Source organism: Stenotrophomonas sp. AS012628 (assembly GCF_010608305.1).
Taxonomy (GTDB): Bacteria; Pseudomonadota; Gammaproteobacteria; order Xanthomonadales; family Xanthomonadaceae; genus Stenotrophomonas; species Stenotrophomonas geniculata.
In genome coordinates this window covers 1-53,189 of record NZ_VMBJ01000033.1, presented here as the reverse complement: position 1 = coordinate 53,189, position 53,189 = coordinate 1, and the positions used below count along the sequence as shown (strand labels likewise).

53 protein-coding genes and 1 other RNA gene are annotated in these 53,189 nt (G+C 65.8%); 34 read left to right on the top strand and 20 right to left on the bottom strand.

The window, feature by feature from the left end; genetic code table 11:
* The first annotated feature begins 187 nt into the window (after positions 1–187).
* From rsmD to G5A07_RS14810, 6 genes are all read left to right on the top strand, one after another.
* Positions 188–766, top strand: a complete 579-nt coding sequence (gene rsmD / locus G5A07_RS14835; protein WP_019338335.1) for a 16S rRNA (guanine(966)-N(2))-methyltransferase RsmD — start codon at positions 188–190, stop codon at positions 764–766.
* Between the two features lie 26 nt (positions 767–792).
* Positions 793–1,302 carry a pantetheine-phosphate adenylyltransferase gene (coaD, locus tag G5A07_RS14830; protein ID WP_010484372.1) on the top strand — a complete coding sequence of 170 codons (510 nt, stop codon included), beginning with the start codon at positions 793–795 and terminating at the stop codon, positions 1,300–1,302.
* A 60-nt stretch (positions 1,303–1,362) separates the two neighbouring features.
* Positions 1,363–1,854: a hypothetical protein gene (locus G5A07_RS14825; protein WP_010484374.1), complete on the top strand. Its 492-nt coding sequence runs from the start codon at positions 1,363–1,365 to the stop codon at positions 1,852–1,854.
* A gap of 132 nt (positions 1,855–1,986) precedes the next feature.
* Positions 1,987–2,268 (top strand): YfhL family 4Fe-4S dicluster ferredoxin, encoded by a 282-nt coding sequence (locus G5A07_RS14820; protein ID WP_010484376.1) that lies wholly within the window; start codon positions 1,987–1,989, stop codon positions 2,266–2,268.
* The gene (gene ggt, locus G5A07_RS14815) at positions 2,265–3,995 is read left to right on the top strand and encodes a gamma-glutamyltransferase (protein WP_191863511.1); all 1,731 of its coding nucleotides are present in this window, start codon (positions 2,265–2,267) and stop codon (positions 3,993–3,995) included. The genes G5A07_RS14820 and ggt overlap by 4 nt, the downstream gene beginning before the upstream one ends.
* A 120-nt stretch (positions 3,996–4,115) precedes the next feature.
* Positions 4,116–5,003, top strand: a complete 888-nt coding sequence (locus G5A07_RS14810; protein ID WP_053442833.1) for an MBL fold metallo-hydrolase — start codon at positions 4,116–4,118, stop codon at positions 5,001–5,003.
* A gap of 84 nt (positions 5,004–5,087) precedes the next feature.
* Here the strand turns inward: G5A07_RS14810 and G5A07_RS14805 are convergent, their stop codons facing one another.
* The gene (locus tag G5A07_RS14805; RefSeq protein WP_019338338.1) at positions 5,088–5,381 is read right to left on the bottom strand and encodes a PsiF family protein; all 294 of its coding nucleotides are present in this window, start codon (positions 5,379–5,381) and stop codon (positions 5,088–5,090) included.
* A 57-nt stretch (positions 5,382–5,438) separates the two neighbouring features.
* On the opposite strand from G5A07_RS14805, the gene G5A07_RS14800 reads away from it, so the two are divergent.
* Complete coding sequence (locus tag G5A07_RS14800; RefSeq protein WP_262102986.1) at positions 5,439–5,873, top strand: metalloregulator ArsR/SmtB family transcription factor; 435 nt, start codon at positions 5,439–5,441, stop codon at positions 5,871–5,873.
* Positions 5,845–6,324: an SRPBCC family protein gene (locus G5A07_RS14795; RefSeq protein WP_191863510.1), complete on the top strand. Its 480-nt coding sequence runs from the start codon at positions 5,845–5,847 to the stop codon at positions 6,322–6,324. Before G5A07_RS14800 ends, G5A07_RS14795 begins: the two co-directional genes overlap by 29 nt.
* 59 nt (positions 6,325–6,383) lie before the next feature.
* Here G5A07_RS14795 and upp read toward each other — a convergent pair whose 3' ends face one another.
* Positions 6,384–7,016 (bottom strand): uracil phosphoribosyltransferase, encoded by a 633-nt coding sequence (gene upp, locus G5A07_RS14790; protein ID WP_004153184.1) that lies wholly within the window; start codon positions 7,014–7,016, stop codon positions 6,384–6,386.
* A gap of 167 nt (positions 7,017–7,183) precedes the next feature.
* Between upp and G5A07_RS14785 the strand changes: the two genes are divergently transcribed.
* From G5A07_RS14785 to G5A07_RS14760, 6 genes are all read left to right on the top strand, one after another.
* Positions 7,184–9,745, top strand: coding sequence for a TonB-dependent receptor (locus tag G5A07_RS14785; RefSeq protein ID WP_191863509.1), 2,562 nt, complete (start codon positions 7,184–7,186; stop codon positions 9,743–9,745).
* Entirely contained in the window at positions 9,745–10,860 is a 1,116-nt protein-coding gene (locus tag G5A07_RS14780; RefSeq protein ID WP_099560538.1) for a phytase, read from the top strand. The genes G5A07_RS14785 and G5A07_RS14780 overlap by 1 nt, the downstream gene beginning before the upstream one ends.
* A gap of 14 nt (positions 10,861–10,874) precedes the next feature.
* Entirely contained in the window at positions 10,875–12,224 is a 1,350-nt protein-coding gene (locus G5A07_RS14775) for a metallophosphoesterase family protein (protein WP_262103067.1), read from the top strand.
* 10 nt (positions 12,225–12,234) lie between these two features.
* Entirely contained in the window at positions 12,235–12,849 is a 615-nt protein-coding gene (locus tag G5A07_RS14770) for an inorganic diphosphatase (RefSeq protein WP_191863507.1), read from the top strand.
* Positions 12,850–12,938: 89 nt separating this feature from the next.
* Positions 12,939–14,354 carry a deoxyribodipyrimidine photo-lyase gene (locus G5A07_RS14765; RefSeq protein WP_191863506.1) on the top strand — a complete coding sequence of 472 codons (1,416 nt, stop codon included), beginning with the start codon at positions 12,939–12,941 and terminating at the stop codon, positions 14,352–14,354.
* A 139-nt stretch (positions 14,355–14,493) separates the two neighbouring features.
* Complete coding sequence (locus G5A07_RS14760) at positions 14,494–15,189, top strand: OmpA family lipoprotein (RefSeq protein ID WP_010484399.1); 696 nt, start codon at positions 14,494–14,496, stop codon at positions 15,187–15,189.
* Between the two features lie 330 nt (positions 15,190–15,519).
* Here G5A07_RS14760 and G5A07_RS14755 read toward each other — a convergent pair whose 3' ends face one another.
* Positions 15,520–16,551 carry a LysR family transcriptional regulator gene (locus G5A07_RS14755; protein WP_005409107.1) on the bottom strand — a complete coding sequence of 344 codons (1,032 nt, stop codon included), beginning with the start codon at positions 16,549–16,551 and terminating at the stop codon, positions 15,520–15,522.
* A gap of 147 nt (positions 16,552–16,698) precedes the next feature.
* Here G5A07_RS14755 and G5A07_RS14750 point away from each other — a divergent pair, with 147 nt between their 5' ends.
* From G5A07_RS14750 to G5A07_RS14725, 6 genes are all read left to right on the top strand, one after another.
* Positions 16,699–16,926 carry a hypothetical protein gene (locus tag G5A07_RS14750; RefSeq protein ID WP_191863505.1) on the top strand — a complete coding sequence of 76 codons (228 nt, stop codon included), beginning with the start codon at positions 16,699–16,701 and terminating at the stop codon, positions 16,924–16,926.
* The gene (locus tag G5A07_RS14745) at positions 16,923–17,693 is read left to right on the top strand and encodes an SDR family NAD(P)-dependent oxidoreductase (protein ID WP_019338346.1); all 771 of its coding nucleotides are present in this window, start codon (positions 16,923–16,925) and stop codon (positions 17,691–17,693) included. The genes G5A07_RS14750 and G5A07_RS14745 overlap by 4 nt, the downstream gene beginning before the upstream one ends.
* Positions 17,694–17,784: 91 nt before the next feature.
* Complete coding sequence (locus tag G5A07_RS14740) at positions 17,785–19,008, top strand: efflux RND transporter periplasmic adaptor subunit (protein ID WP_005409110.1); 1,224 nt, start codon at positions 17,785–17,787, stop codon at positions 19,006–19,008.
* A gap of 112 nt (positions 19,009–19,120) precedes the next feature.
* On the top strand, positions 19,121–22,291 hold the full coding sequence (locus tag G5A07_RS14735; protein ID WP_019338348.1) for a multidrug efflux RND transporter permease subunit: 3,171 nt from the start codon (positions 19,121–19,123) through the stop codon (positions 22,289–22,291).
* A gap of 64 nt (positions 22,292–22,355) precedes the next feature.
* Complete coding sequence (locus tag G5A07_RS14730) at positions 22,356–23,093, top strand: SDR family oxidoreductase (protein WP_191863504.1); 738 nt, start codon at positions 22,356–22,358, stop codon at positions 23,091–23,093.
* Positions 23,087–24,508 (top strand): efflux transporter outer membrane subunit, encoded by a 1,422-nt coding sequence (locus G5A07_RS14725; RefSeq protein WP_053442841.1) that lies wholly within the window; start codon positions 23,087–23,089, stop codon positions 24,506–24,508. Before G5A07_RS14730 ends, G5A07_RS14725 begins: the two co-directional genes overlap by 7 nt.
* A 41-nt stretch (positions 24,509–24,549) precedes the next feature.
* Here G5A07_RS14725 and G5A07_RS14720 read toward each other — a convergent pair whose 3' ends face one another.
* A complete protein-coding gene (locus tag G5A07_RS14720; RefSeq protein WP_010484413.1) occupies positions 24,550–24,927 on the bottom strand; it encodes a VOC family protein in 378 nt (125 codons plus the stop codon).
* A gap of 139 nt (positions 24,928–25,066) precedes the next feature.
* Here G5A07_RS14720 and G5A07_RS14715 point away from each other — a divergent pair, with 139 nt between their 5' ends.
* On the top strand, positions 25,067–25,330 hold the full coding sequence (locus G5A07_RS14715; protein WP_010484415.1) for a hypothetical protein: 264 nt from the start codon (positions 25,067–25,069) through the stop codon (positions 25,328–25,330).
* Positions 25,331–25,349: 19 nt separating this feature from the next.
* Here G5A07_RS14715 and G5A07_RS14710 read toward each other — a convergent pair whose 3' ends face one another.
* The 6 genes from G5A07_RS14710 to G5A07_RS14685 form a co-directional block, all read right to left on the bottom strand.
* Positions 25,350–26,204, bottom strand: coding sequence for an endonuclease/exonuclease/phosphatase family protein (locus tag G5A07_RS14710; protein ID WP_053442842.1), 855 nt, complete (start codon positions 26,202–26,204; stop codon positions 25,350–25,352).
* Positions 26,205–26,341: 137 nt separating this feature from the next.
* Positions 26,342–26,569: a hypothetical protein gene (locus tag G5A07_RS14705; protein WP_227200225.1), complete on the bottom strand. Its 228-nt coding sequence runs from the start codon at positions 26,567–26,569 to the stop codon at positions 26,342–26,344.
* A 59-nt stretch (positions 26,570–26,628) separates the two neighbouring features.
* A complete protein-coding gene (locus G5A07_RS14700; protein WP_021203968.1) occupies positions 26,629–26,865 on the bottom strand; it encodes a hypothetical protein in 237 nt (78 codons plus the stop codon).
* 87 nt (positions 26,866–26,952) lie between these two features.
* Complete coding sequence (locus tag G5A07_RS14695) at positions 26,953–27,657, bottom strand: PA1136 family autoinducer-binding transcriptional regulator (protein ID WP_019661232.1); 705 nt, start codon at positions 27,655–27,657, stop codon at positions 26,953–26,955.
* 5 nt (positions 27,658–27,662) lie between these two features.
* Positions 27,663–28,535 (bottom strand): glyoxalase III HchA, encoded by an 873-nt coding sequence (gene hchA / locus G5A07_RS14690; protein WP_049483081.1) that lies wholly within the window; start codon positions 28,533–28,535, stop codon positions 27,663–27,665.
* An 84-nt stretch (positions 28,536–28,619) separates the two neighbouring features.
* Positions 28,620–30,641 (bottom strand): alpha/beta fold hydrolase, encoded by a 2,022-nt coding sequence (locus tag G5A07_RS14685; protein ID WP_191863503.1) that lies wholly within the window; start codon positions 30,639–30,641, stop codon positions 28,620–28,622.
* A 153-nt stretch (positions 30,642–30,794) separates the two neighbouring features.
* Here G5A07_RS14685 and G5A07_RS14680 point away from each other — a divergent pair, with 153 nt between their 5' ends.
* Positions 30,795–31,256, top strand: a complete 462-nt coding sequence (locus tag G5A07_RS14680; RefSeq protein ID WP_191863502.1) for an isoprenylcysteine carboxylmethyltransferase family protein — start codon at positions 30,795–30,797, stop codon at positions 31,254–31,256.
* Positions 31,257–31,270: 14 nt separating this feature from the next.
* Here the strand turns inward: G5A07_RS14680 and G5A07_RS14675 are convergent, their stop codons facing one another.
* The 4 genes from G5A07_RS14675 to G5A07_RS14660 all read right to left on the bottom strand — a co-directional run bounded on the left by G5A07_RS14675 (position 31,271) and on the right by G5A07_RS14660 (position 35,463).
* Positions 31,271–31,759, bottom strand: coding sequence for a hypothetical protein (locus tag G5A07_RS14675; RefSeq protein ID WP_191863501.1), 489 nt, complete (start codon positions 31,757–31,759; stop codon positions 31,271–31,273).
* A gap of 143 nt (positions 31,760–31,902) precedes the next feature.
* Complete coding sequence (locus G5A07_RS14670) at positions 31,903–33,402, bottom strand: S8 family serine peptidase (protein WP_228355232.1); 1,500 nt, start codon at positions 33,400–33,402, stop codon at positions 31,903–31,905.
* Between the two features lie 342 nt (positions 33,403–33,744).
* Positions 33,745–34,137: a transfer-messenger RNA gene (ssrA, locus tag G5A07_RS14665) on the bottom strand.
* A gap of 264 nt (positions 34,138–34,401) precedes the next feature.
* Positions 34,402–35,463, bottom strand: a complete 1,062-nt coding sequence (locus G5A07_RS14660) for a substrate-binding domain-containing protein (protein ID WP_262405894.1) — start codon at positions 35,461–35,463, stop codon at positions 34,402–34,404.
* Between the two features lie 319 nt (positions 35,464–35,782).
* Between G5A07_RS14660 and G5A07_RS14655 the strand changes: the two genes are divergently transcribed.
* On the top strand, positions 35,783–35,971 hold the full coding sequence (locus tag G5A07_RS14655) for a hypothetical protein (RefSeq protein WP_049454717.1): 189 nt from the start codon (positions 35,783–35,785) through the stop codon (positions 35,969–35,971).
* A gap of 139 nt (positions 35,972–36,110) precedes the next feature.
* On the opposite strand, the gene G5A07_RS14650 is transcribed toward G5A07_RS14655, so the two are convergent.
* Positions 36,111–38,099 carry an XVIPCD domain-containing protein gene (locus G5A07_RS14650; protein WP_191863500.1) on the bottom strand — a complete coding sequence of 663 codons (1,989 nt, stop codon included), beginning with the start codon at positions 38,097–38,099 and terminating at the stop codon, positions 36,111–36,113.
* Between the two features lie 160 nt (positions 38,100–38,259).
* Between G5A07_RS14650 and G5A07_RS14645 the strand changes: the two genes are divergently transcribed.
* Positions 38,260–38,691, top strand: coding sequence for a GNAT family N-acetyltransferase (locus G5A07_RS14645; RefSeq protein WP_191863499.1), 432 nt, complete (start codon positions 38,260–38,262; stop codon positions 38,689–38,691).
* A 141-nt stretch (positions 38,692–38,832) separates the two neighbouring features.
* A complete protein-coding gene (locus tag G5A07_RS14640; protein WP_191863498.1) occupies positions 38,833–39,405 on the top strand; it encodes a hypothetical protein in 573 nt (190 codons plus the stop codon).
* Positions 39,406–39,531: 126 nt separating this feature from the next.
* On the opposite strand, the gene smpB is transcribed toward G5A07_RS14640, so the two are convergent.
* Positions 39,532–40,035, bottom strand: a complete 504-nt coding sequence (gene smpB, locus G5A07_RS14635) for an SsrA-binding protein SmpB (protein ID WP_010484447.1) — start codon at positions 40,033–40,035, stop codon at positions 39,532–39,534.
* Positions 40,036–40,092: 57 nt separating this feature from the next.
* Here smpB and G5A07_RS14630 point away from each other — a divergent pair, with 57 nt between their 5' ends.
* Positions 40,093–40,518, top strand: coding sequence for a type II toxin-antitoxin system RatA family toxin (locus G5A07_RS14630; protein WP_010484449.1), 426 nt, complete (start codon positions 40,093–40,095; stop codon positions 40,516–40,518).
* Positions 40,519–40,521: 3 nt separating this feature from the next.
* Positions 40,522–40,779, top strand: a complete 258-nt coding sequence (locus G5A07_RS14625; RefSeq protein ID WP_010484451.1) for an RnfH family protein — start codon at positions 40,522–40,524, stop codon at positions 40,777–40,779.
* Between the two features lie 36 nt (positions 40,780–40,815).
* On the opposite strand, the gene bamE is transcribed toward G5A07_RS14625, so the two are convergent.
* A complete protein-coding gene (bamE, locus tag G5A07_RS14620; RefSeq protein ID WP_010484453.1) occupies positions 40,816–41,208 on the bottom strand; it encodes an outer membrane protein assembly factor BamE in 393 nt (130 codons plus the stop codon).
* Between the two features lie 103 nt (positions 41,209–41,311).
* Between bamE and fur the strand changes: the two genes are divergently transcribed.
* Positions 41,312–41,719: a ferric iron uptake transcriptional regulator gene (gene fur, locus G5A07_RS14615; RefSeq protein WP_005409235.1), complete on the top strand. Its 408-nt coding sequence runs from the start codon at positions 41,312–41,314 to the stop codon at positions 41,717–41,719.
* 59 nt (positions 41,720–41,778) lie between these two features.
* On the opposite strand, the gene G5A07_RS14610 is transcribed toward fur, so the two are convergent.
* Positions 41,779–43,023 carry an SGNH/GDSL hydrolase family protein gene (locus G5A07_RS14610; RefSeq protein ID WP_191863497.1) on the bottom strand — a complete coding sequence of 415 codons (1,245 nt, stop codon included), beginning with the start codon at positions 43,021–43,023 and terminating at the stop codon, positions 41,779–41,781.
* Positions 43,024–43,120: 97 nt separating this feature from the next.
* Between G5A07_RS14610 and G5A07_RS14605 the strand changes: the two genes are divergently transcribed.
* Positions 43,121–44,038: a LysR family transcriptional regulator gene (locus tag G5A07_RS14605; RefSeq protein ID WP_010484459.1), complete on the top strand. Its 918-nt coding sequence runs from the start codon at positions 43,121–43,123 to the stop codon at positions 44,036–44,038.
* Between the two features lie 100 nt (positions 44,039–44,138).
* Here G5A07_RS14605 and recN read toward each other — a convergent pair whose 3' ends face one another.
* The gene (gene recN / locus G5A07_RS14600; RefSeq protein WP_049411558.1) at positions 44,139–45,800 is read right to left on the bottom strand and encodes a DNA repair protein RecN; all 1,662 of its coding nucleotides are present in this window, start codon (positions 45,798–45,800) and stop codon (positions 44,139–44,141) included.
* A gap of 115 nt (positions 45,801–45,915) precedes the next feature.
* Here recN and hrcA point away from each other — a divergent pair, with 115 nt between their 5' ends.
* From hrcA to dnaJ, 4 genes are all read left to right on the top strand, one after another.
* On the top strand, positions 45,916–46,980 hold the full coding sequence (hrcA, locus tag G5A07_RS14595; RefSeq protein ID WP_010484463.1) for a heat-inducible transcriptional repressor HrcA: 1,065 nt from the start codon (positions 45,916–45,918) through the stop codon (positions 46,978–46,980).
* A gap of 63 nt (positions 46,981–47,043) precedes the next feature.
* Entirely contained in the window at positions 47,044–47,559 is a 516-nt protein-coding gene (grpE, locus tag G5A07_RS14590) for a nucleotide exchange factor GrpE (protein WP_010484465.1), read from the top strand.
* Between the two features lie 182 nt (positions 47,560–47,741).
* Positions 47,742–49,667: a molecular chaperone DnaK gene (gene dnaK / locus G5A07_RS14585; RefSeq protein WP_010484469.1), complete on the top strand. Its 1,926-nt coding sequence runs from the start codon at positions 47,742–47,744 to the stop codon at positions 49,665–49,667.
* Positions 49,668–49,821: 154 nt separating this feature from the next.
* Complete coding sequence (dnaJ, locus tag G5A07_RS14580) at positions 49,822–50,943, top strand: molecular chaperone DnaJ (protein WP_010484471.1); 1,122 nt, start codon at positions 49,822–49,824, stop codon at positions 50,941–50,943.
* Between the two features lie 58 nt (positions 50,944–51,001).
* Here the strand turns inward: dnaJ and G5A07_RS14575 are convergent, their stop codons facing one another.
* Positions 51,002–51,799: a helix-turn-helix transcriptional regulator gene (locus G5A07_RS14575; RefSeq protein ID WP_043399327.1), complete on the bottom strand. Its 798-nt coding sequence runs from the start codon at positions 51,797–51,799 to the stop codon at positions 51,002–51,004.
* Positions 51,800–51,871: 72 nt separating this feature from the next.
* Here G5A07_RS14575 and G5A07_RS14570 point away from each other — a divergent pair, with 72 nt between their 5' ends.
* The gene (locus tag G5A07_RS14570; protein WP_043399330.1) at positions 51,872–53,071 is read left to right on the top strand and encodes an MFS transporter; all 1,200 of its coding nucleotides are present in this window, start codon (positions 51,872–51,874) and stop codon (positions 53,069–53,071) included.
* Positions 53,072–53,189 lie beyond the last annotated feature (118 nt).

Below are 53,189 nucleotides of genomic sequence, written 5' to 3'. Positions count from 1 at the left end.
ACCGAGCTTACATGGACGTACTTGCAGCGTCCCCCCTCGACCGGACCCACCCCGCCAACCCACGGATAGCCGGCTTTTGCCGTTGCTTCGGCCGTTGCCGTGGCTTCGACGGGTGCCGGGCAAAGCCCGGCCGAACTACAATCCCGCTCATGCTGAAATTCTCGAATACCTCCCGCCGGGGGCGCCGGTGAGCGGCCGTGGGGGCAATGACGGTCAGGTCCGCATCATCGGCGGGCGCTGGCGCAATACCCGCCTGCCGGTGCCGACCCTGCCAGGGCTTCGGCCCAGCAGCGACCGCGTGCGCGAGACCCTTTTCAACTGGTTGATGCCCAGACTGGGCGGCGCGCGGGTGCTGGACCTGTTCGCCGGCAGTGGCGCGTTGGGCCTGGAGGCGGTCTCGCGCGGCGCCGCCCACGCCACTCTGGTCGAGCGCGACGCGCAGCTGGGACGCAATCTGACCGCGGCCGTGGCCAAGCTGCAGGCCTCCGGCCAGGTCACCGTCGTGCAGGCCGATGCCCTGCGCTGGCTGCAGGGCGCACCGGCACAGCAGGCCGATCTGGTGTTCATCGACCCACCGTTCGCCGATGGCCTGTGGCAGGACGTGCTGGCCCAGCTGCCGCGGCATCTGGCTGCCGATGCCTGGCTGTACCTGGAATCGCCGGCCGGCCACGTGCCGGTGCTGCCGTCGGACTGGCTGCTGCACCGCGAGGGCGGCACCCGCGAGGTGCGCTTTGCCCTGTACCGCCGCGCCACTGCTACACTTTGACCTCATCTGAACATCTGCAACCGCCCATGACCGTGGCCAACCGCCGCATCGCCGTTTATCCCGGCACGTTCGACCCCATCACCAACGGTCATATCGACCTGGTGAGCCGGGCCGCGCCGCTGTTCGAAAAGGTCGTGGTCGGCGTGGCGCAGAGCCCGTCCAAGGGCCCGGCGCTGCCGCTGGAGCAGCGCGTGCAGCTGGCACGTGGCGCACTCGGCCACCACAGCAACGTCGAGGTCATCGGCTTCGATACCCTGCTGGCCCATTTCGTACGTTCGGTCCAGGGCGGGGTGCTGCTGCGCGGCCTGCGCGCGGTGTCCGACTTCGAGTACGAGTTCCAGATGGCCAGCATGAACCGCCACCTGATTCCGGAGGTCGAGACCTTGTTCCTGACCCCTGCCGAGCAGCACAGCTTCATTTCGTCCTCGCTGGTCCGCGAGATTGCGCGCCTGGGCGGCGACGTGTCCGGTTTCGTGCCGGCCGCGGTGCTCGAAGCCCTGCGCAAGGTCCGCGAAGCGAAGGCCGCACAGTCGTAAGCCCCGCTGTACCCGCACCCCATTACGTACAACACCACGCACCATTCCGGGAGGAAACCCATGAACACCACCATGCGCGCGATGCTGATCGCTTCGTTGGCCCTGGCCTTCACCGCCTGCAAGAAGGAAGAGGCCGCTCCGGTCGACGAGGCCAAGCAAGCCCTGGTCGCGCCGTCCAAGGACGATGATGCAGGCTGGAAGAAGTACCTGCAGGAAGTGGCCATCCAGAACATGGGCAACATCAGCAACAGCCCGTTCCTGTACTACCTCTCGCCGGAATCGGACCCGGACTTCCAGGCCAAGTACGAGCGCCAGACCGAGAGCGCGACCCAGGCCGTGGCCCGTGGCGTGCAGCCGGGCAACATGCTGGCCTTCGGTTCGTCGGCCTCGGGCAAGATGGCTGACATGATCCAGGCTGTGTTCAAGGACGTGGCGCCGGATTCGATGAAGGGCGTGCGCGTCGTCTTCATCGGCCAGTCGGCCGACAACGCCCGCGTGCAGGCGGCGGTCCAGCCGACCGGCGCCGAGTACATTTTCGTCGAAGCCAAGTAATACCGAGCCATGGCGGCCATGCTCCGGCATGGCCCGGGCGGCACCCCGCAAGGGTGCCGCTGATGACCTGACCGGCCCGCGCGCCCGCGCTGGCCGGTCCTTTGTCCCAAGGCGCGGGCGAGGAGTATCGCCATGTCGCTGAAAATCAACGAGCTCTGCGTCAACTGCGACGTCTGCGAGCCGGCCTGCCCGAACCAGGCCATTTCGATGGGTGAAACCATCTACGTGATCGACCCTGCGCGCTGTACCGAATGCGTCGGTCATTTCGACGAGCCACAGTGCGTGGTCGTCTGCCCGGTCGAGTGCATCGACCCGGATCCGGAGATCGTGGAAACGGAAGACCAGCTGCTGGCCAAGCTGCGCCAGCTGCAGCACGATCACCCCGAACTCTACGCGGAGCCCCCATCCGAATGAAGACGCTGATCGTCCGCCCCCTGTTGCTGCTCGGCCTGCTGCTGAGCCCGATGGCCTGGGCCGACAGCCCGGCCCGTGCCGAGCGCCCCGATGGCGCAGCCATTGCCAGCGGCCACGCGCTGGCCACCCAGGCAGGTATCGATATCCTGGCGCAGGGCGGCAACGCCTTCGATGCCGCGGTCGCGGTGTCATCCACGCTGGCGGTGGTCGAGCCGATCAGTTCCGGGCTGGGCGGCGGCGGCTTCTTCCTGCTGCACGACGCGGCCACCGGCAAGGATGTGATGCTGGATGCACGCGAGACCGCACCGGCCGCGGCAACTCCGCAGGCCTTCCTCGACAAGCAGGGCAACCTGGACCGTGATCGTTCGGTCAACGGCGCCTGGTCGGCCGGTATCCCGGGCCTGCCTGCAGCGCTCGTCGAGCTGTCGGCCAAGCACGGCAAGCTGCCGCTGTCTGCATCGCTGCAGCCGGCGATCCGCATCGCGCGCGAAGGCTTCCCGGTGTACGACCGCATGGCCAAGGGCTATGCGTCGCGCCGAGAAGTGATGGAGCGCTATCCCGGCACGCGCGAGGTCTACCTTCGCAACGGCAAGCCGATCGCCACCGGTGACCTGTTCAAGCAGCCGGAGCTGGCACAGACGCTGGAGCGCCTGGCCGCGGATGGCTTCGATGGCTTCTACAAGGGCCAGACCGGAAAGCTGTTGCTGGCAGGCGTGAAGCAGGCTGGCGGCAAATGGAGCGCCGAAGAGTTGGCCGGCTACCGCGTGAAGCAGCGCGAGCCGATCGTCTTCAATTACAACGGCTGGAAGATCACCACCGCGCCGCCGCCGTCGTCCGGTGGCATCGCGCTGGCCAGCATGCTGCAGATCCTGGAAGGCTGGGACATCAGGAAGATGGACCCGGCGCACCGTACCCACCTGGTGGTGGAGTCGATGCGTCGCGCGTACCGCGACCGCACCTTCTTCCTCGGCGATCCGGACTTCGTGCAGATCCCGCAGAAGGTGCTGACCAGCAAGGATTACGCACAGGGCCTGCGCGCTACCATCCATCCGGAGAAGGCCACGCCCAGCGACCTGCTGTCGGGCAATCCGACTCCGCTGGAAGACGACGAGACCACGCATTTCTCCATCATCGACCGCGACGGCAACCGCGTCGGCGCCACCCAGACCGTCAACCTGCTGTACGGCTCGGGGTTGATTCCCAAGGGCACCGGCGTACTGCTGAACAACGAGATGGACGATTTCGCGCTGAAGCCGGGCACGCCCAATGCGTTCGGCGTGATGGGCTATGAAGCCAATGCGCCGAAGCCGGGCAAGCGCATGCTCAGCTCGATGACGCCGACCTTCATGGAGAACGCCGACAAGGTCGTGGTGCTGGGCACCCCGGGTGGCAGCCGCATCATCACCATGGTGCTGCTGGGCATCCTCGGCTACGACGACGGCCTGGATGCACAGCAGGTTGCCGCGCTGCCGCGCTACCACCACCAGTGGCTGCCGGACCTGATCGAAGCCGAGGACGATGCGTTCGACGCGGCGACGGTGAAGCAGCTGCAGGCGATGGGCCACAGGATCGACCTGCCGGGCAATGTGGCCGCAGGCGGCCGCGGGTCCAGCCATGTGTGGGGCAACCTGCAGACCGTGGAATGGGACCGCAAGGCGAACAAGCTGTTCGGCGGCAGCGACCCGCGCAATCCGGTGGGCAGTGCCCAGGTCGTCCCGGCGCGCTGATCCGGTCGTGCCGGCTGCTGGCCGGCAATCCGGCTGATTATCGAAACCCCGCCTTTGCCGGCGGGGTTTTCTGTTTCCCTTCTAGCGATTATTTAACGAGCCGGCGCCGATAATCGACACATGAAACTCTGGTCAATTCGTGGAAACTCGCAGCGCCTCGATGGCGGCGCGATGTTCGGCAACGCGCCGCGCGCGTTGTGGGAAAAATGGGCGGCACCGGACGAGCTCAATCGCATCGAGCTGGCCTGCCGTGCGCTGCTTGCCAGCCCGCTGGAAGGCAAAACCGTGCTGTTTGAAACCGGTATCGGCGCGTTCTTCGACCCGCGCATGCGCGAGCGCTACGGCGTGCAGGAAAGCCAGCATGTGCTGATCGATTCGCTGCGCGAAGCCGGCTTCGAGCACGAGGATATCGACGTGGTGGTGCTCAGCCACCTGCACTTCGATCATGCCGGCGGCCTGCTGGCGGCGTGGAGCGAAGGGCGTGAGCCCGAGCTGCTGTTCCCCAACGCAACCTTTGTGGTCGGCGCGCAGCATTGGCAGCGCGCCGTGCAGCCACACCCGCGCGACCGCGCCAGCTTCATTCCGGAACTGCCGGGCCTGCTGCAGGCCAGTGGCCGGCTGGAAGTGGTGGACGGGGAGTACTCGAAGGCGCTCGGCCGCAGCGTGCGCTTCAGCTACAGCGACGGGCATACGCCGGGGCTGATGCTGGCCGAGATCGTCGGTCACGCGCATGCCGGCGAAAGTGCGCACGGTGGCGTGGTGTTCTGTGCCGACCTGATCCCGGGGCGCTCATGGGTACACGTGCCGATCACCATGGGCTACGACCGCAATGCCGAGCTGCTGATCGACGAAAAGCGGCAGTTCCTTGAAGACAAGCTGGCGCGCAACGTGCGGCTGTTCTTCACCCACGACCCGCAGGTGGCGTTGGCGCAGCTGGGCAGGGATGACAAGGGGCGTTTCGTGACCCTGCACGAACAGGGCGAGCTGAAGGCACGCGCCCTGGGGTAATGGAAAGGCCGGGCAACGCCCGGCCTTCACTGATGGCGGCAGGTCCACGCCATGCGTGGATGGCGTTTCATCCGGATGCGACCGTTACGATGCCTTCAGGCAACTGCTCATGAAGGTCTTGCGCGCATCACCGGTCAATTTTTTCGTGCCGGCATCGGCGTTGCATTTGCGCATGCGTTCCTGCGGCGTTGTCGCGGCCTTGGTCTCGGCGGCATGGCCGCTGAGGCAGGAGCTCTGTGCAGTCTTGTAGGCATCCCCCTTCAAGCCCTTGTTCTTGGCTGAGCATTCGGCCATGCGCTGCTGCTGCGGAGTGGTGGCATTGGCAGCCAGGGGCAGGCCGACCAGCAGGACGGCGGCCAGCAGGAAAGAGGCTTTCATCGGGAGCTCCAAGGGGGGCGGGTGCGCGGAGCATTCGCTTCCAGACTGCAAGGCCACGTGAAGAACCACGCCATTGCCGCGCCTGCTTGCGGCAACGTTCGGATCGGCGTATTACTTAGCCATATGGGTAAGTATGATCCCGCCATTCAAGACGTCTTCCAGGCATTGGCCGACCCGACCCGGTGCGCGATCGTGGCTGTGCTGGGGCAGGGGCCGCGCACGGTGTCGATGCTGGCCGGGCCCTTCGAGATGGCTTTGCCTTCTCTGATGAAACATCTGGCCGTGCTGGAGCGCAGCGGCGTGGTGCGCAGCCACAAGCGGGGGCGCGTACGCACCTGCGAACTGGTGCCGGCGCGGTTGGGCGAGGCCGAGCAGTGGCTTGCCGAACAACGTGCCGTATGGGAAGCGCGCGCCGACCGCATGGTCGATTTCGTTGAAACCCTTCACCGACAGGAGCAGGCCCATGGCCGTAGACGCAGGCAACAACCCTGACACCGACCTGGTCATCAGCCGTGTATTGAATGCACCGCGTGCCGCCCTGTGGCGGGCCTGGACCGATCCGGAACTGCTGCGCCAGTGGTGGTGCCCGAAGCCGTGGACCACCGAGGTACGCGCATTCGACCTGCGCCCCGGCGGGGCCTTCCACACCTTCATGCAGGGCCCCGATGGTGGCAGCAGCGACAATCCGGGCAGTTTCCTGGAGATCGTGCCGCAGCAGCGCCTGGTGTTCACCTCGATGCTGGGCGCAGGCTGGCGACCGCAGTCACCCTGGCTGGGCTTCACCGCCGTCATCACGATGGAGGATGACGGGCAGGGCTGCCGCTATACCGCGCGGGTGATGCACCCGGACAAGGCCCTGCGTGACCAGCATGAGCAGCTGGGCTTCTTCGACGGCTGGAACGCGGTCATCGGCCAGCTGGAAGCCTTCGCGGCCGGCCTGTAGGCCGCGCTTGGGGTCAGATCCCTTCCGCTGTGAAAGGGCGCTGACCCCGGTTCGCCGGATCAGCCGACGCGGGTCCCGAAGATACGGTCACCGGCATCGCCCAGGCCTGGCAGGATGTAGCCCTTGTCGTTGAGCTGGGCGTCGATGGCCGCGGTGTAGATCTCCACGTCCGGGTGCACGGCCTTGACCGCCTCGATGCCTTCCGGCGCGGCCACCAGGAAAATGCCCTTGATGCGGCGGGCGCCGGCACGCTTGAGCATGTCGATGGTGGCGATCAGCGTGCCGCCGGTGGCCAGCATCGGGTCCAGGATCAACGCGTCGCGCTCTTCCAGGCGGCCGGTCAGGCGCTCGAAGTAGGGCACCGGCTGCAGGGTTTCCTCATCGCGCTGCAGGCCCACCACGCTGACGCGGGCGGCCGGGATCAGCGACAGCACGCCGCTGAGCATGCCCAGGCCGGCGCGCAGGATCGGCACCACGGTGATCTTGGCGCCCGCAATGCGCTGCACGGTGACCGGGCCGGCCCAGCCGGGCAGGGTGTGCGGCTCGGTTTCCAGGTCGGCGGTGGCCTCATAGGCCAGCAGCGTACCCAGCTCGTTGGCCAGTTCGCGGAAATCCTTGGTGCTGAGCGCAGCGTTGCGCATCAGGCCGATCTTGTGCTGCACCAGCGGGTGGCGCACTTCGACGATCTTCATGGTCGGGAAGGGGAAAAGGAGAGAGGGCGCCATTTTGCCGGATTGGGCGGCCAACCCCAAACCGGGGCCGGAGACGGCCAACATGAAATGCGCAGGCGCATGTCACGGCCATGCAATCTTGCGGACATACCGTGCAGACCCATTCTTAACAGGAATGGGGATTCCCAGTGCATATCAAGACTCCGTTGGCCGTTGCCATCACGCTGACCCTGGCAATGGGGGCCGCAGCACCGCTGCAGGCCGCCGGGCAGCAGGCGGTAGCCGCCACCGGCGCCGTGGCGTCGGACGCGGTCGACCTGGACCGCATCGAAGTGCGCGCCCAGCTCGAATCGCAGATCCGCGCGGTCGACCTCAAGCGCAGCAGCGACGCCATCGAAGACGCGGTGTCCTCCGATGCGCTGGGCCAGTACCCGGACAAGAACGTGGCCGAGTCGCTGCAGCGGCTGCCGGGCATCAGCGTCACCCGCGACCAGGGCGAGGGCCGCTTCGTGGTGATCCGTGGCCTGGATGCCAATCTCAACAGCGTCAGCGTGGATGGCATCGCCGTGGGCACGCCGGAGGATTCCAGCCGTGCCGCGCCGCTGGACGTGATCCCGTCCGACTCCACCGAACGCCTGCGCGTGGTCAAGTCGCCGACCCCGGACATGCCCGGTGATGCCATCGGCGGCGCCGTGCTGGTGGAATCGGCCTCGGCCTTCGACCGCGACGGTCGCAGCCTGCGTGGCAAGATCGAAGGCAGCCACCAGCAGTTGTCCGGGGAGACCAGCCCCAAGGCCGCCTTCAACTACAGCGAAGTGTTCAACGACACCTTCGGCGTGGCCCTGGGCGTGAACTACCAGAAGCGGAAGTTCGAGTCGGACAACACCGAAGTGGAGTATGACGGCGAGGATGACGCCGCACCTGGCGACGTCACCGCGATCAACCTGCAGCACCGCAAGTACGAGATCGAGCGCAAGCGCATCGGCGCCAACCTCAACCTCGACTGGCGCCCGAACGAAGACAGCAAGTACTACCTGCGCACGCTGTACAGCCAGTTCGACGATGCCGAAACCCGCCAGCGTGTGATCTTCAACTTCGACGACGCCAAGATGGTCAGGACCGGCACCGACCAGTACCGCCTGGATGGCATGCCGAAGGATTCCATCGACAAGCGCATGCGCTACCGAACCAAGAAGGAAAACACCTTCGCGGCCAGCCTGGGTGGCGAGAACAAGCTGACCAACGCCGTGGTCGACTACAGGGTTGGCTACACCCGTACCGAAGAGCGCGTGAATGACGAGATGGAGGCGCGCTTCAAGCTCAACGGCAAGGCCTTCAACGGCACCCTGGACCAGAGCAGCCGCCTGCCCAGCTACAGCTTCGACAATCCGCAGTGGCTGGACAGCAGCAACTACGCGTTCGACCGCTTCGTGCTTTCGCCCAAGCAGGTGAACGACAAGGAGCACAGCGCGCAGGTCAACGTGCGCTTCGACGGCGACAGCAGCAGCATCAAATTCGGCCTGCTGGGCCGCTGGCGCGACCGCGACGTCAATGTGGATGAGCGCGAACTGCGTGTCGGCCCGAAGGTGGCGCTGTCGAGCTGGAGCACCTCCTCGCCCGAACACCGCCACGGCAACCTGGGTGATGGCATGGATTCGGCCGCGATGCGTGCCTTCTGGGCGGCCAATGGCGGCCAGTACAGTGCCCGCCCGCAGGACGTCGGTGGCAACGCGATGACCTCGCTGGAAGAGGACTACGTGGCCAGCGAAGACATCTTCGCCAGCTATGCGATGGGCACCTGGGATGTGGACGCGCTGCGCATCATCGGCGGTGTTCGCGTGGAAAACACCCAGTTCAAGGCAGTCGGCAACCAGGTGGACGTGGCCGCCAACGGCCGCAGCTTCACCGTCACCCCGCGCGTGGCCAACAGCAGCTACACCAACGTGCTGCCGGGCCTGCACCTGCGCTATGACGCGGCCGATGACTGGGTGCTGCGCGCCTCGGCCAACAAGACCGTGTCGCGCCCCTCGTTCGGTGACATTTCACCGCGCGTGGGCTACAGCCGCGGTGACGAGGAAGTGCGCCTGGGCAATCCGGAACTGGACCCGTACGAGTCGAAGAACATCGACCTGTCGGTAGAGAAGTACATCGGCAGTAGCGGCATCGTCTCGCTGGGCCTGTTCCACAAGTCGATCGATGGCTACATCGTGGAGACCGTGCGCACCAATGATCCGGCCTACGGCGGCCTGGACGTGACCCAGCCGATCAACGGCCGCAAGGCCACCGTGCGCGGTGCCGAGTTCAACTGGCAGCAGCAGCTGGCCTTCCTGCCGGAGGGCCTGGATGGCCTGCTGGTCGGCGCCAGTGGCACGTGGCTGGATACCGAGTTCGATGCCGGCATCAAGGACCGCCCAGGCGAGGACTTCACCCTGCCGCGCGCCTCCAAGCACGTCTACAGTGCCCACATCGGCTATGAGAAGTACGGTCTGAGTACGCGGCTGGCGGCGGTGTACCGCAGCGAGTACCTGGACAGCATCGGCAAGGGCCGCGCCTTCGACATCTACGTCGCGCCGAACACTCAGCTCGACTTCTCGCTGGACTACAAGTTCACCCCGCGCGTGAGCATGTACCTCGAAGCGCAGAACCTGCTGGACAAGCCGCTTGAGCTGTACCAGGGCACGCGCTCGCGCACCCTGCAGATGGAAGAGTATGGCCGCACCTACGCGCTGGGCCTGAAGGTGGCACTGTGATGGGGCGTCGCATCACTGCCTTGGCCACCGCGCTGGCGGTAGCGCTGGCTGCCGGCTGCACGCCGGCCACCGGCAATGACCCCGCCATGGCCGCGACGTCAGCGAAGGCCAGCGGCGAGCGAGCGGTGACCACCATCGCCGAGGCCTTCCTTTCGCCGATGACCCCGGCTGACAACATCGACTCGCCTGCGGCCTGGCGCGCTCCGGATGGCAGGCTGTGGCTGATCGCCACCGCAAAGGCCACCGACAAGCTGGTGGTCTACGACGGCAGCACCGGCCAGCACCTGCGTGACGTGGGCAGCAGCGGCACCGCACCGGGGCAGTTCGACCGCCCAAACGGCATCGCGGTGATCGACGATCTGCTGTGGATCGTGGAGCGCGACAATCATCGCGTGCAGGTATTGAGCCTGCCGGACTTCGCACCGCTGGCGACGTTCGCTGCGGAGGACCTGCGCAAGCCGTACGGGCTGTGGGTCGACCGCCTTGCCGATGGCTACAGCGTCTACGTCACCGATTCCTGGGACAACGGCGAGGATGCGCAGGGCCGTGACATCCTGCCGCCGCTGGCGGAACTGGACAAGCGCGTGCGCCAATACCACGTGAGCCGCGACGATGCGAAGGTCGAGGCGAAGCTCGTCGCCAGCATCGGTGACACCAGCGAAGCCGGTGCACTACGCGTAGTCGAATCGATCTGGGGCGACCCGGAAAACGACCGCCTGCTGATTGCCGAAGAGGACGAGAGCTACGCCAGCGAGTTCAAGGTCTACACCCTGTCAGGTCGCTTCACCGGTACCACCTTCGGTCGCGACGTGTTCAAGGCCCAGGCCGAAGGCGTGACCCTGCGCACCTGTGGCAAGGACGGCTGGTGGATCACTACCGAACAGGGCAAGCAGCGCAGCGTGTTCCACCTGTTCGACCGGCATACGCTGAAGCCGGTCGGTGCGTTCCAGGGCAATACCGTGGCCAACACCGATGGCATCTGGATGATGCAGCAACCCAGCGCGCGCTTCCCGCACGGTGCGCTGTATGCCGTGCACGACGACCAGGGCGTGGTTGCGTTCGACTGGGAGAGCATCGCCAAGCAGTTGGCGCTGCCGCTGGAGTGTGGCGCATGAGCGGGCACTGCGTGATGCGTACGCTGGCGCTGAGCTTGCTGCTGGCGTTGCCGTCATTGTCGTTCGCAGCGGCCGAACCGAATACCCAGGTGCCGGCGGGCAGCCGCCACTACGCAGCAACGACGGTACCTGACCGCATCGTCGCCTCGCCGGCGGTCGATCCCAGCCATGGATTCGCTGTCGCCTGGCGTACCGACGGCAGCGTGCAGGCACCGCTGCTGGAGATTGCCCTCGCCGGAGATTCGCCGGCCATCGAGGGCATCCGCCAGGTGCGCGCAACGACCCGTTCGCTACAGACCGAGAATGGTCTGTCGCATCATCATCGCGCCGACATCAGCGGCCTGCAGCCGGATACCCAGTACGTCTACCGCGTGCAGGGCAACGGCAGCTGGAGCGCCTGGAACCAGTTGCGCACACTGGCCGCGGCCGACCAGCCGCTGACCCTGCTGTACTTCGGTGATACCCAGAACAAGAACGTCAGCCATGTCAGCCGGGTAGTGCGCGCCGCACAGAAGGTCGCACCGCAGGCGCGCATGAGCCTGTTTGCCGGCGACCTGGTCAGCGGCGGCGACAACATGGATGACAGTGAGTGGGGCGAGTGGTTTGCTGCGACCAGCTGGCTGGCGCAGGAAACCCTGGTGGCCCCGGCCATCGGCAACCACGAGTATTTCGAGGAGTTCGAGGACACCCCGCAGGAACGCCGCGTGCTGGGCAAGCATTGGCCGGTGACGTTTGCGCTGCCGGGCAATGGCGCCAGCGCCGCGCAGCAGACCAGCTACTGGTTCGATGCGCAGGGCGTGCGCGTGGCCGTGGTCGATGGCACTTCGGCACTCGACCTGGGCACCGCCAAGGCACAGGCACAGTGGCTGGACAAGGTACTGGGCGGAAATCCGCAGCCGTGGACCATCGTGCTGCTGCACCAGCCGTTCTACTCGCCGCGCGAAGGACGCGAGAACGCCGCGTTGCGTGACGTGCTGCTGCCGGTGGTACGCCGCCATAACGTCGACCTGGTGCTGCAGGGCCACGATCACACCTATGGTCGCCGTGGTGAAGGGCAGGCCGCGACGCCGCAGTATGTGGTCACCGTGGCGGGGCCGAAGCAGTATCGCCTTTCCGACCAAGCGCGCAGGACGATGGACCCGGTGGCCGAAGACACCCAGCTGTTCCAGGTGTTGAACATCGATCCGCAGCACCTGCGCTATGAAGCACGCACCGTGACTGGCCGTCTCTACGATGCCTTCGAACTGCGCCGTGATGCCAAGGGTGGCAAGCAGCGCACGGAGCTGACCGAAGGCCGCATCACGCCGCGTGACTGCCCGCGCGCGCAGACTGCCAAGGGCCGCGCTGATCGCTGCTGGGAATGAGGAAATCCAGATGAAAACCGTACGCCGTCTTGTCCCCATGGCTGCCATCGGCGGGGCCCTGCTCCTGCTCGCGACGGCGGTGACCGCCGCCGATAGCGTGCTGCATCCGTTCCTGGCGGCGCAGCCGAAGCAGGCCCCGCAGGAAGTGAATCTGGCGGTGGAGATTCCGGCCGGCAGCTTCACCAAGTACGAGATCAAGGAAGACGGCCTGGTGCATGTGGACCGCTTCCAGTCGATGCCGGTCGCCTATCCGGCCAACTACGGTTCGGTGCCGCGCACCCTGGCCGGTGACAACGATCCGCTGGATGCACTGGTGCTGACCCGCGAACCGCTGCATCCGGGCGTGATCGTGCGCTTCCGGCCGATCGGCTACCTGAAGATGATCGACGGCGGCGAGCACGACGAGAAGATCATCGGGGTGCCCACCGACAAGGTTGATCCGAGCTACGCCAACATCCGCGATCTGGCCGATCTGCCGGAGATCGAACGGCAGCGCATCGAGGCCTTCTTCCGGGTCTACAAGGACCTGCCGGCCGGGCGCAACCCGGTGCAGCTCAACGGTTGGGGCAACGCCGCCGAGGCGCGCGGGCTGATCAGTGAAGCGATGGAGCGATTCAAGCAGTAGTCCCACGCCACGCATGGATGGCCGGGTGCGCGCATCTCCTTCACCGCCGCTGGCTATCATGTCCGCCTTCCACAACGAAGGCGGTGCATGTGTCGGTAGCGTTGGTATGGTTCCGCCGTGATCTGCGGCTGCAGGACAATCCGGCCCTGCAGGCCGCGCTGGATGCCGGTCACGACGTGGTGCCGGTCTACATCCATGCGCCGCACGAAGAAGGCGAGTGGGCGCCGGGTGCCGCCTCCGATGCTTGGCGGCACCGTTCCCTGGCGGCAGTGGATACCGACCTGCGCGCCCGGGGTTCCTCGCTGGTGCTGCGCAGCGGTGACAGCCTGCCGACCCTGCAGTTGCTGATCGAGCAGACCGGCGCCGGGGCGGTCTACTGGAACCGCAAGTACGAACCGGCCACCCAGCCACGCGACGCCACCATCAAGCGCACGCTGCGCGAGCAAGGCATCGACGCGCAGAGCTGCAATGGCAGCCTGCTTTTCGAGCCCTGGGACATCGCGACCCAGCAGGGCCAGCCGTACAAGGTGTTCACGCCGTACTGGCGCAACGTACTCAGTCATTGGCGCCTGCCTGCGCTGCAGGCCGCACCGAAGGCACTGGCGGCACACGCGGTCGACAGCCTCGCACTGGATGATCTCCAGCTGGCACCGACACTGGACTGGGATACCGGCTTCTGGGAGCACTGGCAGCCGGGCGAAGCCGGTGCACTGGAGGCGCTGTCGGTGTTTGAGGATGGCGCGTTGCGCGGTTACCGCGAGCAGCGCGACCTGCCTGATCGCGTGGGCACCTCGCGGATGTCGCCGCACCTGCACTTCGGCGAGATCGCGCCGTGGCGTATTGCCCATGCGCTGGAAGGGCTGCGCAGTGCGGGCACCGACGCCGACATCGACGGCTATCTGCGGCAACTGGGCTGGCGTGACTTCGCTTACCACCTGCTGCATCACTTCCCGAAGACGCCGACCGACAACCTCAACCCCCGTTTCGATCGCTTCCCATGGGCAACGCCCAGTGACGCGCAGCTGCACGACTGGCAGCGCGGCAACACCGGCGTGCCGATCGTCGACGCCGGCCTGCGCGAGCTGTGGCACACCGGCTACATGCACAACCGGGTGCGGATGATCGTTGCCAGCTACCTGTGCAAGCACCTGCGTGCGCACTGGCTTCACGGCGCGCGCTGGTTCTGGAACACCCTGGTCGATGCCGACCTGGCCAACAACACGATGGGCTGGCAATGGGTGGCCGGAACCGGCGCCGATGCCGCACCGTACTTCCGCGTGTTCAACCCGGTCACCCAGGCCGAGAAGTTCGACCCGCAGGCCCGCTACATCAGCCGCTGGGTGCCCGAACTGGCGGCGCTGCCGGTGAAGGCGCGCTTCGCGCCGTGGCAGCATCCACAGTTGCTGGCGGCGCATGCCCCGGGCTATCCGCGTACGCCGCTGGTGGATCTGGCGGCTGGCCGCGATGCCGCGCTGGCTGCCTACCGTCAGTCAGGAGCGGGGTAAAGTGCGGGTTGAGTGATCCGGTCAGTTAGCTGAACGCGGCCCTGTCGGCGTGCCGGATCATCATTCCGGCATCGCATCGGGCTGTTTATTCTCTTTGCGCCCGCAGGCCGCCGGCCGACCGGAAACCAAGGAGAACCTCATGATCCGCAACACCACCCGCAACGTCGCATTGGCCCTGATGAGTGCGGCCGTCCTGTCGGCCTGCGCCACCGGCGGCTCCTACGTACAGAGTGACCAGTACGGCAACCCGACCGAGCAGCAGAACCGCACCGGCCGCAATGCCCTGATCGGTACCGCCATCGGCGTGGCCGCCGGCCTGCTGACCGGCGACAGCGCCACCGAGCGCCGTCAGCATGCCCTGATTGGTGCTGGTATCGGCGCGCTCAGCGGCGCCGCGGTCGGCCAGTACCAGGATCGCCAGGAACGCGCACTGCGCGAGCGCACCGCCAATACCGGCATCGATGTGCAGCGCCAGGGCGACAACATCATGCTGAACCTGCCGGACGGCATCACCTTCGATTTCGGCAAGTCGACCCTGAAGCCGCAGTTCTATGGTTCGCTCAACGGCGTGGCAGGCACCCTGCGTGACTACAACCAGACCATGATCGAAGTGGTCGGCCACACCGACAGCATCGGCAGCGACGCGGTCAACAACCGCCTGTCGAAGGAACGTGCCGACTCGGTCGCGCAGTACCTGATCGGCCAGGGCGTGCAGAGCGTGCGTATCGAAACGCTGGGCGCCGGCAAGTCGTACCCGATTGCCGACAACAGCACCGACGCCGGCCGCGCCAAGAACCGCCGTGTCGAAATCCGTGTGATTCCGCTCAAGCAGTAACGCTACGCGTTACTGCTTGAGCCGTTCCGGCCATCGGCCGGAACGAAAATGCCGCCCTTGCAGGCGGCATTTTTGTGGGTGCCGAGCATTGCTCGGCACGCCGATAGCGCCTGTAGAGCCGAGCCACGCTCGGCTACCTCTTCTGGTAGATGCCAGCTTTGGTCGGCGCCGTTCGGAAGGCAGTCGAGCATGGCTATGCCGGTCGTCCTGACCGGCACCCGTCGGGCCGTCGCAAGCGACGTTGGTAGCGGCTCCTGCCGCTACCTTCGACGCTACAGAAAGCGGCATCGCGCGCTCGGGTAGATCCACGCGATGCGTGGATACCCTCGGTCATGCCGCCGAAGCGGCCACCTTCTCCAGGATCCGCTTGCCGCTGCTTTCCAGCGCAGCGTCTTCCTTTTCTTTCTGCTGCTGTGCCAGCTTCGCGCCCGGGCATTGCGCCAGCATGTAGTTGGCGTCGAAGTTGAGCTTCTCGACCAGGAAGTCGACGAACGCACGCACCTTCGGCGAGACCAGGCGGCCACCGGCGAACACGGCGTTGAAGTCCACTTCCGGGCCGGTCCAGCCGGCCAGCACGCGGCGCACCATGCCCGATTCAACGAACGGCTTGGCCATCACGTCGCCGGTCAGCAGCAGGCCTTCGCCGCACACCAGCGCACCATTGAGCGCAGACATGTCGTTGGCGGTCATCAGCGGGGTAACAGGGAAGTCGCGCAGCTCGCCGCCGTTCTCGCCCAGCTGCCAGGTGAAGCGCGGCGAGTTGCCGGTGTGGTACGGCTTGCGCATCGCCAGGATGCGATGGAACTGCAATTCTTCCGGATGCAGCGGCTCGCCATAACGTTCGATGTAGGCTGGGCTGGCGAACACCTGCGTGCGCAGGCTGCCGAGCTTGCGCGCGACCAGATTGGAATCGGGCAGGGCACCCACGCGCAGCGCCAGATCGGCTTCGCCGGCAATCAGGTCCAGCTTCTCGTTGCCCATATGCATGTCCAGGCGGATCTCTGGATACTGCGCATGGAACTGGCCCAGCAGCGGCGCAATCCAGGTGATGCCGATCGAGTAAGGCACAGTGAAGCGCAGCCAGCCACGCGGCCCGGACTGCAACTGGCTCACTGCGCTCTCGGCTTCTTCAAGCTCGCGTGCGATGCGTTGGCAATGTTCGTGATAGATCGAACCGGCTTCGGTCAGGCCGAGGCGGCGCGTGGTCCGGTGCAGCAGGCGCGCACCCAGGCGCGTCTCCAGTTCCTGCACCTTGCGGCTGACCGTGGTCTTGGGCAGGCCGAGCGATTTGGCAGCGGCAATGAAGCTGCCTTGCTCGACCACTTTGACGAAGATCAGCGTCTCGTTGAGATCGTGGGACATGGTCTGGGATCCTGGACGTCGGGGATGGGACAATCGTGACAGAACGATTGGACCGGGAGCGGGATGATTATTCCCCTTAATCAGGACTAATCAAGTAAAGGTTTGAGGTCTATCGTGGCGCCATTCGTTAATTGGAGCCCGTCCGCCATGAGCCTGCGCAACATTCTTGCCCGTCTCCGGAACGCCGGCCAGAGCAGCCTGGACCTGGCAATGACCGTTGAAGTCCGCCCGAGTTCCTTGGTACACAAGGACTTTCGTGAGTTTACCGCGCCCATGCGTCAGCAGCGTGGCGGTGCCATCCGTCTGGTCTCGCACAAGGGCGACCGGGTGCGTCGAATCGGGACTATCCCGGATTTGGGAGGAAATGTCCCGTGAATGGGATGCTGACGCCCGAAGTCCTGGTCCTCGGCGGCACCGGTGCCGTCGGCCAGGGCGTGGTTGGCGCATTGCTGGAAGCCGGCAGCCCGGTGCTGGTGGTCGGTCGCGATCCGGGCCGGCTGGCGGCGCTGCATGAGCAGTTCGCCGACGAGCCGGGCCTGGAGACGCTGCTGGGTTCGCTCAGCGATGACGGCTCGGCGCGCGCACTGGCCGAACGCATCGCGCATCGCCCGCGTCCGCTGGCCGCCGTGATCGCCGCAATGGGTGGTCCTTATCGTCGCGGCCGGGTGACCGACCGCAACGGCGATGAACTGCTGGGCGCGATGCAGGCCGACCTGATGCCGCACGTGCACGCGGTGCGTCACCTGCTGCCGCTGCTGCAGGACAACGTGCACGCACGACGCTACGTGATGATCGGCAGCCCGGCCAACGCCAAGCCGTGGGCGGGCTACGGCGAGACCTCGATTACCACCGCTGCGCTGCGCATGTACGCGCAGGTGGTGCACCAGGAAGCGCAGGCGCTGGGCGTGCGCGCGCAGATGCTGGAAGTCTGCAGCCCCGTCTGTACCCCGGCCAACGCGGCCAATGCCTGCATCGAGTGGCCCAGCTCGCTGCTGGTCGGCCGTCGCGTGGTCTCGCTGCTGGATGGTTGCCGCGACAACCGCGCCATCGTCCGCTGTGATAGCAGCGATGCCGAGCTGCCGCGTGGCCTGCTGCACTTGGAAGTTCCCCCTTTGTGGCGCGATACCGCAGGCGTCGCTTGACCTCGACCATGGTTGAGGTCGCAGTATGCGGCGCCGATTTTTGCAACACGTTCTCATCTAGCTGTACCACCCCTCCGTACGGATGCATGCCATGACTTCCCCCAATACCACCCCACATCGTTTCGGCCATCGCATCGCGATGGTCGGCGTGTCGATCCTCGCCGCGGCCGTGCTGGCGGCCTGCAGCGGCGGCCATGCCGAAGAAGCCGGTGCACCGCCTCCGCCGCAGGTCAGCGCAGCGCCGGTGCTGGTCAAGCAGGTCAGCCAGTGGGACGAATTCAGCGGCCGCGTCGAAGCGGTACAGAGCGTTGAACTGCGTCCGCGCGTGTCCGGCTACATCGACAAGGTCAACTACGTCGAAGGCCAGGAAGTGAAGAAGGGCGAAGTGCTCTTCACCATCGACGCGCGCAGCTACCAGGCCGAGTACGATCGCGCTGCCGCAGAACTGGCCCGTGCCCGCACCCAGGCTACGCTGGCCCGCAGCGAGTCCGAGCGTGCCAAGCGCCTGTCCGAGCAGCAGGCGATCTCCACCGAGACCGCCGAACAGCGTCGTGCGGCGGCCGACCAGTCCGGTGCTGCGGTGCAGGCCGCGCAGGCGGCGCTGGACGCGGCCCGGCTCAACCTGGAGTTCACCAAGGTGCGGGCACCGATCGACGGCCGTGCCGGCCGCGCGATGGTCACCGCTGGCAATCTGGTCACCGCCGGCGACAGCGCCAGCGTGCTGACCACGCTGGTCTCGCTGGACACGGTGTTCGTCTACTTCGATGCCGATGAGAGCACTTTCCTGCGCTACGCCCAGATGGCGCGCAAGGGCGAGCGCCCGAGCGAGCGGGACAGCGAGCTGCCGGTGAAGGTCGGCCTGTCCGGGGAAGAGGGCTATCCGCACTCGGGCAAGGTCGATTTCCTCGACAACCAGGTGGCGCGCAGCACCGGCACCATCCGCGTCCGCGCACTGCTGGACAACGCCGACCGCCAGTTCACGCCGGGCCTGTTCGCCCGCGTGCAGCTGCTCGGCAGCGGCCAGTTCCAGGCCCTGCTGATCGACGACAAGGCCGTGCTGACCGACCAGGACCGCAAGTATGTGTACGTGGTCGACAAGGATGGCAAGGCCCAGCGCCGCGACATCCAGCTCGGTCGCACCGCTGATGGCCTGCGCATTGTCGAACACGGCCTGGCCGCGGGCGACAAGGTGATCATCGACGGCGTGCAGAAGGTCTTCATGCCGGGCATGCCGGTGCAGGCCAAGGCGGTGGCGATGCAGCCACAGCCGGCGCCGGCACCGGGCCGCGATGCCACCGCCGCCCTGAAGCACTGATCCGCGTCCCCGCTTAGCTGCCGGCGCCAGCGGCAGCCGTTCCTGCCTTCGTCAACGTGACGAGGGGCAGGGCGGCTGTTGCCCGCCGAATGCCTTTCCCAGGAATTCCTCCATGGACTTTTCCCGTTTCTTCATCGACAGGCCGATCTTCGCGGCGGTGCTGTCGATCGTGATCTTCGCCGCAGGCCTGATCACGATTCCAATCCTGCCGATCAGCGAGTACCCGGAAGTGGTGCCGCCGTCGGTGGTCGTGCGCACGGTGTATCCGGGCGCCAACCCCAAGGTCATTGCCGAGACCGTCGCCACGCCGCTTGAAGAAGCGATCAACGGCGTCGAGGGCATGATGTACCTGAAGTCGGTGGCCGGCTCGGACGGCGTGCTGCAGATGACCGTCACCTTCCGCCCGGGCACCGACCCGGACGCAGCGGCGGTGAAGGTGCAGAACCGCGTGGCGCAGGCACAGGCACGCCTGCCCGAGGACGTGCGCCGGCAGGGCGTGACCACGCAGAAGCAGTCACCGACCTTCCTGATGGTGGTGCACCTGACCTCGCCGCAAGGCAAGTACGACACCCTGTACCTGCGCAACTACGCGCGCCTGCACGTCAAGGATGCGCTGGCGCGTATTCCGGGCGTGGGTGACGCGCAGATCTTCGGCGGCGGCGACTACGCCATGCGCGCCTGGCTGGACCCGGACAAGGTGGCTTCGCGCGGCCTGACCGCCAGCGACGTGGTGCGCGCCATGCGCGAGCAGAACGTGCAGGTGTCGGCCGGCCAGCTTGGCGCCGAACCGCTGCCGGACAGCAAGTTCCTGACCCTGATCAACGCCCAGGGCAGGCTGAAGACCGAAAAGGAATTCGGCGACATCGTGCTCAAGAGCGGCACCGATGGCGAGATCGTGCGCCTGTCCGACGTGGCCCGCCTGGAACTGGGTGCCGGTGACTACACCCTGCGCTCGCAGCTGGACGGCAAGAACGCGGTCGGTATCGGTATCTTCCAGTCGCCGGGTGCGAACGCGCTGGAAATCCGCGACCAGGTCATCTCGACGATGGACGAGATGCAGAAGACCATGCCGGCCGACGTGAAGTACGAAGCGGTGTATGACACCACCATCTTCGTGCGCGACTCGATCAAGGCTGTGGTCTCCACGCTGCTGGAAGCCATCGCGCTGGTGGTGCTGGTGGTGATCCTGTTCCTGCAGACCTGGCGTGCCTCGATCATCCCGTTGATCGCGGTGCCGGTGTCGGTAGTGGGTACCTTTGCCGCGCTGTACCTGCTGGGCTTCTCGATCAACACGCTGAGCCTGTTCGGCCTGGTGCTGGCGATCGGCATCGTGGTCGACGACGCGATCGTGGTGGTGGAGAACGTCGAGCGCAACATCGAGGAAGGGCTGTCGCCCACCGCAGCGGCCCACCAGGCCATGCGCGAGGTCTCCGGCCCGATCGTGGCGATCGCGCTGGTGCTGTGCGCCGTGTTCGTGCCGATGGCGTTCCTGTCCGGTGTCACCGGCCAGTTCTACAAGCAGTTCGCGGTCACCATCGCCATTTCCACGGTGATCTCGGCGATCAACTCGCTGACCCTGTCGCCGGCCCTCGCCGCGCGCCTGCTGAAGGCCCACGGTGCCCCGAAGGACGGCCCGAGCCGCCTGATCGACCGCCTGTTCGGTTGGGTGTTCCGTCCGTTCAACCGCTTCTTCAAGTCCAGCTCGGAGAAGTACGAGCGTGGCGTGGCCCGCATCCTCGGCCGTCGTGGTGCGGTGTTCGTGGTCTACGCGATCCTGCTGGTCGGTACCGGCGTGATCTTCAAGCTGGTGCCGCCGGGCTTCATCCCGACCCAGGACAAGCTGTACCTGATCGCGGGTGTGAAGCTGCCGGAAGGCTCCTCGATCGCGCGTACCGATGAAATGTTGCGCAAGGTCGCCAAGATCGCCCAGGAAACCGATGGCGTGGCCCACACCATCTCGTTCCCGGGCTTGAACGCGCTGCAGTTCACCAACACGCCGAACACTGGTGTGGCGTTCATTCCGCTCAAGCCGTTCGCCGAGCGCCATGGCCGCACCGCCGCGCAGATCAACGCCGAGATCAACCAGAAGATCGCCGGGCTGCAGGAAGGCTTCGCCTTCGCGATGATGCCGCCGCCGATCCTCGGCCTGGGCAACGGCAACGGCTACCAGATGTTCATCGAGGACCGTGGCAACCTGGGTTACGGCGCGCTGCAGAATGCCGTACAGGCGATGCAGGGCACCGTGGCGCAGACGCCGGGCATGGCCTTCCCGATTTCCAGCTACCAGGCCAATGTGCCGCAGCTGGATGCCGAGGTCGACCGCGTCAAGGCCAAGGCGCAGGGCGTGCAGCTCACCGAACTGTTCGACACCCTGCAGACCTACCTCGGTTCGGCCTACGTCAACGACTTCAACCAGTTCGGCCGTACCTGGCAGGTGATCGCCCAGGCCGACGGTCCGTACCGCGAGACGGTCGAGGACATCGGCAAGCTGCGCACCCGCAACGACCGCGGCGAGATGGTGCCGATCGGTTCGATGGTCACCATCAAGCAGACCTTCGGCCCGGACCCGGTGCTGCGCTTCAATGGCTATCCGGCGGCTGACCTGGCCGGTGAAGCCGACCCGCGCCTGCTGTCCTCCGCCGAGGCGATGAACAAGCTGACCGAGATCGCCGGCAAGGTGCTGCCGGTGGGCATGACCACCGAATGGACCGACCTGAGCTACCAGCAGGCAACCCAGGGCAAGGCGGCCTTCATTGTCTTCCCGGTGGCGATCATGCTGGCCTTCCTGGTGCTGGCCGCGTTGTACGAGAGCTGGTCGCTGCCGCTGGCGGTGATCCTGATCGTGCCGATGACCCTGCTGTCCGCGCTGTTCGGCGTGTGGTTGACCGGTGGTGACAACAACGTGTTCGTGCAGGTTGGCCTGGTGGTGCTGATGGGCCTGGCGTGCAAGAACGCGATCCTGATCGTCGAGTTCGCCAGAGAGCTGGAGATGGGCGGCAAGGGCATCGTTGAAGCGGCATTGGAAGCCTGCCGCCTGCGTCTGCGCCCGATCGTGATGACCTCCATCGCGTTCATCGCCGGCACCGTGCCGCTGGTGCTGTCGCACGGTGCAGGCGCCGAAGTGCGCTCGGTGACCGGTATCACCGTGTTCGCCGGCATGCTGGGCGTGACCCTGTTCGGCCTGTTCCTCACCCCGGTGTTCTACGTGGCCCTGCGCAAGTTCGTCACCCGCAACGGTGGTGGCCAGCTGGTGCAGCACGGCGAGCCGACCATCCACCACTGATATGGAACCCCGTCGCCGCCGGTCATTGGCCGGTGGCGGCTTTCCCCTCACAAGGCATGCATCCATGAACACCCATCAGAACAAGATCGCGCTGGTCACCGGCGCCACCCGTGGCATCGGCCTGGAAACTGTGCGCCAGCTGGCCCAGGCTGGCGTGCACACGCTGCTGGCCGGTCGCAAGCGTGAGACCGCCGTGGAGCTGGCACTGAAGCTGCAGGCTGAAGGCCTGCCGGTCGAAGCCCTGCAACTGGACGTGACCGACGCGGCCAGCATCGCCGAAGCGGTCGAGCAGGTGCGCCAGCGCCATGGCCGCCTCGACATCCTGGTCAACAACGCCGGCATCATGATCGAGAACCCGGCGCAGGCACCGTCGGAACAGTCACTCGATACCTGGAAGCGCACTTTCGACACCAACGTGTATGCGCTGGTGGCAGTCACCCAGGCCTTGCTGCCGCTGGTCAAGCAGGCCAAGTCCGGGCGCATCGTCAACGTATCGAGCATGCTCGGCTCGCAGACCCTGCACGCCGACCCGGCGTCGGGCATCTACGATTTCAAGATCCCGGCCTACAACGCCTCCAAGGCGGCGGTGAACAGCTGGACCCTGAGTCTGGCCTACGAACTGCGCAATACCCCGATCAAGGTCAACACCGTGCATCCGGGTTACGTGAAGACCGACATGAACGGCGGCAACGGCGAAATCGAAATCAGCGAAGGCGCACGTTCCAGCGTGGAAATGGCGTTGATCGGTGAATCCGGCGCCAGCGGCAGCTTCACCTACCTGGGCGAGGTGCTGCCATGGTGATCCGCACGTTGGCGATGGCCGTCTCCAGCCTGGTGCTGGCAGGCTGTGTCAGCGTCGGCCCCAACTACAAGGCGCCGGTACAGGAGCCTGTGGTGCTGCAGGGTGCGCAGCAGCCGGTGTTCAGTACCACCTCGCCGGTGGCCAGCTGGTGGGCGCAGTTCGATGATCCGGTGCTGGAACAGCTGGTGCATGGCGCACTGTCGGACAACCTGGATCTTCGCGTGGCCGTGGCCCGCGTCAGCCAGGCCCGCGCGGTGTTCGTCGAAAGCCGTTTCGACCAGGCCCCGCACATCACCGCAGGCGGCAGCTACGACCGCCGCAAGCAACCCGATCCGCAGCTGGGTGGGCAGCGGGTGTTCAGTGAAAGCTACCAGCTCGGCTTCGACGCCGGCTGGGAGCTGGATCTGTTCGGCCGCAAGCGCCGTGCTGCAGAAGCCGCGCGCGCCGACCTCGACGCCGAGCAGGCCAACCTGGCCGATGCGCAGGTGCTGGTCGCCGCCGAAGTGGCGCGCAACTACTTCGAGCTGCGCGGTACGCAGAAGCGCATCGCCGTGGCCCAGCACACGCTGGTCAACCTGCGCGATACGCAGAAGCTGACCGAGGCGCGCTGGGAGCTGGGCGCCGGCAGTGAGCTGGACGTGCAGAGCAGCCGTGCACGGCTGAAGGCGATCGAGGCCGACATTCCGCTTCTGGAAGTGGCCGAGACGCAGTCGCGTAACCGGCTGGCGGTGCTGCTGGGCCAGCGCCCGGAAACGCTGACCGCCATGCTGGCACCACATGACGTGCCGGCATTCGCCAAGGCACTGCCGCTGGGCGATACCCGCGAGCTGCTGCGCCAACGCGCCGACGTGCGCGTGGCCGAGCGTCGCCTGGCCGCTGCTACCGCACGCGTGGGCGTGGCTACTGCGGACCTGTTCCCGCGGCTGTCGCTGTCCGGTTTCGTCGGCTTCCTCGGCGGCGATGCAAGTGGCCTGGTCAATGGCAACAACAAGGCCTGGTCGCTGACCCCGTCGCTGAGCTGGGCAGCATTCGACTTCGGCACCGTGCGTGCACGCCTGCGTGCCAGCAAGGCCGAGGCCGAAGGCGTGGCAGCACAGTATGAGCAGGCCGTGCTGCTGGCACTGGAAGACACCGAAAACGCGCTGACCCGCTATTCCAAGCAGCAGGCGCGGCTGACGATCGTGGTCGAGCAGGCGCAGGCGGCACGCCGCGCTGAGTCGCTGGCGCAGATCCGCTACCGCGAGGGCTCGGAGGACTTCCTGACCCTGCTGGATGCGCAGCGCACGCAACTGGCGGCCGATGATGCGTTGGCGGCCGCCGAGTCCGAGGTCAACGTCAGCGTGGTGGGCGTGTACAAGGCGCTGGGGGGATGGGGTCAATCACCGCAGCCGCCGAGTGTGGCGCAGGTGCAGTAACCGCAGGGGACGGAAGCAGTGGCTTCCGTCCCTTTCTTCTTTCAGGGCCAGTGATTGGCAGGCACCTCGCGCTCGCGCATGCGCACGATGCAGAAGCGGTGGCCGGTCGGTGCTTCCATTACCCACCAACGTTTGACGAAGCCGATCCGGCGCGCGCCGAGCCTCTCCAGGCGGTCGGCCTCGGCGTCGATGTCGTCGCTCTCGATGTCCAGGTGCACCCGTGAAGGGTGATCGACGCGCTGTACTTCCACGTTCAGGCCCGCGGGAGCGCCCTGCAGGTCGGCGTACTCGGCGCCATCTTCGGCATACGATGGCTGCGCCTGCAGGCCGAGTGCGGCCGCCCAGAAGCGTGCGCCTTCGTCAGCGGGCGTGTCCTGGCAGTCGATGATGAATCCGGCCAGACGGCTCTGGTGCGCCATGACGTCCTCCGCAGATTGGGAATGGAGGAAGGGTAGCGTGTCGCGTGCTGTGGACGTTGTCACAGTCATGACGTTTCTGACTCTGCCAGAACCGGGGCCTGCGGTGTAACTAGTGGGGCAGAGTCCAGGAGGGAAGGCGATGAGCGATGACAAACGCGATACCCAGCGCATGCTGTTTGGTGATCCGGGACCGCCTGGCGCAGGGCTGTCGGTAGCGGTCGTAGTGCTGATGGTGCTGGCGACGATGGCCGCTGCCATCGGTTTCCTGCGGCTGCCCGATCCGATGCTGGGGCTGGGGCTGATCGGCGTTGCCGTGTTTCTCGCCGTCGGCGCCCGCATCTGCCAGGCGCGCAACCAGCACCAGGCGTTGTACCGGCTGTTGTCGCGGCAGCCGCCGCCGTAGCCACGGCTGCCGCAGGGAGTCAGTGCTTCGGCCAGTCCAGCGTGACCACCAACGGGAAGTGGTCCGACGGCAGCACGCCATCGATGCGGCGATCATCGGTAAGGAAGCTGCGCGCATGGAAGCCCCGCACCAGCACCCAGTCCAGCTGTACGGTGGCCTTGCCGGTGAAGTTGTGGAAGGTCAGGCGCGGACCCTGCGGAGCCCTCACCTGGGTACGGGTGTCCAGCAGGAGGCGGGTGAACGCCTTGTAGGTGTCACCGCCTGGCTCGCTGTTGAAGTCACCGGTCAACACCACCGGCAGGTCGGCCGGCAGGGCTTCCAGGCGCTTGCCGATCAGCTCGGCACCCTTGACCCGGCGTGGTTCGTCCTCGTCGCGGTAGGGCAGGTGGGTATTCATGAAATAGAAGCGACGGCCGTCGTCCAGGCGCCGGAACAGGGCCCAGGTAACCATGCGCGGGTACAGGTTGCCCCAGGTGATGCTGCCGGGTACATCGGGTGTGTCGGACAACCAGAAGTTGCCGGATTCCTCGATGGCCAGCACCTTGCTGTCGTAGAACACGCCCATGTGTTCATCGCCGCTGCCACCGCGGCGGCCTTCACCGAACCAGCGGTAGCCGGGCAGGTGCCCTGACAGGTAGTCGGCCTGTTCCTTCACCAGCTCCTGCGTGCCGATCACCGCCGGATGCGCGTCGAGGATCACCTTGACCATGGCATCGCGACGGTCGGGCCAGCGCTTGCCCGGTTCGGTATCGGCCGGAGTGCGGACATTGAACGACATTACTTTCAGCGGCGCCGGTGCAGCAGCCCAGGCGACGGCAGGCAGAGCAAGCGCCAGCAGCGCAGACAGCGCAGGGCGACGGAAACGCGACAACATCGTGGAATCCCTCCATTCCATGAAAACGGTTTCACGAAGCATGCCATGGAGGCGAGGGCAGCGGTATGCCGGGATGGGCGACTTGGAGGCGCCGGGCGGACGCTGGACGCTCCGCCCGGCAGATGCCCCTTGCCCGATCAGGGGTCGTAGATCATCCCGTTCTCGTCGCGGTTGTAGTGGTCGCTGGCCACGCGGGTGCCGTCGTCATGGACCACGTACAGCGTGCAACGCTGGTGGAACACGTTGCCGCTGATGCGGAAGGGCACGCACTCCTCCTGCAGGCCGACCTCTTCGGCTGCATTCGCCGGCGGCGAGGGCACCAGGGCCGCAAGTGCAACTACTGCAGCGAAAGAAAAAGCGGTCATTCGATTGTGCAGCGTCATTGATCACACTCCTTGTAGCCGTAGTCGGTGTCCGATGCAGATCAGTCTGCCGGGAGGTACCACTGACCGTTCTCGTCTATCCAGTACACCGACGTGAAAACGGTGCCGTCTGCCAGAGTGCGGGTGACGGTGCAGCGCTGATGCACGAGGTTGGGCCCAAGTCTTACGGGCACGCAATCGGTCGTCGATCCGGGGGACCCGGCCGCGTGGCCAGTCGCCGGTATCCCACTACCCAATGCCAACATCAATGCGGCCATCGCGGCCAGTTGCAGTTTCATAAGCATCATCCTTGCTTTCTGCAATCGCGCACATGCGCATGGCGTGTGTAACACGCGAACCAGAGATCCGGAAGTGCCTCGCCGCGATCAGTCTTCGATCTCGCCGCGACGGCTGGCGGCACGCACTGCCTGCGCGGTGGTCGCCACGCCCAGCCGTTGCCGCGCGTGGCGCAGGTGGTTCTCCACCGTGCGCGTGGAAAGCCCAAGCGTGGCCGCGATCTCAGCTTGCCGGCGCCCGGCGGCGACCCAGCGCAGCACTTCGCGCTCGCGGTTGCTCAGTGCGCTTCCCGAACGCTCGGCAGGCGATTCGGCCAGACGGCGCGCGGCCCGGAATGCTGCGGTTGCAGCAGCTTCCAGCCGCAGGCGCGCGTTGGCCGACGCGTCGATTGACGTACCGGCAACGCTGACCGCGCCTTCCAGGCCGGTGATGCCGAACACCGGCACCTGCAGCCCATGCAGGCCTTCGCCGCGAGGCTGCTTCACCACCTGGTAGCGCTCGCCGCGAACGCCCAGGCGCTTGCTCCAGAAGAACGGCGCGTTGCTGTCCAGCACGTGGCGATTGACGGGGCAGGCGTGGAGGTAGCGCGCAAGGTCGGTATCGCTGCCATCGCCGAACCAGTCGCCCTCGATCCAGTACACGCGTTGCGTACCCCGCTCCAGCCCGGTGCCGGTGGCAAACACCAGCACGCGGTCGAAGCCGAGCGGTGCCGCGATGCCTCGCAGGACTGCACCCACCGCGCTCAGCGAACGGGCGCGTTCCAGCTCCAGCAGCGCCTGCACCAGCTCGGTCATCCGGCTCAGCGCCCGGCCAAGGCGTCGAGCAGGGCGCGTGCAGCCAGTTTGCCCAGCGCATTGCCAGCCAACGGGCTGTCGCCGGTCAGCAGCAGGCGGTCCTGCAGCACGCTGCCATCGATGCCGTCATTGACGATCTGCACGCCCCGCTGTGCCAGGCGCTCACCGAAGAACCACGGCAACTGTCCAGGCATGTAGCCGATCTCCGGCGTCTGCCGGTCCATCGCATCGGGGAAGGCGCAGATGCGGTAGCCGCGGAACAGCGAACCGCCATCGGCCTCGTCCACGCCCGCAGCCAGCAGTGCGGCCGGACCGTGGCAAAGGGTGATGATGTGGCGTTGCTGGGCCATCGCCCAATGCAGGACGGACTTCACCGCGCGGCTCTGCGGCAGTCCGATCAGGGCGCCATGGCCACCGGGGATGAACACTGCCGCATAGTCCGAATCTGCATCGAGCCCGGCGACCACCTCGTCCAGTGGCAGCGGCTGGCGGAAGCACGAGGCATAACGTTCGTACAGCCCGCCGATTTCCTTGTCCTCGTTTGGAAATGCCCACCACTCGAACTTGGCGGGGTTGCCCGACAGCGTGGCTACATCGATGCCGAAGCCGGCCTTGTCGAGGTGGTACATCGGCAGCAGGGTCTCCACCGGATGGTTGCCGGTGGAGAACAGGTGGCCATTGGCAGTTGGCAGATAGCGTTCGTCGGCAGCGATCATCAGCACCTTCCAGCGGCCATCGCGGCGCGCATCCGGGTAGTCGGCACCGGAAAGGTTGCTCTTGGGCGATGTGAACTGTGACAGCGAGTAGGGCGACGGGAAGAAGGCATCGCGCTCGGCCGGGTCGGGGCTGGGCTGGCGGCTGGGCTCTTGCGTGTTCATGCAGACCTCCTGCGGGAAATGTGAGGCCAGCATAGGAGGGTGGGTGCGCACGCGCGATGAGGGATTTCCCTCAGCTGCCCACGGCTAATTGGCCTGGTTCCCGTGTTGCTGCATGTCCTCATGCAGGATCCGCCGCAGTTCGACGATGGCCGGCGTGGCTTCCTGCACGCTGTGCCCGGACACGATCACCTTCTCCGAATCCGCGTGCGGCAGGTGCGAGCTCCAGTAGGGCACCAGCCCGTCGTCGGTCTTTTCCAGCGGACCATCGGCCTTGGCCCGCGCGATGATCGAGTGGTAGTGCACCTTCGGCGACATCGGCAGGTCCGCCACGGCGCGGACGAAGGGATCGTCCTTGTCCAGATTCTGGATGCTGTTCATCTGGTAGCCGTGCTTGCCGTCGTTGCGATCGATCTGGCCGTCGTTGGCGATGGTGGCGACGTCTTCCAGCAGGGTCAGCGGCAACCGCACCAGGCGACCGATCCAGCGGCCCAGGCGGGTGCCCGCCACATCGGTGCCGCGGTGTGGCGTGGCGATGAATACCACGCGCGATACTTCCGGCTCCGGCAGGAAGGTCAGTACCGGTGCGCCCTTGGTACGCAGCAGTTCACGCTGTGCCGGCGTCATCTGCGCAGTCTCCAGCAGGGTGTCGACCAGATGCTCGCCGGAAGAGGAGATCATCAGCCGCGCGATCACGCCACCCATGCTGTGCCCGACCAGCACCATGTCATGCGAAGCCTGCGCCTTGCCGCTGGGGTCGAAATGCTTGAACACCTCATCCAGCGTGTGGCGCATCGAATCGTGGCTCATCGCGATGGGCATGTTGGTGGGGTAGTAGAACTGCCAGACCTGGAAGTCCTGGCGGATCTCGTCGTCGCGCATCAGCTCGTTGGCGACGTTGACCCAGGCTTCCGGACTGCTGGCCAGGCCATGGATCATCAGCAGCACGCGGCGGTTCGGATCGTAGGGCTGCATCATGTACAGATGCGGCGTGTCGATGCCGCCTTTGCCACCGAACAACGAACGCAGTGATTGGTGGCTGAAGTTGGAGCGCGCCAGCCACAATGCGTAGCCTGCGGTGAAGTTCGCGGCCAATGGCACCTGCTGCCCATGCAGAGTGACTTCCGTGACCTGGTAGGGATCGTGGATCTCCAGTTCCGGCTCGTCGTCGTGCAGCACTTCCCACAGGTTCTTTCCGGAGAAGCGCAGCAGTACCGTCATCGATGGCGACGGCATCTCGCTCCAGCTCTGCGTGACCGGTGTGGCGGCCTGCGCGGCGGGTGTTGTGGCCGGCGGCGTGGTGGCCGTGGTGGCGGCCGGATCCTCCATCACGGCCACCAGTTCGGCACCGAAGCCATCGCGGCGATGCACGCTGCGCAGCGTGCCGGTGAACGACAGCGAGGCCGCCGGTACCAGTTCGGTGGGGGTACGCGTATCCAGCGGCGATGCCTCGCCTGAAGGTGCCAGCACGAAGGTCCAGCGGCCCAGCTGGAAATGGCTGGCCTGGCTGTGCACGCGCCCGGTGGCATACGCGTTGTACAACTGCACCGAGGCTTCCTGCACGGCCAGGTTGTAGTAGTCGCGCACCTGGGTCTGGCGGTCTTCGAAACCACGCTGGTTGGCGGTGCGCTCGGTGAAGAACAGATAGGCGTAGGCTTGGCGCGCGACCTGCATCCACGCGTCCAGGCGCGGTTGGAAATCGGCATCCAGCTCGGTGATCGCGCTCTTGGCACGGCCGGACGTGGAGTACTCACGCTTGGGCGCCGGCAGGGTCATCGCATGCTGCAGCCACAGCTCGGCCAAGCTTGAGCGCTTGTCCTCCTCGCGCACCACGATGCTGCCTTCCATGGCCTCGATGCAGGGCAGGCCGGGCTTGGCGCAGACGCCTTCGTCGAGACCGGCCACGCGCAGGGTTTCCATGGTGGCCGAACTGAGCTTGCCGGTGGTCAGGATGTCGCCGCGCTTCAGGGCGATGTACTGGCCGGGGGTGACCGAGGCCACCTGCACCGACGGCCCGAACTGGCGCAACGTGGCGCAGCCGCCAAGGGTGAGCAGCACGGTGATGATGAGGGTCGTGCGGCCGATGAAGCCCAAGCCCGTGGTTGCCATACGATCCTCCTGCGCGGTGGCGCCACTCTAGCGGTCGGCATGTCAAAGCGGAAGATACCGGGCGGTCGGTTTGGAGCACGGAAGCGCCGCCAAGCGGGCGATTCAGGCATTTCCGTGTGACACTGGGGTGAACAGGATGAATGCAGGGCTGCGATGCGCTGGCTTGAGACCCGTGTTCCTCCGCCTCTTGCGATGCTGTTGTGCGCCGCCATCGGTTATATGGGCAGCCGATGGCAGCCGGGCGGGGCGTTGCAGCTACCGATGCCTGAGTTGCTTGCGGGTCTGATGATGGTCTTCGGCGTGGTCTTGAACCTGCTGCCGAAGCTGGCCTTCCGGCGCGTGGGCACCACGGTCAACCCCCTGCGGCCGGCGGCGTCGAGCGTGCTGGTCACGCACGGCGTGTACCGCTACACACGCAACCCGATGTATCTGGGCCAGGCCACTGTCCTGGCAGGCGCGATGCTGTACCTGCAGAACCTGGCCGCACTGCTGGCTGTGCCGCTGTTCGTGCTGTACATCAACCGGTGGCAGATCGTGCCGGAAGAGCGGGCACTGTCGGCCCGCTTTCCTGAGGCATACGCAGCCTTCCGCCAGCGAGTACGACGCTGGCTGTAGCGCGGGTCAGGCCGTTACGGCGCGATCTGGCACTTCACGGCGGCGGAATAACCTTCGTAATCGTCACCGGCAATCACGTGCAGGGTGTGGCGCTTGTCGATGCGCTTCACGTACGAGGGCTCTTCGGTTTTGGCGTATTCGTTGACCGTGGTCACCGACCAGGTCTTGGCGAGGCGCTTCGGATCGACACCGTTCAAGTAGACGAAGACGCTCTTCTCGCCCTCGGCGACATTCACATCGGCATGGGTGACGGTACCGCCGAACAGGGCGACTGGCGTGGTTTCCGGCTCGAACGTGCCGCCAGGCTTCCTGGCCAGGCCGGCTGCCTGCAGGGCATCGATGGCCTCGGCTTCGCTGAAGTTCGAACCTGCCTTGCAGGCCAGCAGGGCCTCCAGCGTTGCGGTGCCGGCGGGGGCGATGGCAGGCGGCGGGGCTGCGTGGGTAGCCGAGCTCGCGGCCAGAGCGGTCATGACCACGGCGAACGCGGTGTTTCTGGTTCTCATTGCAGGTCCTTCTGTACGTGACGGAGCAGCGCGCCCGGCACCGGGCGCGGAACCGGATTATGGGCCTGCTGATGTTGCCTGCGCGTACAGATCGGATGCGCGACGAAGGCGCAGCGACCTTGCCGGGCCGCTGCGCCATGCCATCAGTTGCTGGCCGCCTTCACCGCTTCTGCGGCGTCGACAATGCCTGGCCCGCAACCCCCCGGGCAGTTTGCTGCGGCGATCGGGCGCGCAGTGCGACGCAGGATGTCCTTGACCTGGTCGGTGGTCTTGGGCACCGGCGCCACTGCCTGCATCAGCGCGACGATGCCGGCGACGTGCGGCGCCGCCATCGAGGTGCCGGACATGAAGTCGAAGGCGTTGTTGCCCACGGTGGACAGGATGCCCTGTGCCGGATGCTGGCGGGTCGGTGCGCAGTTGGTCTGGTTCGGCGGCGTGGCCAGCGGCAGGAACTCGCCGACGGACGCGCGGCAGGACCAGGTTTCACCACCGGGTGCGGTGATGTGGATGCCTGCGCCGTAGTTGGAGTAGAACGCGCGACGACCGCCCTGATCGTTGGCGGCAACCGCAATCACGCCCTTGCAGTTCGCCGGAGCAAACTCGGACACATCCAGATTGCTGTTGCCGGCGGCGACCACCACGATCGTGCCCTGCGCGGTGATGTCGTCGATTGCATCCTGCTCGGCCGGCGAGCAGGCCCGGCGGCCGCCGAGGCTGAGATTGATGACTTCAGCCGGGTTGGCATTGGCCGGGACGTTGGGCACGTTGATACCCGCACTCCAGAGCATGCCGTCGATGATGTCGGCGGAACCGCCATTGCCCTGGTTGCCGAGTACGCGCACCGGCACGACCTTCGCGTTGTAGGCCACGCCGGCGACGCCGATCTGGTTGTTGGTCACCGCAGCGACCGTTCCAGCGACGTGCGTGCCGTGTGCGATGCCCGAGGCATCGAAGGCATCGGCGTCGCGTCCGTCACCATCGTCGGAGCCACCACAGCCGGGATTGAGTCCGCCGATGATGCACTGCCAATCACTGAACGGGCGGGTGGACGAGATCATGTCGTAACCCGGCAACAGGTTCGCCTGCAGGTCGTTGTTGTTGAGATACCCCGAATCGACCACAGCCACCACCACACCCTGGCCGGTGGAGCGGTCCCACGCGGCCGGCAGGCGCGCACCACTGGTCGGATTGCTGTAGTGCCACTGCTCGCCGTAGCGCGGATCGTTCGGTGTGGCGAACGCGCTCATCATGTAGTTCGGCTGCACATACTCGACGTCCGGATCGTCGGCGATGCGCTGCATCAGGATCTGCGCTTCCGGAAGATCCAGTGCCTTGTCCGTGGTGACGACGTCGGCGCCACCGCCCATGCGGCGCTGGTGGGTCACGGCTGGGGCCGGCGCAGCGCCGATCGAGCGCTTGCTGCGTTGCTGGATGCCGAGGCGCTTCTTCAGCGCATCCTGTGCGGTGGTAGCCGAAACGCGCTTGCTGCTGCCGTCCCGGTACTTGACGATGAAACTGCTGTACTGCTCGTTGCTGGCCATGCCTCGCGTCCATACCCGTTCGGTGGGTTGGGCGAAGGCGGGGGCGCTGACCAGAACCAGGGTGATGGCGCTGGCAAGGGAAACCCGAAGCGACGTACGCATGGATACAGTTCCTTTGTGAAAGATGTGTCGAACAGGCCGTGCCCCTCGGGCGCGGCTTCATGTGAAGGGTGCGGGTGCTCCGTGGTCTCCTCTTGATGGCGACCAGGGACGAACGGCTTCGCGGACACATCCCCCCCAATGGGAGGCTGGGAAAATTCTGAAGTGATTTAGTGATGTCGAAGGTGAGAGAAGATGCGCGGTGTCGACATTGCTTGACGGCATCGAATCGCGACTGCGCCTGGGCGGTGAACTCCGCGGCGAGGCGAGGCGGGCAATAAAAAAGCCCGGAAACCCACGTTGGTGGAATTTCCGGGCTTCTCCGGTCCTTGACGAACCGTTCGTTGGTGGAGGTGGGCGGAATTGAACCGCCGTCCGAAGGCACTCCATCCCCAGCACTACATGCTTAGCTCACCGTTGAATCTCATCCCCGAGCAGCACGGTGTGCAAAGCGCACCCGGGAACCAGCCTGTTGTGTTCTAGTGCCGGACTGACAGGCAGCCGCCCAGCGCGATTCCATGATAATGACTCTACGCTGCGAGCATGGACACAAGCAGTTTCGAGGCTCCGCCTAAGTCGGCAGAAGGTCACGCACCGCAGTTTTTAGGCTGCGAGAGCGACCGGAGCGTAGTTGTCGTCGTTGGCAACTAGAGTTTTGCAGCTGGATTTACGAGGAAAGCTACCCCCTCGGCATGCGCCAGGCGACTTCACAACCCCCGTCGAAACCAATGCACCCCCGGCTTCTTCAAGTGCTGCAAGGCTTTGCGGCCAATGCCGTCATAAACGCTGACACTGACCCTGCCCAACGAAACGGATCTTACGGCAATCTTCCTGAACAGTCACGCGCGGTCAGGGCCGACGCTGAAATCGTTCAGCCGCCGCTGCTGTCCAGAGGCGGGCAGCGGGGCAGGGGCCGGCATGACAGCCGGCCCCTGTTTTCCAACGTCGTGATGTCGCATCCCTGCTAGGGGCGCCCCATTCCATTGCAGGCGTCCGGGTTGTTCAGTCCGGTCGAACTACTTGCAAGAGCGAATCGTGTCTGGATCGCCTCACGCCAACTCCTATCCAGTGGGTAGAACCAGTGCGCCCGTAATGTCGCGTCATTGGGCCCTTGATCCTGGCTGGAATCACCTGCGCTTCCGTAGTGATTGAAAAGGAATGAACGAATGGCGCTTGCAACACGCTTGTGGGCGGACTAACGGCACCGATCGTTGCGGGGATGCTCACATATTTGGGCGAGAACCCAATCACGCGGGCCACTTTCGTGGCATCGTCCGGGTTGACCATCAAGTCTGGGCCAGTGTATCCAATGCGGCCATTACCAGAATTGACGGTATCAAGCAGCGAGGTGTCTCCCGTTGCCACGGCAGGGAGAAAGTTTGAGGGCGCCATGTTGTTTGAGAACAAGCCGGCGAAGCTCGTCTGGATCGAGAAGCCCGGCGCCGATCCACTCCAGTTGCTTTGCTGTTTGAGACTAGTCCCGAACAAATCAACCGACTTGCATGCCGCAGACAGAAAACGCGTGAGAACTTCAGTGCTACCGCTGCTCTCCGAGCGGTAAACCACAGTGATCGGGCCACTCTGACCCGACGACAAACCCGATGATAGTTGAGACCAGTCCGCTATCTTGCTTGAGAAGACACCACAGATATCGTTGATGGACAGGTCAAGCTTCGCGCCGGGCTTGTTGAAGGGGATCACGACTGGTACGAGCGCCGTGGGAATCTGGATGAGCGCTCCATATTTTTGGTTGGTTGTGGGTACGTTGTCGGCGTTGGTGTAGTCGGACAACTCGGTCGCCGTAAGAACGGAATCGCCTGCCGCAAAATGTACTGTGCCGATGTTCCCGAAGAGACTGGGATCATTGCTGAGAAACGCTTTCTTCTCTTTGCCGGAGCCCGTTACGGCGTAGCTGAAGCTGTTTGGAAGAATGCTGTCTGCTGATCCCTTGTAGAGGTTTGCCGGCACCGAGGCGCCGCCGCCTTGCACTGGGGACTGGGCGTAAGCCAAGTGGAACGGACTGGACAACGAGATAACGAGCAAAGCGGTCCTGATCGATTTCACGTTTACCTCTTGGCGGGCTGCTTTTGCAGAGGGGCGTCAAGAGAGGTTGCACAACGGTTGCTCGAACCCTCCAAGCCCCCCTATCCCTGAAGGACGATTCGATGTTCGATTGAATCAATGACATGCCGCTTAGAAATCCTGTGGAAGATCAAACGGTCATCCTTCTGTGAAGCCATCACGCTGAGAACCGGTGGCCATTGGAGGAGAAGGGCCAGTCCATGGATGGTGGTGCTGCTTTTCTTTTCCCTGCAACAGGCTTGGAGGCGGGTCCAAGGCATGCAGAGGGCGGCACTCTCGCCGCCAGACGCTGGAGAAGGACATGGAAGATGAGCGCCATAAGGCTCAGGTGGTCTCGATGGAGGCCTTCAAGGCAGCCCGGATGGGAAAGATCCCACCGGAGCTGCTGGATATGTATGACGAGCTGACGCGCGATCAGGATGCGTTGGCGCAGATCTCGATCATTCTAGTGGCGGCGCTGCGGAGACGATTGGGCCTGCCGGACCTGTAAGGTCCAAGGGGCCGCCGCGGCGGCCCCTTCAGGAACTGGCGCCGCTGGAAGCGGCATGATTCAGCTATGGCCAGGCATACGCCAGTGGCAGTTCATCGGCGACGCTGGACAGCACAAGCCCTGCTGACCCGGAGACAGGTCATAGTCCTCGCGCCGCCATCAGTCGCGTCTCATGCTCGTGCTCTTGAGTACGCAGATCGCTCTGTGCACGCGATTCAGAGGCCACCTCCAATCTGGAGAAACTGTCCTCGATCGGTGTATTCAACGCCGTCTGATAGTCGAAACCCGCCCGTAGATGCGCCGGGGAGTCGAGTGCCCCCTGCACGACAAAAGCTTGGCCACGATTTCCGACCACAAGGTGATCCACCTGACTCAACCCAGCCCGCTGGGCTGCGATGGTTCCGGCCATCGCCAAACGCTCAACTGCCTGATCCGGCAATCCGCCCTGGGTGCTTGCCAGTCTTTCTGCCGCTTGGAAATTCTGCTTGTAGATGGCATTTGCCTCGTGGTCCGAATGGCGCGGATCGAGGGTGGCGGTGCGGCCAGCCGGTGAAAGGGGGGCCGGAGCCTGCTGCTGCGATTGAACCGGCGCATTGAGCAGCGTGCCGTCTGAGCGCGTGAGTCGCGCATTGATCGGGTGGACAGGCCCACGCGGGTCACCGTCCTGCGCCACACGCTGTAGATGCTTGCCGAACTGATCGGCATTACCCTGCAGGCTACGGGCTATCCCGATTGCGAACTCAAGACCATCGCGCTGCGGCTGGTCGCCATAGCCAGCGCGAGCGATACCTGCCAATGGATCGAGATGTCCGAGGGGGCGCTCGACCATCTTCTGGGTTCGCTGCATGAATTCCTGCATCTGCGCTTCGCTGAAGCTGACCGAGACTTTTTCACCGGGACGGATCTGTCCCGGGCCCTCGGTCGATCCAGTTAAAGCCAGGTTCAACCCGGTGGCGATGTTGCGCTCCTCAACGGCTTCGTTTCGGCCACCAACCACCTTGTCCATAAAGCCGGGGGTCGGCACATCCGTGTCGACAAGGAATTGATACCTGCGCGCATCCACGTCCTCGCGGAGCGTTTCTCCGTCACGGGTGAAGGCGCGCACAATCGTCAGCTTCACGTTGTCGTCATAGCTCAATTGCTGGGTGACTGTGACCTTGCCGTCGGGAGCCGTGCTCTGGATCGCCGTGCCAGTATTGCGGCGCCCCGCGATATCGGCACTCACCAGGTCATTGACCAGTCCCACTTGCAGCCGCTGCTGGGAGCTGTAGTCCAACCGCTCCAGCTGAGCCACGTTGCTCACGCCCGGCGTCTGATCGGCCACCTGGCCTGTTGCGAGCATTCGGATGTAGGCCGCACGCGCATCCGGGTCGCGCAGGTCAAAGTCGGCGGTCTGCAGTTTGGACTGTCCAAGCGCATCCTGGCGACCGGCCATCACGCGCGCAATGCCTAGATCGACGCCCACGCCCTGCAGGGATTCGATCGCCTTGTTGGGCCCCGTAACGACCCGGACATGGTGTTCGTCCAAACGGCTGATCGCGACACCGACCCCCTCCGCTTCAGTGAGCTGGTTCACCGTTGCGATGTGGCGGAACGCAACTTTCAACTCACTCTGCTGGAATTGCTGGCTATCCAGCAACACCCGGCCACCAATCGGCAGCGTGGTCGGGTTGAAGGGGTTCACTCTGGCAGCTTGCTCAGCCGTTGCAGGAGTGGATTTTCCGGTTTCAGATGCGGTGGTGTCAGGCAGGGAGACGCGATAGCGCACACGGGCACCCACCTGCGATCCGGCTTCAAGCTCGATACCAGCCAGACGCTCTTTGCCTTTGACTTCGGCGCGTGCTCCAACTGCAACCGACGCCTCAAGGCTGAACTGGGTGATGCGTTCGCGCTCGATACGGTTCTCGCCTGCCGTACCCGTTACCTCTGTCACCTTCTTCAACGTGGCGCCTGCAAGAGCCACCTCTGCCTGAGTCTTCTCGATACTACGTCCGGCAACCTTTACAGCGCCGTCTGCGGTCCGGGTAATCGAAGCGCGGTCACCCGGCAGTTTTGCACTGTGCTCAGTGCTAGAGCCGGAGTAGGTGGGGTCAATCGAATCGTCAGGATTGGAGGCCGTCGCAGTCATGCGAACTTCCTATGAAGAGGCGAGCCAGCCCAGAGTATAGACACCCTTCGGTTGATGGGGGGCGGGACGGTTGGCCGTGGCCGTTCTGCCTGACCCCAGCAGCAAAATATTGGGGTTGATAGCATCCAGACTCTCGATCTGCAGCCAATGGAAGGACGCCATGTCGCTTGAAGTCGCCGTAACCGATGATCCCAGCGACGAGGCGCTGGACCTAATTGGCAGTGGCCTGGACCAGTTCAATCTGAACGCAGCGGGTTACGCCGATCGGCGCACACTCGCGGTGCTGGTCACCGATCCGGCCAGTGGCGAGGTGGTGGGGGGGCTTACCGGGCGAACTTCACTGGGCCTGTGGTTCGTGGATCTGTTCCATCTGCCAGCGGCCTATCGCGGCAACGGGCTGGGATCGCGCGTGCTGAAGGCCGCAGAGGATGAAGCACGGCGTCGTGGTTGCCGTTCCGGCGTGCTGTACACCCTCAGCTTCCAGGCGCCCGACTTCTATGTGAAGCATGGATGGGTCGTGTTCGGCCGGGTGCCATGCGATTCGGTCGGCACATGCAGGGTGTTCCTCAGCAAGGATCTGTCGGCGGGGTGAGTGCTGCGGGCGAGTCGCGCGTCCTGTCAATCCGCAACTTGTTGTAGAGCGTCTGTCATAGCGGATTGCTAACTTCGTGGGCACGAATTTGCGACACACTGGCGACGACCATCCAGGCCAGGACAGACACGGAGACGGTGGGTGACCGATGCAAGCCAACAACGCAGCCTGCGGCAGCTGATCGGACCGGTCGGTGCCGATTACCAGCGACGCGCGTTGCCGCCGGGCTGGGTATGGGCGGTGCTGGCGGTGCTGCTGGCGGCCACCTGGGTGACCGAGTTGCCGGCCACGGCCGCTGCGGCACTGGTCGCCAGCGCGGTGGTGGTGCACTGGTCGCAGCGTGGTCGCATCCATTGGCTGGGGTGGCGCCTGCCGGGCCTGGCGGTGCTGGCGGCCTTGTTGTGGGGGCCGGAAGTGCTGTCGCAGTGGTTCGAGCACGGACTGGCCGTGGTGCTGATGTCGCTGGCCAGCCTGAGCATTGGTGTGCACGTGTGGCAGTCGCGACAGATGGCCCGCCGGCTGCAGGGTGCGGCCGACGCGCTGGACGATGCGCAGCTGCTGGCGCTGCTGCCGGCTGATGCCGCACAGCTGGCCCAGCAGTGGCGCTCGGGCGATGATCGTTACGCGCCGGAGCTGGCAGTGGTGATGCATCTGGCGGTGATGCACGCGGCACTGGCGCCGCGGATGCGCAGGCAGGGCATGCTGGCGGGGTGACCAGCGTCTTGTAGAGCCGAGCCTGCGCTCGGCTGCTCTTCTTGCCGAAGCCGAGCGTGGCTCGGCTTTACAGACAGCCAAAGCAGTCGAGCATGGCTCGACTCTACAGGGTGATGCGCAACCGCCTTACGCGTCGCGGTTGCCGCGACGCATGACACGCTGCTTCTCGATCGCCCAGTCGCGGTCCTTGGCGGCATCGCGCTTGTCGTGGGTCTGCTTGCCCTTGGCCAGCGCGACTTCGAGCTTGATCTTGTTCTTGCTCCAGTACATCGCGGTGGGCACGATCGTGTAGCCATCGCGCTCGACCTTGCCAACCAGCTTGTCGATCTCGCTCCGGTGCAGCAGCAGCTTGCGATCGCGCCGGTCGTTGGCCACGACATGGGTCGAGGCCTGGATCAACGGCGTGATCTGCGCGCCGATCAGGAAGATCTCACCATCCTTCACGTAGGCGTAGGCGTCGACGATGTTGCCGCGGCCAGCACGGATCGATTTCACCTCCCAGCCCTGCAGGGCCAGGCCGGCTTCGAAGCGATCTTCGATGTGGTACTCGTGGCGGGCACGCTTGTTCAACGCGATGGTTTTGTTGGCCGTCGCGCTCTTTGCTTTATCCTTGCCGCTGTTCTTGCTCATTTCCGTATTGTCTCCGATTCGGGCCCGCCCGGTCGATTGCCGAAACGTTCTGTATTCATGCCTACTATCCGCCGCAGCGCCCTGGTCGAACATTCGGCCGCGCGCATGTTCGACCTGGTCAATGATGTCCAGGCCTATCCGCGCCGTTTCCGCTGGTGTTCGGCTGCCCAGATCCTGGAGCAGGGCGAGGACCGACTGGTAGCGCGCCTGGATCTGGGCCTGGGCTCGTTCAGCACCTGGTTCCAGACTGAAAACACCCTGCAGCGCCCGCACAGCATCGACATGCAGCTGCGCGATGGTCCGTTCAAGCAGCTGCATGGCCGCTGGGAGTTCCATGCGCTGGCCGAAGATGCCTGCAAAGTCACCCTGACCCTGGACTTCGAGCCCAGTTCGCGCCTGCTGGGGCCGGCGCTGGCGTTGGGCTTCCAGAGCCTGGCCGACCGCATGGTCAACGACTTCATCCGCGTTGCCGACGAGGCCTGAGCAATGATCGAGGTCGAGGTGGTGCTGGCCTGGCCGCAGCGGGTGCTCTCGCGCCGGTTGCAGCTGGACGAGGGCGCGACCGTGGCCGAGGCCATTGCCGCTGCTGCGCTGGAAGGCAGTGCAGGCTGCCCGGCGGCGGCCGTGCATGGGGTACTGGCGCGCCCGCAGCAGGTACTGCTGGATGGCGACCGCATCGAGCTGCTACGCCCGTTGCAGGCCGACCCCAAGGACAACCGCCGGCGTCGCGCGCTCGGCGGTTGATTCCTGCCGCCCGTCCGTGCGGACGGGCAGGGGGCGTCAGCGACCCTTCTTCTTCTTGTCCTTCGGCAGATTGCGGCCGAACTGGCGCACGGTCTGCTGGGCCAGGGCCTTGTCGTTACCCGGGAAGTAATCGCCTTCCCAGCGGGTCACGTTGTCATTGTCGAAGAACACGGTGAAGTTCTTCACCTCGGTGCGGCCCAGGCGGTTCACGCGCTGGCTGGAGGTGTAGTCCCAGCGCTGGGCGTGGAACGGGTCCGGAATGGACGGGGTGCCCAGCAGCGCAGTGACCTGCTGCTTGCTCTGCCCGACCTGCAGCTTGGCCACGGCATCTTCCCGGATCAGGTTGCCCTGATAGATGGGTTGCTTGTAGATGATGCCGCACCCGGTGGTGGACAGGGCGACGGCGGCGACCAACAGGAGATTGCGCATCGGGACTGGCGGTTGGGGAAATCAAACCGATGATACACTCCCGGCGTGCCACCGCGACCCAATCCGAGGCAGCTGGCGCTAAATCGCCAATGAACGGAGACCTATGGAAACCCACGACCTGCGAAAAGTCGGCCTGAAGGTGACCCATCCACGGATGCGGATCCTGGCGCTGCTTGAACAGCGCAATGCCCAGCACCACATGACCGCCGAAGATATCTACCGCCAGCTGCTTGAGCATGGCGACGAGATCGGCCTGGCGACGGTCTACCGGGTGTTGACCCAGTTCGAGGCCGCCGGTCTCGTGCTCAAGCACAATTTCGAAGGCGGCCAGGCCGTCTACGAGCTGGACCGTGGCGGCCACCATGACCACATGGTCGACGTGGACAGCGGCAAGATCATCGAGTTCGAGAGCCACGAGATCGAGGAGCTGCAGCGCAAGATCGCTGCCGACCACGGCTACGAGCTGGAAGAGCACTCGCTGGTGCTGTACGTGCGCAAAAAGCGCAAGTAAGCCGTTCCGGCCAGCCGTAGTGCGACGAAACCCCGGGCTTGCCCGGGGTTTTTCGTTGCTTACGGTAGATCCACGCCATGCGTGGATGGCCCCATGAGCACCTCAAGATCGACCGCCTCGGCCATGGCCCGGTTACCCGCATCGCCCGGGTGCAGGTGGTCACCGGAGTCGTAGGCGGCCGCCATCTGTGACGGATCGGCCGGGTCCCGCAGCGCGGCGTCCAGGTCGATCACCGCGTCAAAAGGGCTGTCCGTGCGCAGCCACGCATTGAGCTGCCGGCGCAGGACATCCTTGTCCGGGTGGTAGTAGTCATCCAGCGGCGTGTCGGGCAGGGCGCCGGCGAACGGTGTCAGGGTGGCGCCTACGATCCGGATACCTCGGCCTCGGGCCTGCTCGGCCAGGGCGCGATACCCCGCCTGTAGTTCCGCCAGCGCGGGCCGGGCCTGGTTGCGGGCGAACGCGGTGCCAGGCCAGCTGATGTCGTTGATGCCGATCAGCACGATCACACTGGCCACGCCGGGCTGATCCAGTGCATCGCGCTGCAAGCGGGCCAGAACCGACTCACCCATGCCGTCGCGCAGCAGCCGCCCCCCGGATATACCGGCGTTGACCACGGCGATGCCCCGCGGTGCCAGGCGCGCGGCCAGGTGGTCGGTCCAGCGCTGGTCCTGGTCGAGGCTGGCGGTGGCGCCGTCGGTGATCGAGTCGCCGATCACCACCACGCTACGTGCGCGGGCGGCGGCCTCGACCTCGATGCCGGCCAGGAACAGGCGGGCAGTGGTGCTGCTGGCCGCGCTCAGAGCCTGGGCCCGGCTCTGGTCGCCGGGCGCAGTCCAACTGGTCTGGCGGCCTTCCCAATGGAACGTCTGCACCGGCGTCGGCCCCGGCACGAAGACACTGACCTGCAGTGCCTGCCGGTCATCCGTGACCAGTGGCAGCGGATCGCTCAGCCGTTCCTGCCCGGGGGAGATCAGCACCCCGGGCTGGCCGTCGAAACTGAGCGGCTGCGGTGTGTCCCCCGCCCGGGCAGCCACGCTCGCTGCCCCGATCCGCAGCGGCTGGGTGCCGTAAGCATTGCTCAGCCGCACCCGCAGCCGAGGCCCGCCCAGGCTGATGCGCGCGGTCTGGCGGAAGGTCTGGTCATGCAACGTGGCCGGGACCAGGGTCGGGAACAGAAAATCCACGCCCCAGACCGGTTGCGGGCTGGCCTGCCAGCTGGCAACCCAGTGCGGGGCGGATGCGGCACTGGCGACGCCGGACAGGGCGAGCAGGGTGGTGGCGGTAAGGTGGCTCAGGCGGTTCATCGGGCGGTCCCGGGTGGAGGGACCACCATGGTGATTCCGTGGTTATCTGTGAACTAGACTGCGCATGGATAATCATCTGTGAACTGGATTCATTGCCATGGCGCGACCAGACATCAACCGATCCGGCGAGCTGGAAGTGTTCGTGCGGGTGATCGAGACCGGCGGCTTCTCCGCCGCCGCCCGCACCCTGGACATGACGCCCTCGGCGGTGAGCAAGCTGGTGGCCCGGCTGGAACAGCGGCTGGGCACGCGCCTGCTGCAACGCTCCACCCGCCAGCTACAGCTGACCCCGGAAGGCTGCGCGTTCTATGAACGTGGCCTGCGCGTGCTGGCCGACCTGGAGGAGGCCGAACGCTGCGCCAGCGCACATGCCGAGCCGCGCGGACGGCTGCGGGTCAATTCCAACGTGCCGTTTGGCCAGCACTTCCTGTTGCCGCTGCTGCCGGCGTTCCTGGAGCGCAACCCGCAGGTGGGCGTGGACCTGACCCTCAACGACGAGGTGATCGACCTGCTGGAGCAGCGCACCGATGTGGCGGTGCGGGCCGGGCCGCTGAAGAGCTCCAGCCTGGTGGCGCGGCGGCTGGGCGCGACGCGGATGATGATCGTGGCCGCGCCGGCCTACGCGCAGCGGCATGGGCTGCCGCGCGACGCTGAGGAGCTGCAGTCGCACAATCGGCTGGACATCGGCCATGCCCGGGCGATGCAGGGCTGGCCATTGCTGCAGGACGGACGCGAGCGGATGGTGCTGCCCAGTGGCAATGCCCGCGCCAGCAATGGTGATGCACTGCGGCAGCTGGTGCTGGGTGGTCTGGGCATGGCACGGCTGGCAGCGTTCCAGGTGCAGGCCGACATCGCTGCCGGACGCCTGCTGCCGGTGCTGGAGGAAGCCAATCCCGGTGACCTGGAAGAGGTGCACGCGGTGTTCCTGGGACAGGGCGGCTACCTGCCGCTGCGGGTGCGCGCGTTCCTGGATTACCTGGTGGAAACGGTGGACCTGGCACGGCCCTTGGGGTGAGAGCGCCGGCGGACAGAAGCCGAGCATGGGCTCGGCTCTACATGTCGGTTTCGTTCGGGACGTTCCTGTAGAGCCGAGCCCATGCTCGGCCCGGTCGGCGTTACACCTGCAGCAGCTTGCGCGCAGCGGCGCGCGCTTCCTTGCTCACTTCCACGCCGCCGAGCATGCGCGCCAGCTCTTCCTCGCGGGCCTTGCTGTCCAGTTTTTCCACTGCGCTCTGGGTCATGCCTTCCACCGGCGCCTTGCTGACCCGGTAGTGGGCGTGGCCCTTGGAAGCGACCTGCGGCAGGTGGGTCACGCACAGCACCTGGCGCTTCTCACCGAGCGCGCGCAGCTTCTGGCCGACGATGTCGGCCACCGCGCCGCCGATGCCGGAGTCGACCTCGTCAAACACCATGGTGGGCACCGCATCCAGGTCCAGCGCGGCCACTTCAATGGCCAGCGAGATGCGTGACAGTTCACCGCCCGAGGCCACCTTGCGCAGTGCGCGCGGCGGCTGGCCGGCGTTGGCGGCGACCAGGAACTCCACGCGTTCGGCGCCCTGCGGGTCCGGCTTGCCGGCGTCCTGCGGTTCCAGCTCGATCAGGAACTGGCCGCCGCCCATGCCGAGCTCGGCGATGATGCCGGTGGTGGTGGCCGACAGTTCGGCAGCAGCGCTGCGACGGCTGGCGGTCAGCACTTCAGCGTGCACACGCCAGGCGGCGGCGGCCTTGTCGATCTCGCCGGCCAGGCGCTGCAGGCGTTCGTCGGCGCCGCGCAGCTGCTCCACTTCGGCGTGCATGCGCTCGCGCTGCGCGCCCAGCTCGTCCATCGGCACGCGGTGCTTGCGGGCCAGGTCGTGCAGGCGGCCGAGACGGCGCTCGTTCTCTTCGAACTGCTCCGGGTCGGCATCGAGGTCATCGTGCACCCGGTCCAGCAGCGACAGGGCTTCGTGAAGCTGGATCGAGGCGTTCTCGATCAGACCGTCCACCTCGCCCAGGCGCGGGTCGTGCTCGATCAGGCGCGACAGCTCGTGGCGCACCTGCTGCAGCAGGTCCAGCGCGGAGCTGCCGTCATCGCCGTTGAGCTGGTTGCTGGCGGCCTGGCAGGCGCTCAGCAGGGCGCTGGCGTGGGCCTGGCGGCGATGGCTGGCACCGAGCGCCACGATCGACTCCGGCTCCAGGTCTTCGCGGTCCAGTTCGCGCAGCTGGTGCTCCAGGAAGCCGATCCGGTCACTCACGTCGCCCTGTTGCGACAGCGCCAGCGATTCATCGACCAGTGCCTGCCATGCGGCCGCGGCGCGGCGCACCTGGCGGCGCTCGTTCTCGTTGCCGGCATAGGCATCCAGCAGGGCCAGCTGCGACGGGCGCGCCAGCAGGGCCTGCTGTTCGTGCTGGCCGTGGATCTCCACCAGCAACGAGGCCAGGTCGCCCAGCTGGGCCAGGGTCACCGGGCGGCCATTGATCCACGCCCGCGAACCGCCGTCTGCACGGATCACGCGGCGCAGCTGGCATTGTTCTTCGTCGTCCAGCTCGTTGTCGGCCAGCCACTGGCGCGCGGCCTGCAGCTGGTCCAGCGTGAACTCGGCCGAAAGCTCGGCGCGCGCGGCGCCGTGGCGGACCACGCCGCTGTCGGCGCGCAGGCCGGACAGGAAGCCCAGCGCGTCGACCATCAGCGACTTGCCGGCGCCGGTCTCGCCTGAAACCACGGTCATGCCTGGCCCGAACTCCAGTTCGGTGGCGCGGACGACGGCAAAATCCTTGATCGAAAGATGTCTGAGCATGGGTAAGGGGGTATCAGCAGCCGCGCAACGCTAGCACGTGGGCGAGGGAGGTCCAATGACTTGCCAAGGTGATGCGCCGCCATTATCTAGTGTCCGTGTCTCACAGGTTGATTCCATGCACGGTTCTCCCGACCAGCTTGCCCCGCGTGCGCGCCATCTGCTGCGCACGCTGATCGCGCGTTACATCCAGGACGGTGAGCCGGTCGGCTCGCAGACGTTGGCGCGCGTGGCCGGCCTGGAGGTCAGCCCGGCCACCATCCGGAACATCCTCGGCGACCTGGAGGACCTGGGGCTGCTGGCCTCGCCGCACACCTCGGCCGGGCGCGTCCCGACCGCACACGGCTACCGGGTGTTCGTCGACAGCCTGCTGCAGATGCAGCCGCCGGGCGAGGGCGAGCTGGCCCGGTTGCGTCAGGAACTGGCTGGCGGCGGCAGCACCCAGGCCCTGCTCGGCAGCGCCTCGGAGCTGCTGTCGGCCATGAGCCACTTCGTCGGCGTGGTCAGCGCGCCGCGGCGCGAGCAGTTCGCCTTCCGCCAGATCGATTTCGTGGCGCTGGACGGGCGCCGCGTACTGGCGATCCTGGTGTTCGCCGACAACGAGGTGCAGAACCGGGTCATCGAGACCCGGCAGGAGTTCGCGCCAGGCCAGCTGGAGCAGGTCGCCAACTACCTCAACGCCCATTTCGCCGGCCTGCCGATGGCCGAGATCCGCACCCGCCTGCTGCTGGAGTTGCGCGACGCCCGCTCCGAGCTGGAACAGCTGCTGGCGCACAGCATCGAGCTGGCCGAGCAGGCCCTGCAGCCAGCGGCCGACGACATGCTGGTGGCCGGCCAGACCCGCCTGATGGGGGTGCAGGACCTGTCCGACCTGGAGCGCCTGCGTGAACTGTTCGAGCTGTTCTCCAGCAAGCGCGAGATCCTGCAGCTGCTGGAGCGGACCATCCAGGCGCCGGGCGTGCGCATCTTCATCGGCGAGGAGACGGGGATGATGCCGCTGCAGGGCGTCTCGCTGGTCACCGCCCCGTACACCGCCAACGGCCAGGTGCTGGGCGTGCTGGGCGTGATCGGCCCCAAGCGGATGGCCTACGACCGCATGATCCCGCTGGTGCAGGCCACCGCCGATGTGCTCGGCGCGGCCTTTTCACCCGCCGGGCGCACTCCCGGAACATCCGACGCTTGAAACGCAGCATCCCGCCCACACTAGGGTGGGTGGAGGCGGAGAGTGACCGCCAGGGACCCAGACATGAACCACGAACAGCCAGATATCGAATCCCAGCAGAGTGCCGCTGATGCGGCTGCCGCCGCCGGCGTCAACGACGAAGTGGAGCGCCTGCGCGCCGAAGTCGAGCAGATCAAGGCCGATGCGCTGCGTGAGCGCGCCGACCTGGAGAACCAGCGCAAGCGCGTGGCCCGTGACATCGAGCAGGCCCGCAAGTTCGCCAACGAGAAGCTGCTCGGCGAGCTGCTGCCGGTGTTCGACAGCCTGGATGCCGGCCTGAAGGCCGCCGGCGACGACCCGCACCCGCTGCGCGAAGGCCTGGAGCTGACCTACAAGCAGCTGCTGAAGGTTGCCGCCGACAACGGTCTGGTCCTGCTGGACCCGACCGGCCAGCCGTTCAACCCGGAACACCACCAGGCCATCAGCCAGGTGCCGGCCCCGGGCGCGGCCCCCGGCAGCGTGGTGACCGTGTTCCAGAAGGGCTACCTGCTGAACGAGCGCCTGCTGCGGCCGGCGCTGGTGGTGGTGGCCGCCGATTGATTGACTGGGCCGGGTGATGCCCGGCCCCGGTCGAGCCAGGCCATGCCTGGCAAGGTTTTCCAGGCGCTGAACACAGCGTTCGGGAGATGGCTTGAATGTTCCACGAGCCTCCCCCACATCGTATTCATCCACCGGCCGAACGGCCGGACTGACCCCAACAAGCATCCTCAGGAGTCTCCCCCATGGGCAAGATCATTGGTATCGACCTCGGCACCACCAACTCGTGCGTGGCGATCATGGACGGCGGCAAGGCCCGCGTCATCGAGAATTCGGAAGGCGATCGCACCACCCCGTCGATCGTCGCCTACACCAAGGACGGCGAAGTCCTGGTCGGCGCCTCGGCCAAGCGCCAGGCCGTGACCAACCCGAAGAACACCTTCTACGCGGTGAAGCGCCTGATCGGCCGCAAGTTCACCGACGCCGAAGTGCAGAAGGACATCGCGCACGTCCCCTACAGCATCCTCGCCCATGACAATGGCGATGCCTGGGTGGCCACCAGCGACGGCAAGAAGATGGCGCCGCAGGAAATCTCGGCCAAGGTGCTGGAAAAGATGAAGAAGACCGCCGAGGACTTCCTCGGTGAGAAGGTCACTGAAGCGGTCATCACCGTGCCGGCCTACTTCAACGACAGCCAGCGCCAGGCGACCAAGGACGCCGGCCGCATCGCCGGCCTGGACGTCAAGCGCATCATCAACGAGCCGACCGCGGCCGCGCTGGCCTATGGCCTGGACAAGGGCGACAACAAGGATCGCAAGATCGTGGTGTACGACCTGGGCGGCGGCACCTTCGACGTCTCGGTGATCGAGATCGCCAACGTCGACGGCGAAAAGCAGTTCGAAGTGCTGGCCACCAACGGCGACACCTTCCTGGGCGGCGAAGACTTCGACAACCGCGTCATCGAGTACCTGGTTGAAGAGTTCAACAAGGACCAGGGCATCGACCTGCGCAAGGATCCGCTGGCCCTGCAGCGCCTGAAGGACGCTGCCGAGCGCGCCAAGATCGAGCTGTCCAGCGCCCAGCAGACCGAAGTGAACCTGCCGTACGTCACCGCTGACGCGTCGGGTCCGAAGCACCTGAACATCAAGCTGACCCGCGCCAAGCTGGAAGCGCTGGTGGACGACCTGATCAAGAAGTCGATCGAGCCGTGCCGTGTCGCCCTGAACGATGCCGGCCTGCGTTCGAGCGACATCAGCGAAGTGATCCTGGTCGGCGGCCAGACCCGCATGCCGAAGGTGCAGCAGGCGGTGACCGAGTTCTTCGGCAAGGAACCGCGCAAGGACGTCAACCCCGACGAGGCCGTGGCACTGGGTGCGGCGATCCAGGGCGGCGTGCTGGGTGGCGACGTCAAGGACGTGCTGCTGCTGGACGTGACCCCGCTGTCGCTGGGCATCGAAACCATGGGTGGCGTGTTCACCAAGATCATCGAGAAGAACACCACCATCCCGACCAAGGCCTCGCAGGTGTTCTCCACCGCCGAGGACAACCAGTCGGCCGTGACCGTGCACGTGCTGCAGGGTGAGCGCGAACAGGCCCGCTTCAACAAGTCGCTGGCCAAGTTCGACCTGTCCGGCATCGAGCCGGCGCCGCGTGGCCTGCCGCAGGTGGAAGTGTCCTTCGACATCGACGCCAACGGCATCCTGCACGTGTCGGCCAAGGACAAGAAGACCAACAAGGAACAGAAGGTCGAGATCAAGGCCGGTTCGGGTCTGTCCGAGGAAGAGATCGCACGCATGGTCGCCGACGCGGAAGCCAACCGCGAAGAAGACAAGAAGTTCCAGGAGCTGGTGCAGGCCCGCAACCAGGCCGACGCCCTGATCCACGGCACCCGCAGCGCGATCACCGAGCACGGCAGCAAGGTCGGTGGCGAAGTGATCGGCAAGGTCGAGGCGGCCCTGGCCGATCTGGAAACCGCGATGAAGGGTGACGACAAGGCACAGATCGAAGCCAAGTCGAAGGCGCTGGAAGAAGCTGGCCAGTCGCTGTTCGCTGCCGCTTCGGCCGACCAGGGCGGTGCTGCCCCGGGTGCCGACGCCGGCAACGCAGGCAAGGCGCAGGATGACGTGGTCGACGCCGAGTTCACCGAAGTCAAGGACGACAAGAAGTCCTGATCCGGACCGACACGGGACGCTGGCCATCAGCGTCCCGTTGTCGCATCAGGGTCCTGACCGCCCACCGGCGTGTCGGGGCGCCCGACGCAAGAGCGGACCTGGTTCCGCTCTTCCGCTTTGACGAATCCCGACTTTCCGGAACCCGATTCACGATATGAGCAAGCGCGATTACTACGAAGTGCTGGGCGTTGCCCGCACCGCCACCGACGACGAGCTGAAGAAGGCTTACCGCCGCTGCGCGATGAAGTTCCACCCGGACCGCAACCCGGGCGATACGGCGGCCGAAGCCTCCTTCAAGGAGTGCAAGGAAGCCTACGAAGTACTGTCCGACGGCAACAAGCGCCGCATGTATGACAGCCACGGCCACGCCGCGTTCGAGCACGGCATGGGCGGCGGTGGTCCGGGCGGCCCGGACATGAACGATATCTTCGGCGATATCTTCGGCAACATCTTTGGTGGCGGCGGTGGTCCGCGCCAGGCCCGTCGCGGCGCCGACATCGGCTACGTGATGGAGCTGGACCTGGAAGAAGCCGTGCGCGGCGTCGAGCGCCGCATCGAGATTCCGACCCTGGCCGAGTGCGGCGACTGCGATGGCAGTGGCTCCGAAGACGGCAAGGTCGAGACCTGCAACGTCTGCCATGGCCGTGGCCAGGTGCGCATCCAGCGCGGCATCTTCGCCATGCAGCAGGCCTGCCACAACTGCGGCGGCCGTGGCCAGATCATCGCCAAGCCCTGCAAGACCTGCCATGGCAACGGCCGTGTCGAGGAAGACAAGGTGCTGTCGGTGAAGGTGCCGGCCGGCGTCGACACCGGCGACCGCATCCGCCTGCAGGGCGAGGGCGAAGCCGGTCCGGCCGGTACGCCGCCGGGTGATCTGTACGTGGAAGTGCGCGTGCGCGAGCATGCGATCTTCCAGCGCGATGGCGACGACCTGCACTGCGAAGTGCCGATCCGCATCTCGCAGGCCGCACTGGGCGACACCGTGCGCGTGGCCACGCTGGGCGGCGAGGCGGAGATCCGCATCCCGGCCGAGACCCAGACCGGCAAGCTGTTCCGCCTGCGTGGCAAGGGCGTACGTTCGGTGCGCAGCCGCAGCGAGGGCGACCTGTACTGCCGTGTGGTGGTGGAGACCCCGGTCAACCTCACCAACGAGCAGCGCAAGCTGCTGGAGCAGTTCGAAGCCACCTTCGTCGGTGAGGAAGCGCGCAAGCATTCGCCGAAGTCGGCCACCTTCATCGATGGCGTGAAGGGCTTCTGGGACCGCATGACGTCCTGAATCTTCAGGTGGGTGTGCAACGATGACGCCGGGCCATGCCCGGCGTTTTCGTATGCGGTCAGCGAAAAAACGCCGCGGGTGTCTGCCCCAGCTGCCGCTTGAACATGCTGGTGAACGCGCTCGGGCTGTCGTAACCCATCGCCAGCGCGACATCGATGACCTTGTCACCGACCGCCAGCCGTTCCAGTGCGGCCAGCAGCCGCGCCTGTTGTCGCCACTGCCCGAAGGTCATGCCCAGTTCGCTGGCGAAATGGCGCTGGATGGTTTTCACGTCCACCTGCAGCGCCTGCGCCCAATCCTGCAACGTGGCGTCGTCGCCGGGATGCTTCTGGATGTGCTGGCAGATCCGCTGCAGGCGCGGGTCGGTGGGCGAGGGCAGGTGCAGCGGCAGCACGTCCATGCGGTGCAGCTCGTCCAGCAGCAGGCGCACCAGGCGGCCGTCGCGGCTGTCGTCCACATGCGCGGTCTCGATCAGGCTGGCGGCCAGCAGCAGCTCGCGCAGCAGCGGTGCTACCTGTACTGCGAACGCCTCGTCCGGCAGCTGCGGCGCGAAGTCCGGCTCCACGTACAGGCTGCGCATGTGTACTTCGGCGATGCAGTCCACCGCATGGGCCATGCCGGCCGGGACCCAGATCGCGCGGGTCGAGGGCACCACCCAGCGGCCGCCGTCCGCACGCACCACCATCAGTCCGGACATGGCGAACACCAGCTGGTGACGGCGGTGCCGGTGGGGCGCGATGTGGGTGCCGGGCTTGTAGTGGCGGGCGCGGCAGGTCACTGGGCGGTGCACCGGAACCTCGTTCCACGGCGCAGTCTCGCGGACCGGGCAGGGGGTGTCCTTTTTGCGATATGCCATGACCCGAACGCGGCAGAAGGGAGGGGGAGGTCACCGTAGCATGCGTGGCTCGCCCCCAACCTGACTGTATCCATGTCGACCCTGGCTTCTCCCGCAACCACCTCACGCCCGGTGGCCCCCGGCGTGCTGGCCGCCATCTCCACCTCGCATGTCGTCAACGACATGATGCAGTCGCTGATCCTGGCCATCTATCCAGTGATCAAGGGCGGCTTCAACCTCAGCTTCACCCAGATCGGCCTGATCACGCTGACCTACCAGCTCACCGCCTCGATCTTCCAGCCGTTGATCGGCATGGCTACCGACCGCCGCCCGGCGCCGTACTCGCTGCCGATCGGCATGGCCTCGACCCTGTGCGGCATGCTGCTGCTGGGCTTCGCACCGAACTACGCGGTGGTGCTGATGGCGGCGGCGATGGTCGGCATTGGTTCGGCCATCTTCCATCCGGAAGCCTCGCGCATCGCGCGGCTGGCCTCGGGCGGTCGCCATGGTTTCGCGCAGTCGGTGTTCCAGGTCGGTGGCAACTTCGGTACCGCGCTGGGCCCGCTGATTGCAGCGGCGGTGATCGTGCCGTATGGCCAGCATGCCGCATCGTGGTTTGCCGGCGCCGCCCTGATCGGCATCGCGCTGCTGACCTATGTCGGCCGCTGGTACGCGCTGCACCTGGGCATCCCGCGCCCGGCCAGCACCGCCTCGACGGCGCCGCGGCATCCGTCGCGCACCGTGGCCAAGGTGCTGGCGATCCTGCTGGTGCTGATCTTCAGCAAGTACTTCTACATGGCCAGCATCGGCAGCTACTTCACCTTTTACCTGATCCACCATTTCGGCATTCCGGTGGCACAGGCGCAGCTGCACCTGTTCGCGTTCCTGGTGGCATCCGCCGCCGGTGGCTTCCTCGGCGGCCCGCTGGGTGATCGCATCGGCCGCAAGCCGATCATCTGGACCTCGATCTTCGGCGTGGCCCCGTTCGCGTTGATGCTGCCGCATGCGGATCTGTTCTGGACCACGGTGCTGGCGGTGCTGATCGGCTTCGTGCTGTCGTCGGCGTTCTCGGCGATCGTGGTCTATGCGCAGGAGATGATGCCGCACCGCATCGGCATGGTGTCCGGCCTGTTCTTCGGCTTCGCGTTTGGCATGGGCGGACTGGGTGCTGCCGTGCTCGGCCTGCTGGCTGACAAGACCAGCATTGAGTACGTCTACCAGCTGACCGCGTTCCTGCCGCTACTCGGCATCGTGGCGGCGTGGCTGCCGCCATCTCGGCCTGCTGCTCACTGAGGGGTTTTGGTTTGCAGGGCTTGCAGCCCTGCACCCGCCGAAGCAACGTCAACGTCAACAGCAGAAGCTGGCTATCCGTGGGTTGGCGGGGTGGGTCCGGTTGAGGGGGACGCTGCAA

Excerpts from the sequence above, each read along its gene's own strand:
- coaD (WP_010484372.1), top strand. The coding sequence starts at position 793 with ATGACCGTGGCCAACCGCCGCATCGCCGTTTATCCCGGCACGTTCGAC.
- G5A07_RS14825 (WP_010484374.1), top strand. The coding sequence starts at position 1,363 with ATGAACACCACCATGCGCGCGATGCTGATCGCTTCGTTGGCCCTGGCC.
- G5A07_RS14820 (WP_010484376.1), top strand. The coding sequence starts at position 1,987 with ATGTCGCTGAAAATCAACGAGCTCTGCGTCAACTGCGACGTCTGCGAG.
- ggt (WP_191863511.1), top strand. The coding sequence starts at position 2,265 with ATGAAGACGCTGATCGTCCGCCCCCTGTTGCTGCTCGGCCTGCTGCTG.
- G5A07_RS14810 (WP_053442833.1), top strand. The coding sequence starts at position 4,116 with ATGAAACTCTGGTCAATTCGTGGAAACTCGCAGCGCCTCGATGGCGGC.
- G5A07_RS14805 (WP_019338338.1), bottom strand. The coding sequence starts at position 5,381 with ATGAAAGCCTCTTTCCTGCTGGCCGCCGTCCTGCTGGTCGGCCTGCCC.
- G5A07_RS14795 (WP_191863510.1), top strand. The coding sequence starts at position 5,845 with ATGGCCGTAGACGCAGGCAACAACCCTGACACCGACCTGGTCATCAGC.
- upp (WP_004153184.1), bottom strand. The coding sequence starts at position 7,016 with ATGAAGATCGTCGAAGTGCGCCACCCGCTGGTGCAGCACAAGATCGGC.
- G5A07_RS14780 (WP_099560538.1), top strand. The coding sequence starts at position 9,745 with ATGGGGCGTCGCATCACTGCCTTGGCCACCGCGCTGGCGGTAGCGCTG.
- G5A07_RS14775 (WP_262103067.1), top strand. The coding sequence starts at position 10,875 with ATGCGTACGCTGGCGCTGAGCTTGCTGCTGGCGTTGCCGTCATTGTCG.
- G5A07_RS14770 (WP_191863507.1), top strand. The coding sequence starts at position 12,235 with ATGAAAACCGTACGCCGTCTTGTCCCCATGGCTGCCATCGGCGGGGCC.
- G5A07_RS14760 (WP_010484399.1), top strand. The coding sequence starts at position 14,494 with ATGATCCGCAACACCACCCGCAACGTCGCATTGGCCCTGATGAGTGCG.
- G5A07_RS14755 (WP_005409107.1), bottom strand. The coding sequence starts at position 16,551 with ATGTCCCACGATCTCAACGAGACGCTGATCTTCGTCAAAGTGGTCGAG.
- G5A07_RS14750 (WP_191863505.1), top strand. The coding sequence starts at position 16,699 with ATGAGCCTGCGCAACATTCTTGCCCGTCTCCGGAACGCCGGCCAGAGC.
- G5A07_RS14740 (WP_005409110.1), top strand. The coding sequence starts at position 17,785 with ATGACTTCCCCCAATACCACCCCACATCGTTTCGGCCATCGCATCGCG.
- G5A07_RS14735 (WP_019338348.1), top strand. The coding sequence starts at position 19,121 with ATGGACTTTTCCCGTTTCTTCATCGACAGGCCGATCTTCGCGGCGGTG.
- G5A07_RS14730 (WP_191863504.1), top strand. The coding sequence starts at position 22,356 with ATGAACACCCATCAGAACAAGATCGCGCTGGTCACCGGCGCCACCCGT.
- G5A07_RS14725 (WP_053442841.1), top strand. The coding sequence starts at position 23,087 with ATGGTGATCCGCACGTTGGCGATGGCCGTCTCCAGCCTGGTGCTGGCA.
- G5A07_RS14720 (WP_010484413.1), bottom strand. The coding sequence starts at position 24,927 with ATGGCGCACCAGAGCCGTCTGGCCGGATTCATCATCGACTGCCAGGAC.
- G5A07_RS14715 (WP_010484415.1), top strand. The coding sequence starts at position 25,067 with ATGAGCGATGACAAACGCGATACCCAGCGCATGCTGTTTGGTGATCCG.
- G5A07_RS14710 (WP_053442842.1), bottom strand. The coding sequence starts at position 26,204 with ATGTTGTCGCGTTTCCGTCGCCCTGCGCTGTCTGCGCTGCTGGCGCTT.
- G5A07_RS14705 (WP_227200225.1), bottom strand. The coding sequence starts at position 26,569 with ATGACCGCTTTTTCTTTCGCTGCAGTAGTTGCACTTGCGGCCCTGGTG.
- G5A07_RS14700 (WP_021203968.1), bottom strand. The coding sequence starts at position 26,865 with ATGAAACTGCAACTGGCCGCGATGGCCGCATTGATGTTGGCATTGGGT.
- G5A07_RS14695 (WP_019661232.1), bottom strand. The coding sequence starts at position 27,657 with ATGACCGAGCTGGTGCAGGCGCTGCTGGAGCTGGAACGCGCCCGTTCG.
- hchA (WP_049483081.1), bottom strand. The coding sequence starts at position 28,535 with ATGAACACGCAAGAGCCCAGCCGCCAGCCCAGCCCCGACCCGGCCGAG.
- G5A07_RS14685 (WP_191863503.1), bottom strand. The coding sequence starts at position 30,641 with ATGGCAACCACGGGCTTGGGCTTCATCGGCCGCACGACCCTCATCATC.
- G5A07_RS14680 (WP_191863502.1), top strand. The coding sequence starts at position 30,795 with ATGCGCTGGCTTGAGACCCGTGTTCCTCCGCCTCTTGCGATGCTGTTG.
- G5A07_RS14675 (WP_191863501.1), bottom strand. The coding sequence starts at position 31,759 with ATGAGAACCAGAAACACCGCGTTCGCCGTGGTCATGACCGCTCTGGCC.
- G5A07_RS14670 (WP_228355232.1), bottom strand. The coding sequence starts at position 33,402 with ATGCGTACGTCGCTTCGGGTTTCCCTTGCCAGCGCCATCACCCTGGTT.
- G5A07_RS14655 (WP_049454717.1), top strand. The coding sequence starts at position 35,783 with ATGGAAGATGAGCGCCATAAGGCTCAGGTGGTCTCGATGGAGGCCTTC.
- G5A07_RS14650 (WP_191863500.1), bottom strand. The coding sequence starts at position 38,099 with ATGACTGCGACGGCCTCCAATCCTGACGATTCGATTGACCCCACCTAC.
- G5A07_RS14645 (WP_191863499.1), top strand. The coding sequence starts at position 38,260 with ATGTCGCTTGAAGTCGCCGTAACCGATGATCCCAGCGACGAGGCGCTG.
- smpB (WP_010484447.1), bottom strand. The coding sequence starts at position 40,035 with ATGAGCAAGAACAGCGGCAAGGATAAAGCAAAGAGCGCGACGGCCAAC.
- G5A07_RS14630 (WP_010484449.1), top strand. The coding sequence starts at position 40,093 with ATGCCTACTATCCGCCGCAGCGCCCTGGTCGAACATTCGGCCGCGCGC.
- G5A07_RS14625 (WP_010484451.1), top strand. The coding sequence starts at position 40,522 with ATGATCGAGGTCGAGGTGGTGCTGGCCTGGCCGCAGCGGGTGCTCTCG.
- bamE (WP_010484453.1), bottom strand. The coding sequence starts at position 41,208 with ATGCGCAATCTCCTGTTGGTCGCCGCCGTCGCCCTGTCCACCACCGGG.
- fur (WP_005409235.1), top strand. The coding sequence starts at position 41,312 with ATGGAAACCCACGACCTGCGAAAAGTCGGCCTGAAGGTGACCCATCCA.
- G5A07_RS14610 (WP_191863497.1), bottom strand. The coding sequence starts at position 43,023 with ATGAACCGCCTGAGCCACCTTACCGCCACCACCCTGCTCGCCCTGTCC.
- G5A07_RS14605 (WP_010484459.1), top strand. The coding sequence starts at position 43,121 with ATGGCGCGACCAGACATCAACCGATCCGGCGAGCTGGAAGTGTTCGTG.
- recN (WP_049411558.1), bottom strand. The coding sequence starts at position 45,800 with ATGCTCAGACATCTTTCGATCAAGGATTTTGCCGTCGTCCGCGCCACC.
- hrcA (WP_010484463.1), top strand. The coding sequence starts at position 45,916 with ATGCACGGTTCTCCCGACCAGCTTGCCCCGCGTGCGCGCCATCTGCTG.
- grpE (WP_010484465.1), top strand. The coding sequence starts at position 47,044 with ATGAACCACGAACAGCCAGATATCGAATCCCAGCAGAGTGCCGCTGAT.
- dnaK (WP_010484469.1), top strand. The coding sequence starts at position 47,742 with ATGGGCAAGATCATTGGTATCGACCTCGGCACCACCAACTCGTGCGTG.
- dnaJ (WP_010484471.1), top strand. The coding sequence starts at position 49,822 with ATGAGCAAGCGCGATTACTACGAAGTGCTGGGCGTTGCCCGCACCGCC.
- G5A07_RS14575 (WP_043399327.1), bottom strand. The coding sequence starts at position 51,799 with ATGGCATATCGCAAAAAGGACACCCCCTGCCCGGTCCGCGAGACTGCG.
- G5A07_RS14570 (WP_043399330.1), top strand. The coding sequence starts at position 51,872 with ATGTCGACCCTGGCTTCTCCCGCAACCACCTCACGCCCGGTGGCCCCC.